This is a genomic window from Streptomyces sp. NPDC093064, from assembly GCF_044754605.1.
In the GTDB taxonomy this organism is placed as follows: Bacteria; Actinomycetota; Actinomycetes; order Streptomycetales; family Streptomycetaceae; genus Streptomyces.
Genome location: NZ_JBIVPK010000053.1, coordinates 1 through 45418 on the forward strand (window position 1 = coordinate 1; position 45418 = coordinate 45418).

A 45418-nucleotide genomic window follows, 5' to 3' on the forward strand; every position below is an offset into this window, starting at 1 on the left:
GCTCGACGCCACTCTCGCGGACCTCGTCCGGATTGCCGGGTGCCGCTGGAAGATCGAAGAGTGCTTCCAGACCGCCAAGAACGAATGCGGCCTCGACGAGTACGAGGTTCGCCGTTACACCAGCTGGTACCGGCACATCACCCTCGCCATGCTCGCCCATGCCTTCCTCGCCGCTATGGCCACCCTGGAGCGCGAAAAGGGGGTCGTGACAACGACACTCCCGACCTCGTGGACCTCACACCGGCCGAGATCCGCCGTCTTCTGGCAACTGGCCGTCCGCCCCGAGAACACCGTGATCACGCCGTGAACTGGTCACGGTGGAGGCGACGTCACCAGGCACGCGCCCGCCACTACCACTACATGCGACGCGGCTACCTGTTCGCCGGCACCAGATGGAAAAAGCCCTCACACGCACGTGACACCCCGGCTAAACTCCCCGCCACCAGGCCGCTGATCAGCACAAATACCGAAGTCCGGCTGGAGTACTAGGGCCTGTTCCAGGTTCGGATCATTGGTTTTGGGATTCGCCGGTGGCGGGCGGCTGGGCCTGGTAGTTGTCGGGGGTGGCGCGTGGTGATCTCTCTGATGCCGAGTGGGAGTTGGTCGAGCCATTCTTGCCGGTGGGCGAGCACGGCCCGGTTCCTGACCTGCGGCGGCTGTTCAACGCCGTGATGTGGCGGTTCAGGGCTGGGTGCCCGTGGCGGGACGTGCCGCAGGAGTACGGCTCCTGGTCGACCGTTTACGGCGCGTTCCAGCGTTGGGCTCTGGCCGGGACCTTCCAGACGCTGATGGAGGGAATGATCGCCGAGGCGGCGGCCCGTGGACAGGTCGATCTCGACCTGGTCAGCGTGGATTCCACGGTCGCGCGCGCTCATCATCACGCGGCGGGTATGGCCGTCGAGCCCGAACTGCTGGACGAGCTGGAGAAGGCTGTCACCGAGGAAAAAGGGCTTCTCGAAAGGGGCAAAGCACACCGGTAACTCCGTCGGACGAGGACGGCGACGACGTGGTGCGTGAGGAACGGCGGCGTTTACGGCGGAGGCGCAGAGCCCGGCTCCGTGCGGCTGAACTGGGCCGTTCCCGGGGTGGACTGACCACCAAGACCCACCTCGCGGCCGAACGCCGGTGCCGGCCGCTGTCGTTCGTCCTCACTCCGGGACAGGCCGCTGACAGCCCACGCTTCGTCCCGGTACTGGAGGGCATCAAGGTGCGTGGCCCGGCCGGCCGCCCGCGCACCCGGCCCGGCGCCGTCGCCGCGGACAAGGCGTACTCCTCCCGCGCCAACCGCGCCTACCTGCGGCGACGCCGCATCCGCGGTGTCATCCCGGAGAAGGCCGACCAGGCCGCCAACCGCAAGAAGAGCGGCCCAAGGCGGGCCGGGACGGGCTGATGCGGGCCGAAGCGGTGGTAGTTTCCGCAGGTCGGAGGGAAACCACAGGTCAGAGCACGTGTGAGGAACCCCCGGAGGGGCGGTTCCGGTGACGTGCATGGGTGGTGCGCCTCTCTTCGAACTGGTGCCCGGGATGGCCGGGACGGACCCCATGGTCGGCCATGGTCGGACACGTCACCAAATCGCACCTTTTTGTTCTGTATCAACCTGTGCGGCACCGCAAAAGATGAGCCACCGAGCGTCCTTGGCCGCCAATCGTCCTGCGTCGTCTCCGCGGTCCGGCCGGACCGCTGCCCCCGGTCCGGCCGGACCGCGGAACCCCTGTCCGAGGCCGCCGCCCCAACTGACCGTCACGATCCCATCACAGAGCCGACATCACCTCCACCGTTGTTGTTAACCAGCCAGATGATGTTGTTTTCAGCCCCACGACATGTCCAAGGGGGACCATGCGCATCCGTGTCACCGCCGTTGCGGCCGCAGTCTTCGGTTGTCTCACCCTGACCGGCTGCACCGGCGGCACCGGCACAGCCGACCGCAACACCACTGAAAACGCCCAGCCCGCCACCACCCAGGGCGACGGCGACTCGACGGGCTACGTCACCGAACGGACCATCACCCCCTGGCCGTTCACCGTCGCCTCCGGCAACCTCGCCTGCGCCGGCGAGGCCGTCACCTTCATCACCGCCGAAGGCACCTACGGCCTCAACAGCCGCGCCCGGCAGAAGCACCCCGGCCCCGACCCCATCTGGGCCGGCGACCCCAACAACCCCGGCAAGAACATCTCCCTCGGCGCGGTCATCAGCCGCGGCCTGGAACTCTGCAAGTAGTCCGGCCCCGCCTTCCGCTCCGGGCGCCCCATCCCTGGCGCCCGTGGCGGTGGCCCGGGCTTGCCGGTCCCTGCCGCGCGGGCCGGCCGAAGTCCGGGCGGATCACCCCACGACGACCGTCGCCCCGGCCCGGGTGAGGGCGGTGCGCAGATCGGCCGGGCAGGGCCGGTCGGTGACGAGGGTGTCGAAGCCGTCCAGCTCGCATACGCGGTGGGCGGCCGTGCGGCCGAACTTGCTCGAGTCGGCCAGCACATAGCGGTGGGAGGCGTTGGCGAGCATGGCCCGCTTGGTGGCGACCTCGTCGAGGTGGAAGTCGGTGAGGCCGTAGGGGGCTATCCCGCCCGACCCGAGGAAGACGGCGTCCGCGCGCAGGTTGCCGAAAAACTCCACCGCCTGGGCGTTGGAGCAGGCGAGGTCGCCCGGCCTGAGCCGCCCCCCGCTGACCAGGACCTCCACCCGGGGGCGTGTGCTGACCTCCGCGGCCACGAGCAGGGACGGGGTGGCGATGACCCCGGCGTGGTCGGCGGGCAGTGCGCGGGCCACCTCCAGAGCCGTGGTGCCGACGTCGATGACGATGGTCTGGTTCGGCTCGATGAGTGCCGCCGCCGCCCGGCCGATGGTCTCCTTCTCCGCCGCGAGGCTGCCGCTGCGTTCGCTGAAGGGCGCCTCCTCCCCGACCGGTGCCTGGGCGCTGGTGGCGCCGCCGTGCACCCGGGAGAGCTCGCCGCGCCGCTCGAGCAGGGCGAGGTCCCTGCGGATCGTTTCGTGGGAGACGCCGAGCAACGTGGTCAGGTCGTCGGTGGTGACGAACTTCAGCCGGGCGATCTCGGCGACGATTCTGCGGTGGCGCTCGGCGGCGAGCACATCCCACCTCCTGGGGCAAGTGACCGTTTCTGTGGACCTGTGACTGCATTCTACGGTCGGCCGCTGCCGTGTCCGGGCCAAGCTTCCTCGCCTTCGCATACGCCCCTTGGCCGCCGTGCACGGTGAACGGCCCTTGACGACTGTCGGGCAAGGGTCCACACTTCCGGTAACACACGGTCAATGATCCACAGAAACGGTCATGCAGTGGGTTGCCGAGACCGCTTCGGCCACGGCCCTGTGCACCATCGCGGGCCCCGCCGCCCCTCAGGCGGACAGGCCCCGGCAGACCCCGGGCGGGGCGTGCCCGCACAGCCGACCGGGTTCGGTTGCTCACGTTCACTGGCTCTCGCACTCCACGGCGGGGCACTCTGAAGCAGGGAAAAGAGTCATGGCACACGCAGAATCAGGTCCCCACAGATCAGGAACAGGCGCCCCGGGCGAGGGTGAGCCCAAGCCGCGGATGGCGCGGGAGCTCGGCTGGTACGCCTCGTTCTCCGTGGCCTTCGGGTTCGTCTCCATCGCCACCGGCATCTTCACCACCTACGGCTCGGTGCTCGCGACCTCCGGCCCACGGGGCATCTGGGCCTGGCCGATCTCCGTGATCGGCCAGCTCTCCATCGCGCTGGTCTTCGGCGCCCTCGCCGCACGCATCCCGATCAGCGGCTACTCGTACCAGTGGGTGTCACGGATCGTGGGCCCGGTATGGGGCTGGATCATGGGATGGATCTCGTTCGCCTTCCTGGGCGTGGTCCTGGTCGCCGTCGACTACACGATCGCCTCCACCATCCTTCCGGAGCTGTTCCGCTATGTCGGCACCACGCAGAACGCCTGGGTGATCACCGCCGGCGTCGTACTGCTCCAGGCCCTCCTCGTCGCCGCCTCCACCCGCACCACCCACCGGGTCAACAGCGTGGCCGTGACCGTGCAGCTCGTCGGCATGATCGCCCTGACCGTGCTGCTGTTCGCGGTGGGCGCCTTCACCGGCAAGCTCGACTTCGGGCACCTCTTCGACACCGGGACCGTCCCCGAGAGCGGCTACTACGCCCTGGGCGGCGGCACAACGGCCGGACCGTTCGCCCTGGCGTTCCTGCTCGGCGCGTTCACCATCGTCGGCTTCGAGTCGGCGGCCAACCTGGCCGAGGAGACCAAGAACCCGGCCCGGGTCATCCCCAAGGCCATGGTCCAGGCCGTGCTCTCGCTGGGCGTGCTCGGCTTCCTGTTCCTGGTGGCGGTCACCGCGGCGGCCGGCCGGGTCGACGGTGTCGGCGCGTCGGCCACTCCCGTGGCCACCGTCATCACCGCCGTGCTCGGCTCGGTCGTCGGCAAGATCCTGCTGGTCCTGGTCGTCGTGTCGATCTTCTCCTGCGGACTGGTGATCACCCTCAGCGGCACTCGCCTGGTCTACGCGATGTCCCGCGACGAGCGCTTCCCCGGCTGGCGGCTCCTCAAGCGCCTCGACCGGCGCACCGCCACGCCCCTGTACGCCTCGGTGTTCATGATGCTCATCGCGCAGATCATCCTCGCGGTCTTCTCCCACTCCACCGACGCGCTCTTCCAGCTGTTCTCCGCCGGAACCCTGCTGCCCGCCCTCATCTACGCCGGAACCGTCGCGATGTACGCCATCAAGCGCCGCTCCCTGCCCGCGTCCCAGGGCTTCTCGCTGGGCCGCTGGGAGGTGCCGGTGCTGGTCGTCGCGGGCGTCTGGCTGGTGTACGAGCTGCTGATCTTCCGGGATGCTTCCTTCCGTGCCCCGTGGACCTACGTCCTCGTCCTGGTCGCGATCGGTGCCGTCTACTTCACCGGTCTGCTGATCCGGCGCGGGCGCGAGGGGCTGACCATGCCGGACATGGCTGACGTCGACCGCGCCCTGGACACCGCCGACGGCACGTCCGCGGGCGCCGTCGGGGAAGGGAGCGCACGATGACCGCGATCCTCGCCATCGACCAGGGCACCTCGGGCACGAAGGCCATCGTGGTCGACCCCGAGGAGGGAACCGTCGCCATCGCCGAGGAGACCGTCCGCCCCACCTACCTGAACGGCGGCGGGGTCGAGCAGAACCCGCACGAACTGCTCGACTCCGTCCTCAACGCCGGCCGCCGCGCGGTGAGCGCGGCCGGCCGTCCCATCGCCTGCATCGCCCTCGCCAACCAGGGCGAGACGGTCCTGGCCTGGGACCCGGCCACCGGAACACCCCTGACCCAGGCGCTCGTGTGGCAGGACCGGCGCGCGCAGAGCGTCTGCGACGAACTGGCCGAGCACGCCGAGAGTGTCGCCCGGCGCACCGGCCTCGTCCTCGACCCGTACTTCTCCGCGCCCAAGATGGCCTGGCTGCGGCGCAACCTCACCCGCGACGGGGTGGTGACGACCACCGACACCTGGCTGGTGCACCACCTCACGGGGGAGTTCGTCACCGACGCCGTCACCGCCAGCCGCTCACTCGTCCTCGACCTGGACACCGCCGCCTGGGACGAGGGACTCCTGGACCTGTTCGGTCTCGGCGGCGAACGGCTGCCCCGCATCGCCGCCTGCGACGAGGTCGTCGGCACCACCCGGGCCTTCGGCCAGGAGATGCCGGTGGCCGGGCTGATCGTCGACCAGCAGGCGGCCCTGGTCGCGGAGCGCTGCCTGGAGCCGGGCACCGCGAAATGCACGTACGGCACCGGCGCGTTCCTGCTGGCGAACACCGGCCTGAACCCGGTGCGCTCCAGCGCGGGACTGACCACCTCGGTGGCCTGGCGGGCGGCCGGCCGGACGCCGTACTGCGTGGACGGCCAGGTCTACACCGTCGCCTCGGCGGTGCGCTGGCTCCAGGACCTCGGCCTCATCCAGTCCGCGACCGACCTGGACACGCTGGCGGCGGCCGACGCCGAAGGGGTGCTGTGCGTGCCCGCGTTCGCCGGCCTCGCCGCCCCCTGGTGGGCACCGGAGGCCACCGCCTCCTTCACCGGCATGACCCTGGCCAGCCGACGCGAACACCTCGTCCTCGCCGTGCTCCAGGGAATCGCCGCGCAGGTCGCCGAACTGGGCGCCCTGGTCGCCAAGGACCTCGGCCGGCCCCTGACCCAGCTGCGCGCTGACGGCGGACTGACCAACTCCGCCGTCCTCATGCAGGCCCAGGCCGACATCGCGCAGATGCCGGTCGACATCTACCCCCACGCCCACGCCACCCCTCTGGGGGCGGCCGCACTGGCCCGCTGCGCCCTCGATCCGGTGCTCGGGCTCGAAGAAGCCGTCGGCGACTGGCAGCCGAGCACCGTTTACGAACCCCGCTGGTCCGCCGACCGGGCCGAGGAGTTCCGCACCGCATGGGCGCAGGCCGCGACGGCCCGCGCCACCGAGGGAGACCATTCATGACCGCCACCCCGCACCGCCCGCACGACGACGTCTACGACGTCGCGGTGATCGGCGGAGGCATCGTCGGCGCGGCGATCGCACGCGAACTGTCCGGCTACGACGTCCGCGTCGCGCTGCTCGACGCCCGCGACGACGTCGGCGACGCCACCAGCAAGGCGAACACCGCGATCCTGCACACCGGCTTCGACGCCAAACCCGGCACGCTCGAATCCCGCCTGGTCGCGCGCGGCTACCACCTGCTGAGCGCCTACGCCGAAGCCACCGCCATCCCCGTCGAACACACCGGTGCCGTGCTGGTGGCCTGGACCGACGAGGAACTCGGCGCGCTGCCCGGACTGAAGGAGAAGGCCGAGGCCAACGGCTACCCGCACTGCCGGATCATCGACGCCGACGACGTCTACCGACTGGTCCCCGACCTCGGCGAGGGAGTGCTGGGCGGCCTGACCGTGCCGGACGAGTCCATCATCTGCACCTGGACCACGAACCTCGCCCTGGCCACCGACGCGCGGCAGCGCGGCACAGCGATCCTGCTCGAACACGCCGTGACCGGCGTCGACGCAGGGGACGAGGAGACCACCCTGCACACCTCGGCCGGTGACGTACGGGCCCGCTGGGTCGTGAACGCCGCCGGTCTCGGCGCCGACCACATCGACCGGCTCTTCGGCCACGACCGCTTCACCGTCACCCCCCGCCGCGGTGAACTCTTCGTCTTCGACAAGCTCACCCGCCCCATGGTGAACAAGATCGTGCTGCCGGTGCCCTCTTCCCGGGGCAAGGGCGTACTGATCTCCCCGACCATCTACGGCAACGTCATGCTCGGCCCCACCGCCGAGGACCTCTCCGACCGCACCGACACCGCCACCTCCGAAGACGGCTTCGACTTCCTGCTCACCAAGGGCGAACGCCTCATGCCGCGTCTGCTGGCCGAAGAGGTCACCGCCAGCTACGCCGGGCTGCGCGCCGCGATCGACCACCCCGACTACCTCATCGAGGCCGGTCCGGAGCAGCGGTACCTCCTCGTCGGCGGGATCCGCTCCACCGGCCTGACCGCAGGCATCGCCATCGCCGAACACGCCCGCACCCTGCTGGAGGAGGCCGGCCTGACCCTGCGCCCGCGCGCCGACCTGCCCGAGCCGCCGCGGATGCCCAACATCGGCGAAGCCACCCAGCGCCCCTACCAGGACGCCGACCTCATCGCCCGCGACCCCGCCTACGGCACCATCGTCTGCTTCTGCGAACGGGTCACCGAGGGCGAGATCCGCGACGCCTGCCACGCCCCGGTACCCGCCCGCAGCCTGGAGGGACTGCGCCGCCGCACCCGCGCGATGAACGGCCGCTGCCAGGGCTTCTTCTGCGGCGCGGCCGTCGCCGCCCTGCGCGAGAAGCACCACACCCACGACGGCTGCCGCAGCCAGCACAAGGACAACCGATGACCCACCAGCCGCCCCTGACCACGCCCGACGTCCTCATCATCGGCGGCGGGCCCGCGGGCCTGACCGCCGCCGCCGAACTGGCCGGACTCCGGGCCGGCCGTGTCCTGGTCGTCGACCGGGAGCAGGACGCCGGCGGCATCCCCCGGCACAGCGACCACACCGGCTACGGTCTGCGCGACCTGCGCCGCGTGATGACCGGACCCGCCTACGCCCGCCACCTCGTGCGGCAGGCCACCCGGGCCGGAGCGGAGATCCGCACCCGCACCATGGTCACCGGCTGGGCCGACGAGGACACCGTCGACGTCACCAGCCCCGACGGGCGCTACCGCATCCGGCCGCGCGCCATCGTGCTGGCCACCGGCGCCCGCGAACGGCCCCGCACCGCACGCCGCATCCCCGGCGACCGCCCCCACGGCGTCTACACCACCGGCCAGTTGCAGAACCTCGTCCATCTGCACCACCAGCCCGTCGGCAAGCGGGCCGTCATCGTCGGCGGCGAACTCGTCAGCTGGTCCGCGGCCGTCACCCTGCGCGAGGCCGGCTGCACCCCCGCCCTCATGGTCAGCCAGTACCCGAAGGCGGAGTCCTACGCCGCCTTCAACGCGGCCGGTCGCACCGTGCTGCGCGTGCCCGTCGCCACCCGCACCCGCGTCACCCGGGTCATCGGCAAGGGCCGCTGCCAGGCCGTGGAGATCGAGCACCTCGACACCGGCCGGCGCCGCACGGTCGCCTGCGACACCGTCGTCTTCACCGGCGACTGGATCCCCGACCACGAACTCGCCCGCGCCGCCGGCATCACCCTCGACGAAGGCACCCTCGGCCCCCTCACCGACACGGCGCTGCGCACCAGCCGCCCCGGCGTCTTCGCCGCCGGCAATCTGCTGCACCCCGTCGACACCGCCGACGTCGCCGCCCTCGACGGCAGGCACGTCGCCCAGCAGGTCGTCCGCCACCTGAACGGCGAGGACCGGCCGGCCGAGGGCGTCCGACTGACCGCCGACGCCCCCTTCCGCTGGGTCGCCCCGCAGATCCTGCGGCCGAACGACCCCGCACCCGCCCGGGGGCGCCTGCTGCTGTGGACCGACGAGTTCGTCCGCTTCCCCAAGGTGACCGTCCGTCAGGACGGACGCACCCTCGCCCGCCGCACCCTCGCCTGGCCGGCCGCCCCCGGTCGCGTCTTCCGTGTCCCCGCCGGCCTGCTCGACGACGTCTCGCCCACCGGCGGCCCGGTCCACATCGGTCTGCACTGACCCCCGGACGGCCGCTCGCGGGCACATCCGGTGCCCGTGTGGGGAATGTCGCTTGTCGGACCGGATGGGGTACTCCGAGACGCACGGCCTGCTGATCCTGATCGCCACCATGGTGGTGCTGATGCTGCTGATCAACCAGGTCGGCAAGCTGTCCGACCGGCTCGGCCGGAAACCGGTCCTGATGACCGGCATGCTCGGCTTCCTGCTGCTCTCCGTACCGGCGTTCCTGCTGGTCGAGCAGGGCTGCCTGGTCGCGGTGTCCGCGGGGATACTGATGCTCGGGCTGTCGCTGGTGTGCCTGCTCGGGACGATGTCCGCGGCGCTGCCCGCCCTGTTCCCCACCCAGGTGCGCTACGGCTCGCTGTCCATCGGCTACAACCTCTCCGCCTCCCTCTTCGGCGGGACGACCCCGCTGGTGATCACCGCGCTGATCTCGGTCACGGGCAGCGACCTGATGCCCGCGTACTACTCCATGGCCGCGGCGCGCGTCGGCGTGATCTCGGTGGCGTGCATGAAGGAGACGGCCCGCCGACCTCTGGACGGCTCCCCGCCGTCCGTCGCGACCCCGGAGGAGGCCGCGGAACTGGTCGGGAGCCAGGCCTCGTTGCCCAAGTTCTGACCGGCCGACGGGAGAGTGCGGGCGGGCAGTCGGACCCGGCCCGTCGGACCCGGGCCCCTCCGCGTACCATCAGCGGGCCCGTTCCGTCAGCAAGGAGTGCTGAGTTCGTGACCTCCGTCGTCGCGCCGTTCACAACTGCCGGTCTGCCGGCCCCGCGGTGGCTGACCCGCACCGAGGACGGACTGCGGCTGCCCGCGCTGGTGTGGCATGTCGGTCCGGGGTGGCGGATGGTCAGCAACGCCGTGCTCGGCGGCGGTATCGGAGAGCGCGCCTGGGTCCTCAACGCGCAGGTGGCCCACGGCTATCGGCGCACCGACCCCGAACGGCACCTCGCCGAGCTGGCCGGGGCGGCCGGGCTGGACGGCGCGGGGGTGGGTCTGATGACCGCCGCCGACGTCACGGCTCACGGCAGCGCGGAGGACGGCGGTGCCACCGCGGTCGCCACCGCGGGCATCCGGGTGCGCGGATGGGCCGCTTCCCCGGCACCGGGGACGGATGGCCCTGGCGCGCCCGGCACCATCAACGTCGTCGCCGCGCTCCCGGCCGCCCTGTCGGACGCCGCACTGGTCAACGCCGTGGTCACCGCGACCGAGGCCAAGGTCCAGGCGCTGCTGGAGGCGGGCTACGACTGCTCCGGCACCCCCACCGACGCCGTGTGCGTGGCCGCCCGTACCCCGGGCGACGGCGACGAACTCCACACCTTCGCCGGACCGCGCTCGCTGTGGGGCGCGCGCCTGGCCCGCGCCGTTCACGGGGCGGTGCGTACGGCCCTGCCCGTTCCCGGGGAGTGAGGAGCGCATCCAGCCGGCAGGCCGCCGCCACCGCCGAGCGCCGCCCTCACGTGGGCCTCAGCTGTCGAAGTCGACGGTCAGGGAGTCGGACACGGGGAACGTCTGGCAGGTCAGGACGTAGCCGGCGTCGACCTCGGAGGGCTCCAGCGCGTAGTTGCGGCGCATGTCGGCCTCGCCGTCGGTGACCAGGGCGCGGCAGGTGCCGCACACGCCGCCCTTGCAGGCGAAGGGCATGTCCGGGCGTACCCGCGTCGCCCCGTCCAGGATCGTCGTCTCGCGGGAGAGCGGGGACGTGGTGGAGCGGCCGTCGAGCGTGATGGTGACCTGGCTGACCGGGCCGTCGCCCGTGGCGTCCTCGTGGCGGACCGTGCGGATCGGCTCGTCGTCGGCGAAGAACAGTTCCTGGTGGACGCGGTCCGCCGGTACACCGAGGTCCCCGAGCAGCTTCTGCGCGTCGCGGACCATGCCGTGCGGGCCGCACAGCCACCAGTGGTCGGCGCTCTTCACGTCGACGAGCCCGTCGATGAGCGCGGCCAGGCGCTCGGAGTCCAGGCGCCCCGAGAGGAGTTCGGCCTCGCGCGGTTCGCGGGACAGGACGTGCCCGAGCTGGAAGCGGGTGGGGTAGAGGTCCTTCAGGTCGGCGAGCTCGTCGGCGAACATCACCGTGTCGGTACGGCGGTTGCCGTAGAAGAGGGTGACCCGTGAGCGGGAGTCGGCGGCCAGGACGGACTCGGCGATGGACATCATCGGGGTGATGCCGGAGCCGGCGGCGATCAGGACGTGATGGCCCGGTTCGGCGAGGTCGGGGGTGAAGGCGCCGGTGGGGGCCATCACCTCGATGGTGTCGCCGGGGCGGACGTCCTCCACCAGCCAGGAGGAGAACAGGCCGCCGGGCACCACGCGCACGCCGATGCGGGGGCGGGCGCCGACGGGGGAGCAGATGGAGTACGACCGGCGCTCGTCGCGCCCGTCGACCTCGCGGCGCAGCGTGAGCGACTGGCCGGGACGGTAGGCGAACTCCTGCGCCAGCTCCTCGGGTACGTCGAAGCTGACGGCGGCCGCGTCCGAGCACAGCGGCTGCACCGCGGCGACCCGCAGCGGGTGGAAGGCCGGACGGCGGCGCCGCCGCGCGGGGGCGGCGGACACGTCGGTCTCCGTCGTCGTGGTGGTCGGGGCCATCAGATCTCCTTGACGTACTCGAACGGCTCAAGACAGCTGCGGCAGCGCCACAGTGCCTTGCAGGAGGTGGCGGCGAAGCGGGACGTCTCCTCGGTGTCCGACGACCCGCAGCGGGGGCACGCCACCGCGCGCCGGATGGCGGACAGCTCCAGCGGCACGGGTCCGCCGGCGCGCCGGGGCGCGCTGCCGGGAGGCGCGATGCCCGCCTCGGTGAGCTTGCGCCGGCCCTCGGCCGTGATCCAGTCCGTCGTCCACGGCGGGTCGAGGACGGTACGGATCTCCACCTGTGAGAAGCCGGCCGCGCGCAGTCGCGCGGCCACGTCGGCGCGCATCTCCGCCATCGCGGGACAGCCGGAGTAGGTGGGGGTCAGCCCGGCGACGACCGTGCCGTCCGGCCGCAGCTCGACGGTGCGCAGCACGCCGAGGTCGGCCAGGGTGAGCATGGGCAGCTCCGGGTCCGGGACCTGCTCGGCCACGTGCCGCGCACGCCGCTCGTCCAGTGCGCTCACCATGTCGCCTCCGGGTGCGCGCGGGCCACGCTCTGCAACTCCTCCAGCAGCGGGGCCAGATGCTCGGTGTGGTCGCCTTCCCTGCCCTGACCGGGCAGCGCCTCGGCCTCGGGTGACTCAAGACCGGCGGCGTCGAGGACCTGCCCGAGCACGGCCGTCGTCTCCTCCCGCACGTCCGCCGGGTCGACGCCGAAGCCCGGTCGCGGCGCGAAGAGTTCGGCCGTGTACGGGGCCACGGCGGCCAGCGCCGCCCGCATCCGCCGGTGGGACTCCTCCGTGCCGTCGCCCAGGCGCACCACCCAGTCCGCCGCGAACTGCCGGTGGTAGGCCAGCTCGTTGACGCCCTTGGCGGCGATCGCCTTCAGGACCGGGTCCTGCGTGGTGGCGGCGAGCCGCTGGAAGACGGCCAGGCGCCAGCAGGACAGGACCAGCAGCCGGGTGACGGAGAACGCGAAGTCCCCGTTGGGGAGTTCGGCGAGACGGACGTTGCGGAAGTCCGCCGGGTCCCGGAAGTAGGCGTAGGCGTCCTCGTCCCGGCCGGTGCCGTCGACCTGGCCGGCGCGGGCGTACAGCAGCCGTGCCTGGCCGAGCAGGTCGAGGCCGATGTTGGCCAGGGCGACCTCCTCCTCCAGTTCCGGCGCCCGGGTGCACCACTGGGATAGGCGCTGCGCGCCGACCAGGGCGTCGTCCCCGAGGGCGAGGCAGTACGCGGCCAGCTCGGCGGGCTCGACCGTGTCCGGCACGGTGGTGTCGACGCCGTGCAGCGGGTCCTCGAAACCGGTGCCGAAGGCCCAGCGGGCGTCCGACTCCCCGTGCTCCTCGGCCAGGGACAGGTAGACGTGGTCGTCGCTCATGTCCGTCCTGCTCCTAGATGTGAGGGACATCGTCGGGGATGTCGTAGAAGGTGGGGTGCCGGTAGACCTTGTCGGCGCTGGGCGCGAAGAAGGGGTCCTTCTCGTCGCGGGTGGAGGCGGCTATGTGCTCCGAGCGCACCACCCAGATGCTCACGCCCTCGTTGCGCCGGGTGTACAGGTCGCGGGCGTGGGTGAGCGCCATGGCGTCGTCGGCCGCGTGCAGCGAGCCGACGTGCACGTGGTTCAGGCCGCGCTTGCCGCGGACGAACACCTCGTACAGCGGCCAGCTGTCCTTCTTCCCCTCGGTGTTGCTCATGCCGCCGTTCCTTCCTCGTTGTTCCCGGCGTCCCGGGTGGCCCCGGACCGGGCGGCCCGCTTGGCCGCGTGGGCGGACGCCGCCTCGCGCACCCAGGCACCGTCCTCGTGCGCGGCCTTCCGCCGTGCCATGCGCTCCTCGTTGCACGGCCCGTCGCCGCTGATCACGCGCTTGAGCTCGGACCAGTCGGGGGTGCCGAAGTCGTGGTGGCCGCGCTCCTCGTTCCAGCGCAGCTCGGGGTCGGGCAGGGTGACGCCCAGCTTGGCGGCCTGCGGGACGGTCATGTCGACGAAGCGCCGGCGCAGCTCGTCGTTGCTGTGCCGCTTGATTTTCCAGGCCATCGAGGCGGCGGAGTTGGGGGAGTCGCCGTCGGGCGGGCCGAACATCATCAGGGACGGCCACCACCAGCGGTTCACCGCGTCCTGCACCATCTCGCGCTGGGCGTCGGTGCCGCGCATCATCGTCATCAGCAGCTCGTAGCCCTGCCGCTGGTGGAACGACTCCTCCTTGCAGATCCGCACCATGGAGCGGGCGTAGGGGCCGTACGAACTGCGGCACAGCGGCACCTGGTTGCAGATCGCCGCGCCGTCGACGAACCAGCCGATCACGCCGACGTCCGCGAAGGTCGGCGTCGGGTAGTTGAAGATCGACGAGTACTTCTGCCGGCCCTCGATGAGGCGCTCGGTGAGGTCAGCGCGGTCGGCGCCCAGGGTCTCGGCCGCCGAGTACAGGTACAGGCCGTGCCCGGCCTCGTCCTGGACCTTCGCGAGGAGGATGGCCTTGCGGCGCAGCGAGGGGGCCCTGGTGATCCATTCACCCTCGGGCTGCATCCCGATGATCTCCGAGTGGGCGTGCTGCGCGATCTGCCGGATCAGCGTCTTGCGGTAGCCCTCGGGCATCCAGTCCCGGGGCTCGATCCGCTGGTCCTTCGCGATCGTCGCGTCGAACTGCTCCTGGAGCCGCTGCTCCGCGCTGTCGCCGCTCGACACTGCGCCGTGTGACGTGGTCATCGATACCAGCTTCCCTACCGACCATTCGTTCGGGTAATAGTCTGTCGAATTTTCCCGGCCCCGGCAACCCCTGATCCGGGATCGCCCCGACCGCACGCGGCCGCCGGGCGGTACGAGGGCCGCCGCCGCGTGCGGCGCCCCTCGCTTCAGAGGCCTACTGCTCAGCGGCCCTCGAAGGACGGCTTCTCCTTGGCGAGGAAGGACCGCACGGCGCCGCGGTGGTCGTCGGTGGCGCCGAGGCGCTCCTGGGCCGCCGCCTCACGCTCCAGCACCCCGCTCAGCGCCGCCCCGGCCGCCGCGTACCGCAGCAGTGCCTTGACCTCGCCGTACGCGGCGGTGGGTCCCGCCGCCAGCCGCCGGGCCAGCGCCAGCCCCTCGGCCGCCGCCTGCCCGTCGGGCACGATCCGGTGCACCAGCCCCGACTGCCGTGCGTCCTCGGCGTCGAAGCGGTCGCCGAGCAGCATGAGGGCGGCGGCACGCGACGGGCCGACCGCCTGGGCCAGCGACAGGCTCAGACCGCTGTCGGCGGCCAGCCCGATCCCGGTGAACGCGGTCGAGAAGCGCGCGCCCTGCGACGCCACCCGCACATCGGCGCACAGAGCGAGACCCAGCCCGGCCCCGACACACGCGCCCTCGACCGCCACGACCACCGGCACAGGCAGCGCGTGCAGCGCTTCCACCAGCGGGTTGTACTCGGCGCGCACCACGGCGAACGCCGACGCCGGGCCGCGCTCCAGGGCCTCGGCGTGCTCCTTGAGGTCCTGTCCGACGCAGAAGTTCCGGCCCTGGGCGGTCAGCAGCACCGCGCGGACCGGCTCGCCGTCCCCGTCGCCGGCCACCCGGCGGACGGCGGCCAGCAGCCCGGACCGCAGGGCCGCGTCGAGCGCGTTGCCCGCGGCGGGCCTGCACAGTTCGACGACCGCGACGCCGTCCTCGACGCGGTAGCCGACACCCTGCCCCGCCGCGTCGGGGGAGGCCGCTTCCGGCGGCGTCACCGGTAACCTCCGAGGACGCCCCCGGCTTCAGCCGGGGGATGAATGGGACTCCTGCGGAGCAGGGCAGGGAGCGGAGTTTCGCCCAAAAGGCGAAAGATCGCCCGGGCGGTCGGGTAGCCTGGCTGTCGGGCGTTGCGAGAGCCAAGCACGCGCAACTCCTTTGTCTTGACGGGCAACCGGGCAGGTTCCGTCCCGGCTGGTGCTGAGAGCGTCAGACTCGTTCGCTCGCTGAGCGAACGAGCTGCTTGAGCCAGAAATCCCCCTGCTTCAGCTGGGGGAGGGTTCAATGCCATGTGTAGAACCCCTGTCCCGACTTGCGGCCCAGTTCGCCTCGGGCGACCTTGTCGCGCAGCAACTGCGGCGGGGCGAACCGCTCCCCGAGCGTGGCGTGCAGATACTCGGCGATGGCCAGGCGCACGTCGAGCCCGACCAGGTCGGTCAGGCGCAGCGGGCCCATGGGGTGCCTGTAGCCGAGGCTCATCGCGTCGTCGATCGCCTCCGGCTCCGCCACCCCCTCCTCGACCATGCGGATCGCCTCCAGGCCGAGCGCCAGGCCGAGACGGCTGCTGGCGAAGCCGGGGGAGTCGTTGACGACGACGTCCTTCTTGCCCAGCGCCCGGGTCCAGTCCAGGGCGGCCCGTACGACCTCGGGCGAGGTCTCCGGCGCCACGACGATCTCGATCAGTTCGGAGGCGGGCACGGGGTTGAAGAAGTGCATGCCCAGGAAGCGGCCCGGCACCTTCAGCGCCGCGGCCAGGTCGGTGACCGACAGGGAGCTGGTGTTGGTGGCCAGCACGGTCGTGTCGTCCACCGCCGCCTCGGCCGCGGCGAGCAGCCCGGCCTTCAGTGCCGCGTTCTCGGGCACGGCCTCGACGACCAGCTCGGTGCCCGGCGCCAGCCCCTCCACGGACTCGGCGGTCGTGACCCGGGCGAGCACCCGCTCGGCGGGCTCGGCCAGGCGGCCGCGCTCGGCGGCCCGCCGCAGCCCGGTGGCGATCCGGTCCACGGCGGCGGCCGCGGCCTGCGCGCTGCTCTCCACGACGGTCACCGACGAGCCGGCGGCCGCGAACGACTGTGCGATGCCGGCCCCCATCCGGCCGCCGCCGATCACACCGACGACGGCGGGCACGCTCGGACTGCTCATGCCTTGCTCCTGTTCTTCTTCGCCAGAAAACGCGTCATGCGGTCCTGCTTGTCCTGGCCCTCGAAGAGCACGGCCTGCGCCAGGTCGTCGGCGACCGGGTGCGCGCCCGGCGCGTCGACGACGAGCTTGGTCAGGCGCAGCGCGGTGGCCGAGGACCGCGCCATGCGGTCCAGCAGCGCGTGCGCCTCGTCCAGCAGCCTCTCCGCCGGTACGACGTCGATGACCAGACCCGCGGCCAGGGCCGCCGGGGCGTCCAGGTTCCGCCCGGCGAGCAGCACCTGCTTGGCGACCGACTCGCCGACCAGCTCGGGAAGCCGCCAGCACGCCCCGGCCGCCGCCAGGATGCCGAGCCCCGGCTCCGGATTGCCGAAGACGGCGTCGGGTCCCGCGATACGGATGTCGCAGGCGTAGGACAGCTCCGCCCCGCCGCCCAGCGCCCAGCCGTCGACGGCCGCCACGGTCGGCATGGGCAGCCTGCGCACCCGCTCGAACAGGCGGCTGTTGATCCCCTGAAGCGCCTCGTCCCGGCCCCGCCGCAGCAGCTCCGCGATGTCCGCGCCGCCCGCGAACACGTTGCCGTGGCCGGTGAGCAGGAGCAGCTTCGGATCGTCCTCCAACAGGTCGCACACCGCGTGCAGTTCGCGGATCATGAGCCCGCTGATCGCGTTGCGCGCCTCGGGGCGGTGCAGGGTCACCACGACCCGGTCCTCGCGCTCCTCGACGAGCAGCGTCTCGTACGCGTCCCGGCTCACACCCGCTCCACCAGCATCGCCATGCCCTGTCCCACGCCCACGCACAGCGTCGCCAGGCCCCGGCGCGCGTCCTCGCGCTCCAGGCGGCCGAGCAGCGTGAGCAGGATGCGGGCGCCCGAGCAGCCCAGCGGGTGGCCGAGCGCGATGGCGCCGCCGTCGGCGTTGACCTTGTCCTCGTCGAGCTTGAGCCGGCGTACGACGGCCAGCGCCTGCGCGGCGAAGGCCTCGTTGAGCTCGACGGCGTCCAGGTCGGCGGTCTGCCAGCCGGCCCGGCCCAGCGCCTTCTGCGTGGCGGGAACCGGGCCCAGGCCCATGAGGTTGGGCTGCACGCCGGCCGAGGCGGAGGTGACGACACGGGCGCGCGGGGTGAGCCCGTACCGGTCGACGGCCGCCGCGCTCGCCACGACCAGGGCCGCCGCGCCGTCGGACAGCGGGGAGGCCGAGCCCGCGGTGACGATGCCGTCCTTGCGGAAGATGGTGCGCAGGGAGCCCAGCTTCTCCAGCGTCGTCGACGGGCGCGGCCCCTCGTCGCGCTCCACCAGGCCGTCCTTCACCGGGACCGGGACGATCTCGCGGTCGAAGTGCCCGGCCTCCTGCGCGGCGACGGCCCGCCGGTGGCTGCGCAGCGCGAAGGCGTCGGAGTCGGCGCGGGTGATGCCGTCGAGCGCGGCGACCTCCTCGGCCGTCTCACCCATGGACAGGGTCGTCTTCACCGTCTCCGGACCGGCCCCGGCGGGCACCGCGCGGTCGGCGGCGGCGAAACGCGGGTTGGTGAAGCGCCAGCCCAGGGACGTGTCGTGCAGCTCGCCCGGTTTGGCCCACGGGGTGCCCGGCTTCTCCATCACCCACGGGGCGCGGGTCATCGACTCCACGCCGCCCGCGACGACGAGGTCGGCCTCGCCGGACCGGATCGCCTGGGCGGCCGAGGCGACCGCGGTCAGGCCCGAGGCGCACAGCCGGTTGACGGTGTAGCCGGGCACGGTGTGCGGGAGCCCGGCGAGCAGGACGGCCATGCGCGCCACGTCGCGGTTGTCCTCACCCGCCTGGTTGGCCGCGCCCAGGATCACCTCGTCCACGGCCTCGGCCGGGATCGCGGCGCGGCGCACGGCCTCACCGACCACCAGCGCCGCCAGGTCGTCGGGGCGTACGGAGGCCAGGGCGCCGCCATAGCGGCCCTGCGGGGTGCGGGCCCCGTCGATCAGATAGACCTCGTCAGGCATGGGTGCTCTCCTCGATGGCGACGGGGCGGCGCGACTGGAGCGTCGCGAAGCGGCCGGTGACGAACGCGGGGTCGGACAGGGTGGCGCTGGCCGCGGGGTTGGCGGCGCTGCCGTGGAAGTCGCTGAACGCGGCGGACTGGTTGACGAAGACCTGGCCGGTGAGGTTCTCCGACAGGTGCACTCCCGCCTCCAGGGCCGCCGACTCGGCGGCGGCGAGGACCTCTTCGCTCGTGGAGTGCACGGCGGCGGTCAGCGCGCCGTGGGCGCGCACCGTCTCACGGAAGATCCGCAGGCTGTGCTCGGTGGAGTCGGTGGCGATGACGAAGGAGACGGGCCCGAACCACTCGCGGGTGTACGTCTCCTCGTCCGCCCCCGCGTCCAGGCGCGCCACCAGCGGCGTACGGACGGTGGCCGCCGAGTGCTCGGGGTGCTCCACCGGCTGCGAGGCGTGCACGATGGTGCCCAGCGCCGCCGCCTTCTCCAGCCGGTCGAGCACACCGTCGTTGACGATGGCGCCGAGCGTGCCGGCCGCCCGCTCCGGGTCGCCGAGCAGCTTGTCCAGCGCGGCGCCCAAATCCGCGGCGAACTCGTCGGCGGTCCTGACGCCCTGGTCGGTGGCGATGCCGGCGCGGGGGATCAGCAGGTTCTGCGGGGTGGTGCACATCTGGCCGCTGTAGAGGGACAGCGAGAAGGCGAGATTGCGCAGCAGCCCGCGGTAGTCGTCGGTGGAGTCCAGGACGACCGTGTTCAGGCCCGCCTTCTCGGTGTACACGGCGGCCTGGCGGGCGTTGGTCTCCAGCCAGTCGCCGAACTCCGTGGAGCCGGTGAAGTCGATGATGCGGACGTCCGGGTGGAGCGCGAGGAAGCCCGCGGTGCGCTCGCCGGGCTCCTCGGCGGCCAGGACCACGAGATTGGGGTCGAAACCCGCCTCGGCCAGGACCTCGCGGGCGGTGCGCACGGTGAGCGCCAGCGGCAGCACGGCGCCCGGGTGCGGCTTGATCACCACGGGGTTGCCGGTGACCAGACTGGCGAACAGGCCCGGATAGCCGTTCCAGGTGGGGAAGGTGTTGCAGGCGATCAGCAGGGAGACACCGCGTCCGACGGACGTGAACTTCTTGTCCATCACCAGCGCCCCGCCCTTGCGCTGGGGCTTGGTCCAGCGCGCCGAGCGCGGGTGCCGCTTCTGCTCCGCCCAGGCGTAGGCGACGGCCTCCAGACCGCGGTCCTGCGCGTGCGGGCCGCCCGCCTGGAACGCCATGACGAAGGCCTGTCCTGTGGTGTGCTGCACGGCGTGCGCGTTCTCGAAACTGGCCGCGTTCAGCCGGGCCAGGATCTCGGCGGCGACGCCGGCGCGTACATCGGGGCCCGCGTCGCGCCAGGGGCCCGTGGCGGCCTTGGCGGCGGCCACCGCCTCCTCGGGCGAGACCCGGGGGTAGCCGATGCCGAGGCCGAAGCCGTAGGGGGAGGTCTCGGCGGCCTGCACGGTCCCCTCCCCGGGGTGCCCGGGCAGCGCGAACGGCTTGCCCAACTGGTCCCGGAAAGCGGCCTCACCGAGCTTCGGGGCCTCCTCGCCGTACACCGACTTGCTGGGCGACTCCGGGTACGGAGTCCAGTGGTCCCGGCTCTCGGTGGCCGCGACCGCCGCCTCCAGCAGCTCACGGTGGCGGGCGAAGAAGTCGACGGGCTCGGGAGTGGTGCGGGGCATGCGGTCCACCTCTTGACAGGCAGTGGTGATGCTTGATTACTTGGCTTTGCCGACGCTAACCGAATGTTCGGTCGGTACACAAGGTGGTGGAAAACGTGACGCAGGCCACTGACGTCGATCCCGGTCCGGTCGAGACGATGTTCGCCGCGGACCTGGCTTCCCGGAATCTCGGCATCGAGCTGACGCACCACGGCGAAGGGACCGCCGAGGTGCGGATGACCGTGACGCCGGCGATGGTCAACGGGCATCGGATCGCCCACGGCGGCTTTCTCTTCCTGCTCGCCGACACCGCGTTCGCCTGCGCCTGCAACAGCCACGGACCCGTGACGGTCGCGGCGGCGGCCGACATCGACTTCATCGCCCCGGCCCATGAGGGCGACGTCCTCGTGGCAACGGCCTGCGAGCGCACCCGGTACGGCCGCAGCGGGATCTACGACGTGAGCGTGCGGCGCGGCGACGAGGTGATCGCGGAGTTCCGCGGGCGCAGCCGCAGCCTACGAAGCGAGAAGACGAAGGAGTCGCAATGAGCAGCGAAGTGACGGCCCCGGTGGATCAGGGGCCCCGGCTGGGACAGCCCCTCCCGGACGAGCTGCTGGACAGCGGCGAGCGCATGACCCGCGAGCAGCTCCGCGATGTGCAGCTCAGCCGGCTCCGCGCGACCCTCCGCCACGCCTACGACAACGTCGAGCTGTACCGCAGGAAGTTCGACGGGGCCGGCGTGACCCCCGACGACTGCCGTTCCCTCGAGGACCTGGCCCGCTTCCCCTTCACCACCAAGGCCGACCTGCGCGAGACCTACCCCTTCGGCATGTTCGCCGTCCCCATGTCCGAGGTCCGGCGCATCCACGCCTCCAGCGGCACCACCGGCCGCCCCACCGTGGTCGGCTACACCGAGAACGACCTGTCGACCTGGGCCGACCTCATCGCCCGCTCCATCCGTGCCGCGGGCGGCCGGCGCGGCCACAAGGTCCACATCTCCTACGGCTACGGCCTGTTCACCGGCGGCCTCGGCGCGCACTACGGAGCCGAGCGCGCCGGATGCACCGTGATCCCCGCCTCCGGCGGCATGACCGCGCGCCAGGTGCAGATCATCCGGGACTTCGAGCCCGAGATCATCATGGTCACGCCCTCCTACATGCTGACCCTGCTCGACGAGTTCGAGCGGCAGGGCGTGGACCCGCGCACCAGCTCCCTGAAGGTCGGCATCTTCGGCGCCGAGCCCTGGACGGAGGCCATGCGCCGGGAAATAGAGGAGCGCATGGACATCCACGCCGTCGACATCTACGGACTGTCGGAGGTCATGGGCCCGGGTGTGGCGCAGGAGTGCGTGGAGACCAAGGACGGACTGCACGTCTGGGAGGACCACTTCTGTCCCGAGGTCGTCGACCCGATCACCGGTGAGGTGCTGCCCGACGGCGAGAGCGGCGAGCTGGTGTTCACCTCGCTGACGAAGGAAGCCCTGCCGATCATCCGCTATCGCACGCGTGACCTCACCCGCCTGCTGCCCGGCACCGCACGGCCCGCCTTCCGCCGTATCGAGAAGATCACCGGCCGCAGCGACGACATGATCATCCTGCGGGGTGTGAACGTCTTCCCGAGCCAGATCGAGGAGGTCGTGCTGCGGGTGCCCGACGTCGCGCCGCACTTCCAGATCCAGTTGACCCAGCGCGGCCGCATGGACCACATGACGGTCCACATCGAGGCCCGTCCCGGCGCCGGGACGGAGCAGCGCGAGGCGGCCGCCAGGACGATCACCAAGGGGGTGAAGGACTCGGTCGGCATCAGCGTCGAGGTGTGCGTAGTCGATCCGGAGAGCCTGGAGCGCTCGGTGGGCAAGATCCGCCGGGTCCGGGATCTGCGCCGGGGATGAGGCCCGGCCCTGGCCGCCGCGACCGGTGGACACGACCACCGATCGCGGCGTGACGGTCAGGGCGCCAGGTTCTGCCCGAGGTGGGCGCCGGCGGGTGTGCCCAGGACGGTGTCGCGCAGGGCGACGGTCCGGGCGAGACCGAAGCCGGTGCCGCTGACGGGCGTGTACAGCAGCAGGCCGTTGCCAGCGTCCTCTCCTTCCGCGCCGAAGACGAGCCCCGCGCGTCCGTGGCCGGTCATGTCCGTCAGGGCGACGGAGGAACCGAACCGGTCGCCCGTCTCCGCCGCGTCCAGGATCCCGGGGGTGTCCTGGTTGAGGGCGAAGGAGCCGGTGGTCGTCAGACCGGACGCGGAGCCCCGGAGCAGGGTCGCCTGCCCGGCGTCGCGGTGGTGGACGCCGTCGCGGGTGAGGCCTTCTCCGGGGGCGCCGACGAGGACGTCCGCGTAGCCGTCCGCGTCGTGGTCCCCGACGGAGACCGCCTCGCCGAAGCCGTCACCGGCCCGGTCGGTGCCCGCCACGCCCACACCGTCCTGGTGGACGACCTTCATACCGTTGGTCGTGAGCCCGGTCGCCGCACCGCGGACCACGGTGACCTGGCCCCCTGCCGCACCGCCCGATTCCGGGGCGTGGGGCTGGCCGATGACGAGGTCGTCGTAGCCGTCGCCGTCGATGTCTCCCGCGGCGACGTAGCGGCCGCCCCGCACCGGGAGGACTCCCCGCTCGGTCAGCCCGTGCGCGGAGCCGGCGAACCACACCACGCGCCCGGTGCCGCCGCTGTCGGTGTAATTGAGGGCGACGTCCGCGTAGCCGTCCCCGTTGAAGTCGCCGGTCGTGGCGTCCAGGTGGGAGACCGGGCCCTTGGTGTTGGTCAGCGGCCCGGCGGTGGTGGCGCCCGCGGTCAGCCGTACGCTCCAGGTGCCGCCGTTGCCGGTACCGGCCGCGAACACGTCCGCCCGGCCGTCGCCGTCGAAGTCGCCGACGGCGACCGCCGAGCCGAACCGCGACCCGGCCGGCTCGACGCCGGAGGTGGTGTACGAGAACCCGGAGTTCAGACCGGGTCCGAACAGGACGGTGACCGCGCCCCGGTCCGCGTGCCCGTGGCCGTCGTCCTTGCCGGGCACACCGATCGCGAGGTCGGCGTAGCCGTCGCCGTTGACGTCGCCCCACGCGGTCGCGGCGCCGAAGTTGTCGCCGGGCGCGGAGGAGCCGGGGACCCCGGTGCTGTCCTGGGTGATCGTCACCTTCGAGGCTGCGGCCGGGCCGTCGAGGCCGCCCGGGATCACCGTCACGCCGCCGGCGCCGCCCGACGCCCTGGGCATGCCGGCTGCCAGGTCGCCGGTGCCGTCGCGGTTGAAGTCGGAGGTGGGCGGCGCGTGCGAGATCCCCGGTGTCCCGGCCAGCTCGGCGATCCGGGCGGCCTCCCCGGCGGTCCCGCCGCCGTCGGCACGGGCACCGCTGCCGGTGCCCAGCGCGACCTTGCCGGCCGGGTCGATGCCGTACATCCCGAACTTCCACGCCACGATCCGCGCGATGGCGTCCCGCGCGACCGGGCTCGGCTTTGCGGTCGTGAAGTCGCCGATGAAGGAGATGCCGACCGTGCCGGTGTTGGAACCGCGCTCGTGCGCGCCGACCACCGGCAGGTCCGTGCCGCCACCACGGCCCTCGAAGACCTGACCGCAGCGGTCGACGACGAAGTTGTAGCCGATGTCGTCGTAGCCGCGCGCGAGGTGACCCTGCTGGAGGGTGCGCAGCCGTGCGCCGGACTGGGCGCAGGAGAGCTCGTTGTCGCTGCCGGCCCCGGTGTCGTGGACGACCGCGGCCTCGATCCGCGTTCCGTATCTCGGTGTGCTGCCGTGTCCGGTCCAGGCTCCCCACTGCGCCTGAGTGATGACCGGCGGCCGCACCACCGTCGACGGACGCGCGGCCGGGACGGTGCGCGGTGCGCCGCCCGGCGCGGACCCGGTGGCCTGAGCGGACCCGGTGGACGAGGCGGGCGCGGACCCGGGCGCGTCCTCGGACCCAGTCGTGCCCCTGGACCCCGTGCCGGGGTCCAGCAGCTTCACGTCCAGCCCCGCGGGCAGACCCGTGGCGGGCGTGCCGTCGCCCCTGAGAACGCGCACCTCCACACCGTCCGCGTCACCGGTCCACACGGAAGCGGTGCCGCCCCGGACCCCGGCCCGCTGGGCCTCCGCCCCGTCGGCGGACAACGGGTCGTCCGGCAGGCTCCGCCAGTCCGACCACTCGCCGGTCGCCACCGAGCGGGAGCGCAACTCGGCGGTCCCGCCCAGCTCGGCACGCGGGTCGTCCCAGGTCAGCAGCGCGGCACTGAACCTGTCCGTGTCCCACTGAGGCAGCGCCCAGTGCCCCTCGCCCTGGTCTGCCGGCCGCAGCGTCCGCACAGCCGGTATCCGCTCGTGGCCCCGCGGCTGTTCGGGCGGAGACGCCATCGCGTAGGTGACGACTCCGGCCCCCGTCAGCACGGCGGCCCCACCCGTCAGCCACACTCGCCGGTTCAGGCTCCGTAACGCGTTCGCCCGCCCAGTTCGGCGACCCACCATCCCACCCCAAGAAAGTCCGACGCTCGGCACGCGTGTCACAGGTGCCACTAGCCAAGCGCACGGACCTCACCAGGTGTCACACCCGCGGGTGCCGCCGGCTCAGTCCTTGTGCTTGCCCAGCTTGTCCACGGCGTCCTGCGCCTTGTCGACGACGGTGTCGATCGTGCTGCTGTGCTTGCCGCCCGTCTTGCCGTCGATGAAGTCGCCGGCCTTCTCCAGTCCGTCGGAGATCTTGTCGCCGTGGGCTTCGGCGATGTCCTCGACCTTGCCCTTCAGGTGCTTCAGCTGGTCGAACATGCGCGTGCGACTCCTCTACGGGGCTGTAGTAGCTCGGGACGCCATGATCTCACGACGCGGGCCCGGCGGAGTTTTGAAAAAAGACGCGACTGAACTGTGGGAGGTGACACGGGACTCGTGGGTCGGCAGGGAAAGATGCGCGCGTAGATTGCCCGCAATGGGATGCAGGACCGCCCAAGCGGCAAGCGCTGGGGCCGGCCAGGCCCAGATGCACGACCGTGCACGCTGCGGAAGGATCGGTACTGGGGGCGGAGCGGACGCGCGCCGCCGCGCGGCTCACCCCCGACCGGTGCCTCGGCCTGCCCGAGCTGGGGGCAACGCCCGTTCCGGCGTTCTTACCGGAGCACTCCCATGTTGTCGAAGCGCATTCTGTACCGACCCACTCGTTCCACGGATCGTTCCACCGAGCCGGTGGCACGGCACGCCGCCGCGGTCACGGTGACCGCCGCCGACTGCGGTCTGCTGCTCATCAGGCTCACCTTCGGCCTGCTGATGGCCGGGCACGGCGCGCAGAAGCTGTTCGGGCTCTTCGGGGGCGCGGCCTGACCGCGACCGGTCAGGGGTTCGCGGCCCTCGGCTACTGCCCGGGAAGGCTGTTCGCCGCGATCGGCGGTCTGTCGGAGTTCCTGGGCGGCCTCGGTCTCGCCTTCGGGCTGCTGACCCCGCTCGCGGCCGCCGCCCTGATCGGAGTCATGATCAACGCGATGGCGACCGTCACCGGCGTCCACGGCCTGTGGGAGACGGACGGCGGAGTGGAATACAACGTGTGTATCGCCGTCGTCGCCCTGGGGATCGCCGCCATCGGCCCAGGGCGGCTGGCCGTCGACCGGTTCTTCCGATGGGGCGCGGGCGGCTGGAGCGAGGCGGCCCTCGCCCTGGGCCTGGGCGGCGCGGGCGCCGCGGTCACGCTCAGTCTCTAGTGCTGCGACCGGACACAGCACTGGCCCGCGGCGCCGGGGACACGCCGAGAACTGCGCGGTGCGCGGAGCCGTAGGATCCTGGGTCGCCTGCGCGCCGCGGAACTGACGGTCTGTGAGGCGTCTGTGGGGCGTCGCCGCCCACCCTCGCACGACCAGTCCGCGACACCGGGCAGAATGGGGGTGATCACCAACCCCCAGGAGACGAACGACCCATGGAATTCCGCGATGACGTGGATCTTGATGCTTCTCAGGTCGAAGACCGCGGCAGCGGCGGCGGTGGCATTCCCGGAGGCGGGCTCACCATTGGCGGCGGCGTCATCGGCGTCGTCGTCCTGGTCGTCGCACTGCTCCTGGGTGTCAACCCGGCGGGTCTCCTGAACGGCGGCGGCTCGAACTCCGCGACGCAGCAGCAGGGAGAGGACCTGAGCGCGAAGTGCCGGAAGGGCAGCGACGCCAACCAGTCGGAGAAGTGCCGTGTGGTGGGCGTGGTCAACAGCATCCAGCGCTACTGGCAGGGCGCTCTCCCCGAGCACTACCAGCAGTCCTACAGCAAGGCCGGAACCCACCTGGTCTCCGGCACCTGGAGCACGGGGTGCGGCCGGGCCTCCTCGGCCATGGGCCCGTTCTACTGCCCGGCCGACCGCGGTGTCTACCTCGACCTCGGTTTCTTCCGTGACCTGGAGGACAGGTTCGGCGCCAAGGGCGGCCCCTTCGCGCAGGCGTACATCATCGGCCACGAGTACGGGCATCACGTGCAGAACCTGCTGGGCACCATGAACCGCGCCGGCCGGGACAGCACGGGAGCCGACAGCGGCTCGGTCCGGCTGGAGCTCCAGGCCGACTGCTACGCCGGGGTCTGGGCCAAGAACGCCGTCACCACCGGCTTCTTCGACAAGCCGTTCACCGACTCCGACATCCGCGAAGCCCTCGACGCCGCGGAAGCCGTCGGCGACGACCGCATCCAGGAACGCACCCAGGGCCGCGTCGACCCGGAAGGCTGGACCCACGGCAGCTCGCAGCAGCGGGTCCACTGGTTCACCACCGGGTACACCACGGGCTCCCCGGCCCGTTGCGACACCTTCACCGGCGCCATCTGACCACGTGAAGGCCCCGGCCGGGTCACCCGGTCGGGGCCTTCGCCGTCCGTACGGTCCTTGCTGTCAGCGCCGGTCCAGCAGGAAGTCGAACACCGCCTGGCGGCCCCTGCCGTCGGCCGCCCTGCTCTGCACCGAGTGCGCCGCACCCGGCACCACCACGACCTGGGCCCGCGGCGTCAGCCTCTTCTGGTCGTAGAGCCATTCCAGCGGGGTCGACAGGTCCCGGTCACCGCCGAGCAGCAGGACCGGTACGCCCGGCAGCCTGCGGTGCTCCGGAGGCAGCGGCGGCACCGGCGTGCGCGGCCAGTGCAGACAGCTCAGCATCGAGCCGAGGCCGGTCGCCGTGGCGGCGTCGAAGGGGCCGTAGTCGGCCGGTGTCAGCTCCGCACCGGCCTTCTCCAGCGCCTCCCGGCGTCCGGCCGGCGGAGCGTCCGCCCTGCCCCAGGGGTAACGTCCGTCCAGGCACAGCGTGGAGGCGTGCAGCCCCTGGCTGAGCTCCTCGGCGCTCGCCGCGCTTCCCTCCCGCACACCCGCGATCAGGCCCCGCAGCAGCCCGGGGTCGCCGTTCGCGGCCTTGTGCAGCGCGTCGATCATCTCCGCGTAGTCGGGGTCCACGAACTCCCAGGTGGTCAGCGCGTCGATCACGTCGACGCCGTTGCCGTACCGGGCGACCACCTCGGCCAGGTCAGCCGCCGGGTCCGTGGCGCAGCCCGTCGCCCGGCAGGCAGCCGTCAGCACGCGCGGCGCGGCGCGCAGGGCGGCGCGGTCCATCGGGTCGTAACCGGTCTGCGGCACCACCGAGTCAAGGACCAGCCGAGCCACGTGCTGCGGGTGGGCCAGGGCGTACCGTTGCGCGGTGTACGTGCCGTACGAGACGCCGTCGAGCGTCATCCTGCGCACGCCCAGGGCCCGGCGCAGCAGATCCAGGTCCGCGACCGTGTCACCGGTGCCGTAGAAGCGGCGGTCGGGACCGATGGCCGCGGCGCAGTCCGTCACCGCCCGGGCCGTGGGCGGGGTCAGGTCGGACGACCCCATCTCCTCCTGCAACTGCGGGCACCGCAAGGCGGCTTCGCCGGTGCCGCGCTGGTCGATCATGACGAGCCGGTAGTCCTTCAGGACCGGCGTCAGCCTCTGGCTCAGCCGCTCGACGAAGGGCACGCCCGGCTGCCCCGGACCGCCCGTGAGGAAGAGCAGGACGCCCTTCGGGGCCTTGGCGTTGTCCGCCATCGCGACCCTCAGGCCCAGCCGGCCCGGCACGCCGCCGCCGTGGTCGAGCGGGACGGTCAGCGTGGCGCAGGTGAAGCCCTTCAGGCCCGGGCAGGCGGCGGCGCCGGAGAGTCCCCCGCTCTCCCCGGCCGGCGCCGCGGCTGCCCGGTCCTGTGCCGCGGACGTGCACGTTCCCGACAGCATCAGCAGGCTGACGGCGGCCAGTAGGGCCGTCCCCAGCCTCGCGGGTCTCCCGCTCCCGCGCCCCCTCGGGACCTTCCGCATCCCCCGCCAACCCCGCATTCCCCGCACCCCCGTGTCGTCGGCCCGTGTCGTCGGCGTCCCCGGCGTCCCCCGTGTTTCCGGCATCCCCGTTTCCTCCGCATCCCGGTGTCCGGCCTTCGGCGCCGCACCAGCCTGCGCCGAACAGGCCTGCCGGCGCGAGCTTCCGTGCGACGATTCGAGCACGTTCGAAGCAGAGCAAGAGCGGAACAAGAGCAGAACCGAAGCGGAACGAGGCGGCGGCAGGGGGACGGGCCGTGATCGAACTCATCGTGGACGCCGGGGGGTTGGCCCGCACCCGATTCGCCGTCTCGCCGCTGCACGAGGTCGCGGCGACGCTGCTCCCGTGGGGCCTGCGCCCGGCCACGGACACCGATCCGTGGGTCGCGCGTGCCCGACGCGGGCTGCGCCGGGCACGGCTGCCCCTGCTGTCGGAACTGGCCCTGGACGGCGGCGGCTACGTGCCGGACTTCCTCAGCCCGCACCCCACCGGACCCTCGCCCACCGTCGAGGAGGAACTGGAACAGGTCCGGAACACCCCTCCCGACCGGGTCCTGTTCGAGCTGGAGGCGCTGCGCGACGGCCGCCCGCACAACGGCCTGGCCGGTGCGGAGGTGCCCCCGAGGGTGAGCCGGGCCATGGACCGCGGCGGCGGGTACGTCGCCCGGCAGGTCGCGGAGGAACTGGGGCGCTACTGGGACCTGGCCTTCGCCCCGTACTGGGAGGCCGCACGGGCGGTCCTCGAAGCGGAGGTCGACCGCTGCGCCGGTGTGCTGGCCCGGCACGGCGCGGCCGCGCTCTTCAACTCCCTGCATCCCGGCATCGCGTGGTCCGACGGCACGCTGCGCGTCGACAGCCGGTTCACCGTGGAACTGGCCGTGCCCCTGCTCATCGTGGTGCCGTCACTGGTGGTGCCACGGCCGGCCGTGGCCGTGGACCCGGTGCGCGGTGGACGCAGGCCGCCCATGGTCGCCTGTCCCGTGCGCGACCGGGCCGCCGTTCCGCGGCCTCCGTCCGACGAGTTGGCGAGACTGCTCGGTCCCACCCGGGCCGGACTGCTCACCGCGCTGGCGCGCCCGGCCTCCACCACCGAACTGGCACGACATCACTTCCTCAGTCCCGCCACGGTCTCGTACCACCTGGGCGTACTGCACAAATCGGGTCTCGTCACCCGCGCCCGCTCCGGCCGCGCGGTGCTCTACCACCGCACCCCGGCGGGTACCCGGCTGACGGGCACCCGATAGGCCCGGGAGCCGGCCGTCATGCGAGCACCGTGTGCCCTCGACTCCGGAAGTGGCTTGTTCCGCTCGGTCCGACGGCGCCGGCGCGAGTGCCGAAACCTCAGGTGGCCCCGTGCCACGTCCGGGTGCCGCCTGCCGTACCCGCCGTTGTCACCAGCCGTTCCCACCGTGTTGGCGGCAGGGGCCCAGCATGGGCGCCGCTCGAACACGCTTTTAACGTACAGACGGCAGGAGTTCGGACATGGGCCACGGCCACAGTCACGCCCACGGGCACCACCACCACCACGACCACGGGCACGGCACGGGCGGCGGTTCCCTGCCGCCGGCGCTCGACCTGGAGGTCCCCGACACCGAGTTGACGCCCGATCAGTTGTCCCGCAGGTCCATGCTGCGCCGCACCGGCCTGCTCGGTGCCGGACTGGCGGCGGGCAGCGTGCTCGCCGGCGCCGGACAGGCGGCCGCGTCCCAGGGCCAGGACCAGGGTCAGAACCAGAGCCAGCAGTCCGCGGAATCCTCCCGTTCCGGGGGATACCTGTGGCTGGCCGGCGACCACCACATCCACACCCAGTACAGCTCCGACGGCAAGTACCGGGTCGTCGACCACGTGCGCCAGGCCAACGCGCACGGCCTGGACTGGATGGTCATCACCGACCACGGCAGCGAGCAGCACGCCAAGATCGGTGTGGAGAAGGTCAACCCGGACATCGTCGCCGCCCGCGGGCAGATCTCCGACACGCTGGTCTTCCAGGGCCTGGAGTGGAACATCCCGGCCGCCGAGCACGGCACCGTCTTCGTCCACCCCGGCTCGAACGAGGTCGCCGTGCTGAAGGAGTTCGAGAACTCCTTCGACGGGGCCGTGAAGAAGGCCACCGCCAACACCCCCGCCAACGAGGCACTCGCCATCGCGGGCGTCAACTTCCTCGCCGAGCAGGTCCAGCGCCGCAAGGTCAAGGACGCCCTGTTCCTGGCCAACCACCCCGCCCGCAAGGGCATCGACTCCCCGCACGAGATCCGTGCCTGGCGCGACGCGCAGCCGAGGATCGCCGTCGGCATGGAGGGCGCACCCGGCCACCAGGCCGCCGGCCTGCGCGCGCCGGGCGGCCCCGGCTCGGGCCGGGGTTACTACGACGGCAGCCCCGGCGCCGACTCCTTCTCCGGCTACCCGCTGGAGAGCTACCGTACCTGGGGCGGCTTCGACTGGATGACCGCGACCGTGGGCGGTCTCTGGGACAGCCTGCTGGCCGAGGGCAAGCCCTGGTGGATCACCGCCAACTCCGACTCCCACAGCGTCTACGCCGACTCCTCCGTCCGCGGGCCGGGCAGCGACTTCAACGCCAACGGCCACTACGAGGACCCCGTCCACGGCGGCGCGCTGAACCTGGGCGACGGCGACTTCTGGCCCGGCCAGTACTCCCGCACCCACGTCGGTGCCGCCTCCTTCTCCTACCAGGCGGTCATGGAGGGCATCCGCGCCGGCCGCGTCTGGGTCGACCACGGCGGGCTGATCAGCGGCCTCAACGCCCAGCTGCGCTCCGGCGGCAAGGCCGTCACCCTCGGCGACGTGCTGCACGTGCGCCGCGGCAGCCAGGTCGACCTGGTCGTCGAGATCAGCCTCGCCAACGGCCCGAACTGGGCGCAGTTCGTGCCGAAGCTGGCCCGGGTCGACGTGATCCAGGGCGACGTCACCGGCCGGGTCTCCGACAAGGACGCCTTCATCACCCCGGACACCAAGGTCGTGAAGTCCTTCGAGGTGGACAAGTCCACCGGCTCGGTGCGTCTGACGTACTCCCTCGGCCCCGTGGACAAGCCGGTGTACGTGCGGCTGCGCGGCACGGACGGCAACCGCACGGCGGTCGGGCTGCGCGGTGCCTCCGTGGACCCGGCCGGACCGGCGATGGACGTGGTCGGCGACGCCGACCCGTGGAAGGACCTGTGGTTCTACTCCAACCCGATGTGGGTCCTGCCCGCATGACCGGTACGCCCGGCGGACCCGGCGTCCCCACCGTGATCGGTGTGGACGCCGGGTCGGCGGACCTGCGCGGCGCCGACCACCTCGCCGAGGAACTGGTGGCGCGGCTCGGCCTGCCGGATGCCACCGTCGCCTGCACGCACCCGGTCCGCAGCGGCGAGCGGCCGCACATCGCCGTCTCCCTGGCGCTGCCGGACGCGGACACCGCGGCCTCGGTGTGGCCCCGGCTCGTCGCCCTCCTCGCGGTCCTCGCGGACGAGGACCGGCCGCCGTCCGGCGCGGCCTTCGGCGAGCTGCGGCACGGCCCGGCGCCGTACGCGGACGGCGCCGCCCTGGCCGCGGCCGAGCAGCAGACCCGCGAGCAGGGGCGTGCCGTCGTCTACCCCGGTGTCCAGCGTCTCGTCGGCACGGTCCCGCTGAGCTTCCTCGTCCAGCACACCGCGATCGACCGGGTCACCGTCATCGGGGCGCCGTCCGGCCCGGGCGGCGGCCCGGAACCGGACACCTCGGTGACGACGCGCGATCACGTGCGCCCTCTGTGGCAGGACGGACAGCTCGTGCTGCCGCTCGTGCCCGCCGCGGGCGGCGTCCTCGCCCCCTTCGAGGTGCCCGACCCCACGCCCTGCTGCGTCGATCACGGCTGACGCCCGTCCCGGCCGGCGGCATGCCCCGGAAGAAGTCCTTCCGCCTCGCGGTCCCAGCAGGTCACAACGGGTCCGCGGGGCAGTAGGGTCCGATCCATCGAGCCCCGTGTCGTGGTCGAAGGAGGGGCAACCGTGGATCTCGAGGCGCTTCGTTCGTTCCTGGCCGTGGCCAAGCACCGCAGTATCTCCAAGGCCGCCGCCGGCTCGTACGTCACGCAGCCGACGATGAGCCAGCGGTTGCGGCGGCTGGAGGAGAGTCTTGGTTTCGCGCTGTTCGAGCGGGGGTGGAAGGGCGCGGTGCTGACCCCGCAGGGCGCGTACTTCCTGCCGTACGCCGCCCAGCTCATCCGGGATCTGTCCAACGCCTCCGCGGTCCTGGGCAAGAAGGACCCGTCCCGGCCACGGAGCTTCGCCGAGGTGGCCGGCCATCCGCACAAGGTCGTCTTCGGCGTGGACAACTGGCTGTCGCAGCGGTCCGTGCGGGCCGTGGTGAGCAGCGCGCTGGACGTGTACGGGGCGGACGAGTTCCGGGTGACCAGCCGGCCGGCCACGACAGTGATCGACCTGCTGGAACTCAACCAGCTGGACGCCGGGCTGTTCTACTCCACGGAAGCGGACCACCCGTTCCACACCGACGTCGTCGGCATCGAGGACATGGCGCTCGTCCATCCGCCGGGGACGGTTCTGGAGGAGGTCAGCGCCCCGGCACTGAAGGAGCTGCTGTCCCGCTACCGGTTCGTGCTCTTCGACAATCCGGTGCTGACGCACCATGCGAGGATCACGACCACGCTGATCGAGAGGTACGAGATCTCCCGCTTCCACGTGGTCGACGACTACCGGACCATGCACGCGCTGATCCGGCTGGGGGAGTGCATCACCGTGGTTCCGGCCGGTGTCGTCCTCGGCGACCGGGTGCAGCGGGCGACGGACCTGCCCTCGGCCCGGCTGCCCGGACTGCTTCCGCAGATCAACGTCACGGTGGGGATCAGCGACGAGGGCCGGGACCACGGGGTGACCGAGGCGTTCGCGGCGTCCGTCGCGCGGTTCCTCGACGAGGACCCGCCCGGCGCCCCGGACGGCGGCGGTCTGCCCGGGACGGGGTGACCCGCGCCGACGCGCGGGTCCTCCGCTGCCCGGGCAGGTCTTCAGCGCGTCGCGGGACCGGGTTCCGGCCGGATGCCCGCGGCCGTCGTGACGGCGGCGTCCTCGTCGCCGGTACGGCCGGTCTTCTTCGGCGCCGTCTCCTGGAGGAAGGAGGCGGCCACCACGCACAGCAGCAGTCCGCCGAGCGCCAGGTAGAGGACGGTGTGGATGCCGTGGTGCTGGGCCAGGTATCCGGCGACGGACGGGGCCACGCCGCCGCCGAAGATCTCCGCGACACCCATCACGGTGCCCGCCGCGGCGGCCATCAGACCGGCGGGGACGGACTCCACGGTAACGGTTCCGGCGAGCAGGGCCAGACAGCCGTTGGCGCCGAAGGCGACGAAGAACAGCAGCAGGAACAGCAGCGGCACCACCGGCCCCTGGAGGATGAAGCCGACCAGGATGCACATCGCCATCAGCAGCGCGACGACGACCACGGGCTTGCGGCCGAACCTGTCGGACAGCCCCGGAATGACCAACTGGCCCACGAAGGCGCCGAACCCGATGCCGGAGGCGATGACACCCATCTGACTGGTCCCGATGCCCTGGTGGTCGACCAGGTAGCTCGGCACCATCGCGCTCAGCACGAAGATGCACGTCATCGCGCCGCACAGGGCGAGGATGGCCAGCCGGATGTTCCGGTAGCGGAAGACGTCCAGCCAGCGGGTCTTGTCCTCGGCGGCGGGAGCGACGGCGGATTCGAAGGCCGGCAGCTGGTGGGGCTCGCGCACGGTCCGGAAGACGAACCAGGCCAGGACCAGGCCGGGAATCAGCATGAGACCGAAGACCCAGTGCCAGCTCGGCAGGACCCGCAGCAGCTGGGTGGCGATGATCGGGCCGAGGCCGATGCCGAACAGGGCGAAGGTGCTCTGCTGCATGCCCATGTTCAGTCCGCGGCGCTCCGGCCGGGACGCCTCCGCCGTGGCGGCCACCGCGGTCGGGGTGAAGGCGCCTTCGGTGACGCCCATGATGATCCGCACCATCAGGAGGCTGACGAGCCCGCCGACGAGCCCCGTCAGCAGTGAGCAGACCGAGAAGAACACGATCGAGCCGACCAGGATCCTGCGCCGGCCCAGCCGGTCGGAGAGGCCGCCTATGAGAAGGGAGGAACATCCCCAGGCCAGACCGAGAACTCCGATGATGTTCCCGAGGTCCTGGTAGTCGAGCCCGAGTTCCTTCATCATCGAGGGGAACAGCGGGCTGATGATCCAGCGGTCCAGACCGACGAGGCCGAATCCGAGGGAGAGCAGCACGACCGCCGAGCGTTCGTAGCGGACGTCGTATTCTCTTGGTCTCATGCCGCTCTCCCCTCGCGGTTCGCGCGGATTTCCGCGACCAGTTCCCCGGTGGTGAGCACCCGGCCGAAGAATGTGCCGATGGTCTTCTCCGTGGCCGCCTGGGCTTCATCGCTGAGCGCCCCGGTGGCGTCGCCGACGAATGCCACCTTGAAGTCCCGCATGTACGCCCCGCGCGCGGTGGAGTCGCAGCAGACCTCGGTGAGGGTGCCGATGATGATCACGGTGTCCACCTCGCGCAGGCCGGAGATGCTGGTCAGCACGTTCTCCAGCCGCGTGTTGTGGAACGCGTCGTAGCGGTGCTTGACGACGACGACGTCGTGGGTCTCCGGCTTCAGGTCGTCGACGACCTGCGCACCGAAAGTGCCCTCGCGCATTCCCGCGCTCAGCAGCGCCGGGTTGTAGGTGGATTCCAGCGGAGACACATCGAATGTGTCCAGCAGAATGTGCTGGGTGTAGACGACCGGAATACCGGCCGCCCGGCACTCGGCGACGACCTCCTGCATCCGGGGTATCCGATGGCGTGCCATCGGCACTTCCATCGGATATCCCTCGAGGACAAAGTCGTTCTGCATGTCGATCACGAGCAGAGCCGTCTTCTGCGGATTCACGCGCCACATCGCGTTCAACGGATGAACTCCTCTTGCGTTTCGAATACGGAAGGCCGGAGAACATGGCCCGAGGATTGGGCCAGAGCCTAACCGTGAAACGCGCCCTGCCAGTCATAGGAATTCTTTATACCGTCGTGGTGCGGCACCGAGCGTCCGCGGTCCGATCAGCCGAGGCCGTGCGGCGTGCGCGTTGCCCTGCCCGGCGGGCGTCCCTACCAGGCCACCGGCAGCTCCAGGGGGAACCGCCTGATCGTCTTCTGGTCCCAGCGCACCTCCTCCGGCGGCACCGCGAGCCGCAGCCCCGGGAAGCGCTCCATGAGCCGCCCGATGGCCACTTCGAGCTCCGCCATGGCCAGAGGCATCGCGATGCACCGGTGCCCGCCCCAGCCGAACGTCATATGGGGCGAGTTCGGCCGGTCGACGTCGATGTCGTGCGGGTCCGTGTAACGCTCCGGGTCGCGGTTGGCCGTCAGATACGACACGTGGACGTAGTCGCCCGCCCGGATCAGCACACCGCCCAGCTCCACGTCCTCGAGGGCCACCCGGGGGATGCCGACCCCCTTGCGGAACGGGATGTGGCGGAGCAACTCGTGCAGCACCTCGGGCAGGGCCTCGGGCCGGCTCCTGACGCGTTCCGCCAGCTCGGGCCGGGTCAGGAGCAGGTACACGATGTCGCTGATCTCACAGGTCGCCGTGTCCTGGCCGCTGAGCGCCAGCATGAGCGTCATGACCGCCAGTTCCCGGTCGTCCAGCTGCTCCTTGCCGTCCCGCGCCGCGGCCATCGCGCTGATGATGTCGCTGCCGGGCGACTTCCGCCGCTGTGCGACGAGTTCGCCGAAGTAGGCCGTCAGATCCCTCTTGGCGTCCGCCGCGGCCTCCTTGGTGTCCGCGCCGACGACGAGCAGCTGGTGCACCGCCTTCTGGATCCGGGGCCATTCCTCCCGCTCGATACCGAGGAGGTCCAGGACGGTGTGCTGGGGAAGAGGGTCGGAAAGATGGCGGATCAGGTCCGCCGGCGGGCCCTCCTGCTCCATGCGGTCCAGCAGATCGTCCGCGAGCCGGACGATCCGGTGGCGCATGTTCTCCACCTGCGGCTGGGTGAAGGCCTGTGAGGCCAGATGACGGACGCGGCTGCTGTACGGCGGGTCCATCACGTTGATCGACTCGGGCGACACGATGGGCTCCGGCGTCATCCGGGGGTAGTCGCGGCCGATGATGCCCGCCCGGCTGAACCGCTGGTCGGTGGTCACCTGTTTGACGGCGTCGAAGCCGGTGACCAGCCAGGCGTCCGCGTCGCCGTAGCGCAGCCGGATCCGTGCGGGGGTGTCGCGGCACATCAGATCCGCGAGGGAGGGATCGAACTCCAGGGCTTCGCTGAAGTCGAACGGGCAGACGGCCGTCTCGTTGTCCGTGGTCATCAGTCGCTTCCTTCGGGCATGGGTCCGACGTCGGTGGTGTCCAGGCCCGGCGAAGGCTCACGGCGCCGCCGACCGCCGAGTAGGACGAGGCGGGCCGTCCCTCGTTGGCGATCGACACCGGGCCACCGCTGAGCGCGGCGGCCCATCCGCCGCCGAGCGGTGGGAAGGTGACGGAGGCGGTGGCACCGGGCCCCCGAGGTGCGCGCGATCCTCCGGGACGGCGGACGGTGCGCGCGCAGGCCGGCACCCCGGTGAGTGCGGGCGCCAGGGCCGCCGCGGCCCCATGTCGTTGCCTCCTTGCTGATGGAAACACGCGAGCCGGTGATTCGCTCCGTCAGTTCAGCCAGGTGGGCTAACAAGCCTTCGCGCGACGGCGGCGCCGGTATCGGCCGGTAGCGGAGCGATCCCCGACGGCGCGCTCTTGACAGCTCTCTGTCGTGCAGCGTGCAATATATTGCATGCCAGTGCCGCAGAGCCGGGGGCTCGTCTCCAGGTCACTCCTTCGCGACAACGCCTACCGGGCCATCCGGGACGCCATCGTCGACGGCACCCTCGCACCGGGGGAGCGCCTCAACGACAGCGACCTGGTGGAGTGGCTGGGCGTCAGCCGCACACCGGTGCGGGAGGCCCTGGCACGTCTGGAGCAGGCCGGCCTGGTGCGGACGAAGCCTGGCCGCTACACCATGGTCAGTCCCCTGGACGTCCGCGCGGCACGTGCGGCCCAGTCGGTGACGGCGGCCATGCACGAACTCGCCGTCCGCGAGGCGATGCCCAACCTGTCCGCCGCCGAGCTGGACGCCATGCGCCAGGCCAACGCGCGCTTCGCCGACGCTCTGCGCCGCAACGACGTCGACGCGGCGATCGACGCCGACGACGCCTTCCACGGCGTCGCCGTCACCGCCTGCGCCAACCCGGCGGTTCGCTCCGTCCTGGAGCAGTTCACGCCGGTGCTGCGGCGCGTGGAGAGACTGCGTTTCTCCTCACTGAGCGGCCGCGGCTCGGTCGCCCAGCACGACCGGATCATCGCGCTGTGCGAGGCCGGAGACGTCGAGGGTGCCGTGGCCGCCACCCGCACCAACTGGCAGACGCTGCTGCCGCTGCTCGACACCCTGCTCCCCGACACCGACTAGGAGCCACAGATGTCCCTCGAGTCCTTCGAGCGCCACCCCCTGCTGTTCGGCCCCAGCCCCGTCCACCCGCTGGACCGGCTCAGTGACCATCTCGGCGGTGCCCGTATCTGGGCCAAGCGGGAGGACTGCAACAGCGGGCTGGCCTTCGGCGGCAACAAGACCCGCAAACTCGAGTACCTGGTCCCCGACGCGCTCCGCAAGGGCGCGGACACCCTGGTCAGCATCGGCGGCGTCCAGTCCAACCACACCCGGCAGGTGGCCGCGGTCGCCGCGAAGGTGGGTCTGAAGGCCGTCCTGGTGCAGGAGAGCTGGGTGGACTGGCCGGACTCGGTCAACGACAAGGTCGGCAACATCCTGCTGTCCCGCGTCATGGGCGCCGACGTACGGCTGGTCCAGGCGGGTTTCGGCATCGGGTTCAAGGACAGCTGGCACCAGGCCCTGGAGGACGTCCGCGCCGCCGGCGGCACTCCGTACGCCATCCCCGCCGGAGGCTCCGACCACCCCCTGGGCGGCCTCGGCTTCGCCAACTGGGCCTACGAGGTCCAGCGGCAGGAACGTGAACTCGGGGTCTTCTTCGACACGATCGTGGTGTGCAGCGTCACCGGCAGCACGCACGCGGGCATGATCGCCGGCTTCGCGGGCCAGGACAGGCCCCGCCGCGTGCTGGGCATCGATGCCTCGGCCAAGATCGACGAGACCCGCGCCCAGGTGGAGAAGATCGCCCGCAACACCGCCGAACTCATCGGCCTCGGCCGGAAGTTGCGCGACGACGAGATCACCGTCCTGGAGGGCTGGGCCGGCGACCTCTACGGCATCCCCGTCCAGTCCACCCTGGACGCCATCCGCCTCACCGGCCGTCTCGAAGGCATGATCATCGACCCCGTCTACGAGGGCAAGTCCATGGCCGGACTCATCGACCTCGTCCGACGCGGAGACATCCCCAAGGACTCCAACGTCCTGTACGCCCACCTGGGCGGCCAGCCCGCCCTCAACGCCTACAGCGGCGCCTTCCACTGACCCGAACAGCCACCCGGCCCCGCCGCGGAACCTGATCGGGTGCCGCCCCGCGGTCGCCCTATGGTCCCGAGACCGACGGCGGCCCGACACGGGCGCTGTGGGTCAGACGGCGGTGCGGTTGCGGCGGGCCGTGGGGCAAACGGTCTTCCGGGTCCCTGCGGGCGGGGTACGAGGCGGGCGGTGCGGCCTCGGTGGGCCGTGGGGCACCCGGCCCCGCCGCGGAACCTGATCGGGCGACACCCCGATGCCGACCCGGTGAGCGGGTCAGACGGCGGCCCGCCACGGGGGCTGTTGGTCAGTCGGAGGTGCGGCACTGAGGGCTGTGGGTCAGGCGGCGGTGCGGCTGCGGTGGACTGGACGGCGGTGCGGCCATGGCGTGCCCTGGGGCAGACGGTGCTGCGGGTCCCTCCGGGCCACGGACGAGGCGGGTGGTACGGCCCCGGTGCGCGGGGGGTCAGACGGCGGTGCGGTTGCGGCGGGCCACGGGTCAGACGGTGCTGCGGGTCCCTGCGGGTCAGGAACCGGACGGCCGGTGCGGCCTTGGTCGGCGGGGGCAGATGGGCGGTACGGACCCCGTCGGCCCGGGGGTCAGACGGCCGTGCGGCCGCCGTCCGCGGGCAGCACCGCGCCCTGGATGAAGCTCGCGGCATCGCTGGCCAGGTAGGCGATCGCCTCGGCGATCTCCTCCGGTGCGGCCGGGCGCCCGGCCGGGGCTTCCGCGGCCAGGGCGTCGAGGGCCTCACCCATGCCGACGGTGCTCTCCGTACGGGTCGGACCGGGCTCCACGGCGTTGACCCGCACCCCGTGGGGGCCGAACTCGGCCGCCCACGCCTTGGTCAGCAGGTTCAGTGCCGCCTTGCTCGACCCGTACAGCGCCATCCCGGAGACGCCGTACTCCGCGACCATGGTGCTGACGTTCACGATCGCGCCGTGCCCGCGTGCGGCCATCGCCGGGGCGAGGGCCGCCACCAGGTGGAACGGGGCCTTCACGTTCAGGTCGTAGACGGTGTCCACCTCGTCCTGCGGCACCTGCTCCGTGGGGCCGAACGGGTACACGCCGGCGTTGTTGACGAGGATGTCGACCCGGCCGCCGCCCGCGCCGACGGCTTCTCCGGCCAGTTGCCGCACCGACTCCGCGGTACGCAGGTCGGCGGCGACGAAGTCGGCCCTGCCGCCGCGGTCGCGGATGCCGGCGACCACGGCCTCGCCGCGGGTGCGGTCCCGGCCCGCGACCAGGACGTGCGCGCCCCGCTCGGCGAGCAGCGCCGCGGTGGCGGCTCCGATGCCGCTGGTCGCTCCGGTCACCAGGGCTACGCGTCCGGTCAGTTCAAAAGGACCCATGAGTGTCGTTCTCCGCGGTGAGACAAGTCCGGTACGAGATTCCGTTCCGCCTCATCGGCACTTCCGCCGCCCGCCATGAGGCCGGGCGGCGGTGGATCGCGCGGCCAATGGTGGGACTTGTGGCGGCTCGTCGTGAGGCGCCTGGCGCAGGTGGGATGTACGACAGGGGCCGTGTCCGCATGATCACCAGTGAGGGACCGATGACCGAAACACACGAGAACCAGGGCAGCGCCACGTACGACGTGATCGTGCTCGGTGCCGGTCCGGTCGGCCAGAACGTCGCTGCCCGCGCCCGCGCCGCCGGACTCACCGTCGCCGTCGTGGAGCGGGAACTCGTCGGCGGTGAATGTTCCTACTGGGCGTGTGTCCCCAGCAAGGCGCTGCTGCGGCCGGTCATCGCCGTCGCCGACACCCGCCGCGTGGACGGCGCCCGCCAGGCCGTCACCGGCCGGCTCGACACCGACCGGGTCTTCGCCCGCCGCGACCACTACGTCGCCGACTGGGACGACAGCGGACAGGCCGAGGGGGTCAAGTCGATCGGCGCGGACCTCTTTCGCGGGCAGGGTCGGATCGACGGTCCCCGCCGGGTCACCGTCACCCGCGACGACGGTGCGCGGCAGACCCTCACCGCCCGGCACGCGGTGGCCATCGCCACCGGCAGTCGGGCGGCCCTGCCCGACATCCCCGGCATGGAGGAGGCACGGCCCTGGACGAACCGGCACGGGACCGACTCCAGTACCCTGCCTGCCCGGCTCGCCATCGTCGGCGGCGGGGGAGTGGGCGTGGAGATGGCCACCCTCTGGCAGGGCCTCGGCTCCCGGGTCACGCTGCTCGTCCGACGCCGCCTCGTCCCCCGTATGGAACCCTTCGCGGGCGAGCTGATCGAACGCGGCCTCACCCGGGCGGGCGCGGACGTACGGATCGGCGCGCAGGTCACCGCGCTGCGCCGCCCGGATCCCACCGGACCGGTCACCCTCACGCTCGACGACGGCAGCGAACTGGAGGCCGACGAGGTCATGTTCGCCACCGGCCGCACCCCCGCCACCGACGACATCGGCCTGGACACCGTCGGCCTCACCCCCGGCTCCTGGCTGGAGGTGGACACCACGTGCCTCGTCCGCGGCGTCGACGGCGCATGGCTCTACGCCCTGGGTGACGTCAACCACCGCGCGCTGCTCACCCACGAGGGCAAGTACCAGGCCCGTACCGCGGGCGACGCCATCGGCGCCCGCGCCGCCGGCCGCCCGCTCGACGACGCCGACTGGGGCGACCACGCCACCACCGCCGACCAGCACGCCGTCCCCCAGGTGTTCTTCACCGTCCCCGAGGCGGCCTCCGTCGGCCTGACCGCCGAACAGGCGGCCGCCGCCGGCTACCGCGTCAAGACAGTCGACCTCGACTTCGACGCGGCCCAGGGCGCTGACCTGTACGCCGACGACTACGAGGGCCACGCCCGGATGGTGGTCGACCTCGACCGCGAAGTCCTCCTGGGCGTCACCTTCGTCGGCCCCGGGGTCGGCGAACTGCTCCACTCAGCCACCGTCGCGGTCGCCGGCGAGGTACCGCTCAAACGGCTCAGGCACGCCGTCGCCTGCTTCCCGACCATCAGCGAGATCTGGCTCTTCCTCCTCGCCGCCTACCAGAAGGACCGCGGCTGAGTCGGTCGGCCCGTACGACGGCCGGTATTCAGGGGGGCGGGCCGTGCGCCCGGTGGTGCTCCCGTGCCGCACGGGTCTTACGGCTCCGACGCGTTGGCCGTCGTCCGTGCCGCTCGGAGCGTGCCGTCCGGCCCCGGGGTGATGGCCACGCCCGTGCTGATCCGGCCGAGGGTCGTCCGCAGCCATGCGCGGTCCTCCCCGGTGGCGGGTTCCAGCCGCATCCGCCGGGCCCGCAGCGGCACCATGCGCAGGTCTGCGAGTCGTCCCGTGGCCGCCGTGAGCGAGGGGAAGTAGGCGATCCGCAGGTCGTCGCGGTACTGCTCGTAGCCGGAGATGCCCTCGTAGTCGTCGATGAAGTCGCCGCAGCCGTACAGGATCAGCCGGTCGCGGTACACCTCGACGGGACGGGGGTGGTGCGAGGAGTGCCCGTGGACGACGTCGACACCGCCGTCGACCAGCGCGCGGGCGAAGCGGATCTGCTCCCGGGGGACGTGGTAGCCCCAGTTGGACCCCCAGTGCACCGAGACGACCACGAGGTCACCCGGAGACCGCACTCGCCGGACGCGCTCGACGACCGCCGCGGCCGCCTCCGCCGTCGCCGCCGGGACGTACGCGACACCGGCGAGGTCCGCGGTCGCCGCCCAGCTCCCCGGTATGCCGCTGGACGTCATCCCCAGGGCGAACACCAGCACGCGGACCCCGTCCGCGACCGGGCACACCGCGGGCGCGTACGCCGACTCCGCGTCCCGGCCGGCGCCCGCCACCGGCAGTCCCGCACCCGTCAGGGAGTCCAGCGTCTCCAGCAGCCCCGCACGCCCGAAGTCCAGCGTGTGGTTGTTGGCCAGGACGCAGACGTCGGGCCGGGCCACCTCCAGGGCGGGCAGGTTGGCCGGGTGCATCCGGTAGTGGACCTCTTTCTCCGGCGCGAACGCGTCGCCGCGTGTCACGGACGTCTCCAGATTCACGATCCGTACGTCCGGGGTGGCGGCCGCCAGCACCGGCAGGACCTCGCCCCACGGCCACGCCGGTGGGACGGGGGCGGGAATCGGGCCGTTCGCCGCCTCCGCCAGCTCGACGTAGGACCGGGCGTCGCGGACCCAGGCCTCCCGCAGGGCCGGATCACCGGGGCACGGGAGGATCTGGTCGACGCCGCGGCCGAGCATCACGTCGCCGCACAGGAACAGCGTCACCACGCCGCCGTGCATACCCCCACAGTAGTGGCCGGACGGCACGTCACCGCCGGGTGCGGCTACCTGCGCCGGCCGCACCGCCGCCTGCCGGCCGGGCGCGGACACGACCAGGACGCGCGGTCGGTGAGCAGACCCAGTCCGATGGCGAGCAGCCAGGAGTCCTTCGCGAGCGGGATGCCCTGCTGGGTGGGCAGCGGGCTGCCCTTGGCGTGGGTGCCGGGCGTGCGCAGGTAGAGCCCGACCAGGCCCGAGGAGAACGCCGTCAGCCCCGCCCCGGCGATGCCGCTGGGCACCAGCGGTGTCAGCAACGCCGCGCCCAGTGTCACCTCCGCGGCGCCGAGCAGGCGGGTGAAACGGTGGGGAGAGAGCTTGCTCAGGAACGGGTAGGCGTGGGTGGCCATCGCGTGCAGGCCCTCCTCCGTCTGCTCGTCCGCCGAGAGCTTGCCCAGTCCCGAATGGAGAATGAACGCCCCGGTGGCCAGCCGTGGAGCGATGTGGTGGGCCTTCAATGGCAGTTCCATGGGTTCCTCCCGCCGTGGGGTCAGGCGTGGTCGACGAGTTGCGCGAATCCGCGCCGGCGTGCGCAGTTGGCGCAGCAGAAGAAACGTCCGTCGGCCTGGAGACCGTGGCCGAGGATGCGGCATTGGCAGTTGTCGCAGGTCGGGGCGATCCGCTGGGCCGCGCATTCGAGGCTGTCGAAGATGTGGACGGTGTTGCCCGTGCGTACCTCGAATGCCATCTCGTAGTCGTTGTCGCAGACCTCGCACACTGCCATGAGCCTTCACTCCTCGCTGTGCCGGACCGGTGCCCCGGCGTCGGATCGGGCCGCGGATCCCGAGAGTCGGGTCGCGTATCCCGAGCCGTATTCCACCAACGGCACCGGCCGGACCGGCCGCCGCGGCACAACCACTCCGACGGACCCCACGCCCCACAAGCCCGGCCGGTGCGTATCAGCGGCCCGCCCTCCGCCGGGCGACCTCGGCGAGTGTGGCCCAGTCGCGCTCGGACCAGCCCGCCGCGACGGCTTCGAGCAGGGCGTCCCGTACGAGGCTGCCGGTGGGCAGGGCCAGGTCGCGCAGATGCGCCGCCGACAGGGCGAGGCCCACGTCCTTGAGCCCGAGCCGCGGCGTGAACCCGGGGGGCTCGTAGCGCTGTTCGGCCATGAGCCCGCCGTATGTGCCGTAGACCGGTCCGGGGAACAGCGTCCCGCTGATCAGCTCGACGAACGCTGCGGCCTCGACGCCGTACGACTCCACCAGCGACGTCGCCTCCGCGGTGGCCTCGACCGCGGCGGCCAGCAGGAAGTTGACCGCGATCTTGACCACGTTGGCGCGTGCCGGGTCGTCTCCGAGTTCCCAGATCCGCCCGGCCAGCGGTTCGAGGACGGGCCTTGCCAGGTCCAGTGCCTCGGGGGCGCCGGCGGCCAGGACGTTCAGCTTTCCGGCCGCCGCCACATCGGCCCGGCCCAGCACCGGCGCCGCCACGTATCCGATGCCCCGCTGCGTGTGCCGCTGTTCCGCCTCGGAGGCGAAGCCGGCCGACACCGTCGCCAGGTTCACGTGCACGCGGCACTCGGCGCCGTCCAGCACCCCGCTGTCCAGGATGAGCGACCGGATACCGGCGTCGTCGGACAGCATGCTCATCACCACGGGGAGCCTGAACACCTCCGCGAGGTCCGCCGCGGCCTCCGCTCCGTCCCCGCGCAGTTCCTCGACGGCGGGCCGCGACCTGTTCCACACCACCACGCGGTGCCCGGCGGCCAGCAGCCTGCGCGCCATCGGACGGCCCATCGTGCCGAGCCCGACGAACCCGATCCCATCCATCCCTGTTGCTCCTCTCCCGTGCCCGGTCGGTCCGTGCGGGCCATCGATCACACCGGGTGGCGATCATCTTGCTCTCGGGGTGATCCGGCAGGCTGTCATGACCGCCCACGCGCCACCGAACGGCGCAGCGGGGACTCCGTCACCCGACGGGCAGGGATCGCCGTCCGTGCGGCCCGCTCGTGCAGTCGAGCGCGAACCGGGCTGAAGTCGTCGGCGAGATCACGCGCGCATACGCCGCGGAGGCGCGGCGGTGGCGAAAGAGCAGAGAGGGCGCCCGCACGCACAGGCGGTGCGCCGGCCTCTCGCACTCGGTGAGCCCGGGCCCCTCGTGGGACGGCTGCACCGCGCCGAGGCGCGGATGGGTGAGCTGCGGCGGACGCCGGCGGTGCGCATCCGGGGCACCTAGTAGTACTTCGTTAGGTTGGTTTGATCTTGGGTGCCGAGTCCGGCAGGCTGCCCGTGTGGACTTGGGGGAGATCGAGCAACTCCGGGGTGA

Annotated in this window: 38 protein-coding genes and 4 pseudogenes; 20 read left to right on the plus strand and 22 right to left on the minus strand. The window is 72.1% G+C overall.

Annotated elements, in window-relative coordinates; genetic code table 11:
- From ACIQFZ_RS36165 to ACIQFZ_RS36175, 3 genes and pseudogenes are all read left to right on the plus strand, one after another.
- Positions 1–307 (plus strand): annotated as a pseudogene (locus ACIQFZ_RS36165) (IS701 family transposase); the annotation flags it as partial.
- 256 nt (positions 308–563) lie between these two features.
- Positions 564–1372, plus strand: a pseudogene (locus ACIQFZ_RS36170) (transposase); the annotation flags it as partial.
- A gap of 464 nt (positions 1373–1836) precedes the next feature.
- Positions 1837–2217 carry a DUF2511 domain-containing protein gene (locus tag ACIQFZ_RS36175; RefSeq protein WP_383061491.1) on the plus strand — a complete coding sequence of 127 codons (381 nt, stop codon included), beginning with the start codon at positions 1837–1839 and terminating at the stop codon, positions 2215–2217.
- Positions 2218–2319: 102 nt separating this feature from the next.
- Here the strand turns inward: ACIQFZ_RS36175 and ACIQFZ_RS36180 are convergent, their stop codons facing one another.
- Complete coding sequence (locus ACIQFZ_RS36180) at positions 2320–3081, minus strand: DeoR/GlpR family DNA-binding transcription regulator (RefSeq protein WP_402693217.1); 762 nt, start codon at positions 3079–3081, stop codon at positions 2320–2322.
- 460 nt (positions 3082–3541) lie between these two features.
- On the opposite strand from ACIQFZ_RS36180, the gene ACIQFZ_RS36185 reads away from it, so the two are divergent.
- The 6 genes and pseudogenes from ACIQFZ_RS36185 (at position 3542) to ACIQFZ_RS36210 (ending at position 10528) form a co-directional block, all read left to right on the plus strand.
- Complete coding sequence (locus ACIQFZ_RS36185) at positions 3542–5005, plus strand: amino acid permease (RefSeq protein WP_365779060.1); 1464 nt, start codon at positions 3542–3544, stop codon at positions 5003–5005.
- On the plus strand, positions 5002–6435 hold the full coding sequence (locus tag ACIQFZ_RS36190) for an FGGY family carbohydrate kinase (protein ID WP_402693218.1): 1434 nt from the start codon (positions 5002–5004) through the stop codon (positions 6433–6435). The genes ACIQFZ_RS36185 and ACIQFZ_RS36190 overlap by 4 nt, the downstream gene beginning before the upstream one ends.
- Complete coding sequence (locus ACIQFZ_RS36195; protein WP_402693219.1) at positions 6432–7868, plus strand: NAD(P)/FAD-dependent oxidoreductase; 1437 nt, start codon at positions 6432–6434, stop codon at positions 7866–7868. Before ACIQFZ_RS36190 ends, ACIQFZ_RS36195 begins: the two co-directional genes overlap by 4 nt.
- Positions 7865–9118, plus strand: coding sequence for an NAD(P)/FAD-dependent oxidoreductase (locus tag ACIQFZ_RS36200; RefSeq protein ID WP_402693220.1), 1254 nt, complete (start codon positions 7865–7867; stop codon positions 9116–9118). Before ACIQFZ_RS36195 ends, ACIQFZ_RS36200 begins: the two co-directional genes overlap by 4 nt.
- A gap of 52 nt (positions 9119–9170) precedes the next feature.
- A pseudogene (locus ACIQFZ_RS36205) lies at positions 9171–9737 on the plus strand (MFS transporter); the annotation flags it as partial.
- A gap of 107 nt (positions 9738–9844) precedes the next feature.
- Positions 9845–10528 (plus strand): adenosylcobinamide amidohydrolase, encoded by a 684-nt coding sequence (locus ACIQFZ_RS36210; RefSeq protein ID WP_376653646.1) that lies wholly within the window; start codon positions 9845–9847, stop codon positions 10526–10528.
- Between the two features lie 57 nt (positions 10529–10585).
- Here ACIQFZ_RS36210 and paaE read toward each other — a convergent pair whose 3' ends face one another.
- The 10 genes from paaE to paaN form a co-directional block, all read right to left on the minus strand.
- Complete coding sequence (paaE, locus tag ACIQFZ_RS36215; protein ID WP_365427139.1) at positions 10586–11707, minus strand: 1,2-phenylacetyl-CoA epoxidase subunit PaaE; 1122 nt, start codon at positions 11705–11707, stop codon at positions 10586–10588.
- Positions 11707–12219, minus strand: coding sequence for a 1,2-phenylacetyl-CoA epoxidase subunit PaaD (paaD, locus tag ACIQFZ_RS36220; RefSeq protein WP_376407550.1), 513 nt, complete (start codon positions 12217–12219; stop codon positions 11707–11709). Before paaD ends, paaE begins: the two co-directional genes overlap by 1 nt.
- Entirely contained in the window at positions 12213–13070 is an 858-nt protein-coding gene (gene paaC / locus ACIQFZ_RS36225) for a 1,2-phenylacetyl-CoA epoxidase subunit PaaC (protein ID WP_365427145.1), read from the minus strand. The genes paaD and paaC overlap by 7 nt, the downstream gene beginning before the upstream one ends.
- A gap of 13 nt (positions 13071–13083) precedes the next feature.
- Positions 13084–13386, minus strand: a complete 303-nt coding sequence (gene paaB, locus ACIQFZ_RS36230; RefSeq protein WP_361413914.1) for a 1,2-phenylacetyl-CoA epoxidase subunit PaaB — start codon at positions 13384–13386, stop codon at positions 13084–13086.
- Positions 13383–14396 carry a 1,2-phenylacetyl-CoA epoxidase subunit PaaA gene (paaA, locus tag ACIQFZ_RS36235; RefSeq protein ID WP_365427148.1) on the minus strand — a complete coding sequence of 338 codons (1014 nt, stop codon included), beginning with the start codon at positions 14394–14396 and terminating at the stop codon, positions 13383–13385. Before paaA ends, paaB begins: the two co-directional genes overlap by 4 nt.
- Positions 14397–14557: 161 nt before the next feature.
- A complete protein-coding gene (locus tag ACIQFZ_RS36240) occupies positions 14558–15391 on the minus strand; it encodes an enoyl-CoA hydratase/isomerase family protein (RefSeq protein WP_383061485.1) in 834 nt (277 codons plus the stop codon).
- 283 nt (positions 15392–15674) lie between these two features.
- Positions 15675–16535, minus strand: coding sequence for a 3-hydroxyacyl-CoA dehydrogenase family protein (locus ACIQFZ_RS36245; protein WP_376653649.1), 861 nt, complete (start codon positions 16533–16535; stop codon positions 15675–15677).
- A complete protein-coding gene (locus tag ACIQFZ_RS36250; RefSeq protein WP_361413925.1) occupies positions 16532–17287 on the minus strand; it encodes an enoyl-CoA hydratase/isomerase family protein in 756 nt (251 codons plus the stop codon). Before ACIQFZ_RS36250 ends, ACIQFZ_RS36245 begins: the two co-directional genes overlap by 4 nt.
- Complete coding sequence (locus ACIQFZ_RS36255) at positions 17284–18507, minus strand: thiolase family protein (protein ID WP_376548263.1); 1224 nt, start codon at positions 18505–18507, stop codon at positions 17284–17286. The genes ACIQFZ_RS36250 and ACIQFZ_RS36255 overlap by 4 nt, the downstream gene beginning before the upstream one ends.
- Positions 18500–20212, minus strand: a complete 1713-nt coding sequence (gene paaN / locus ACIQFZ_RS36260; protein WP_383061482.1) for a phenylacetic acid degradation protein PaaN — start codon at positions 20210–20212, stop codon at positions 18500–18502. The genes ACIQFZ_RS36255 and paaN overlap by 8 nt, the downstream gene beginning before the upstream one ends.
- A 95-nt stretch (positions 20213–20307) precedes the next feature.
- Here paaN and paaI point away from each other — a divergent pair, with 95 nt between their 5' ends.
- Positions 20308–20739 (plus strand): hydroxyphenylacetyl-CoA thioesterase PaaI, encoded by a 432-nt coding sequence (paaI, locus tag ACIQFZ_RS36265; protein WP_365430886.1) that lies wholly within the window; start codon positions 20308–20310, stop codon positions 20737–20739.
- The gene (gene paaK, locus ACIQFZ_RS36270; RefSeq protein ID WP_383061480.1) at positions 20736–22082 is read left to right on the plus strand and encodes a phenylacetate--CoA ligase PaaK; all 1347 of its coding nucleotides are present in this window, start codon (positions 20736–20738) and stop codon (positions 22080–22082) included. Before paaI ends, paaK begins: the two co-directional genes overlap by 4 nt.
- Positions 22083–22138: 56 nt before the next feature.
- Here paaK and ACIQFZ_RS36275 read toward each other — a convergent pair whose 3' ends face one another.
- Both ACIQFZ_RS36275 and ACIQFZ_RS36280 read right to left on the minus strand, forming a co-directional pair.
- Entirely contained in the window at positions 22139–24586 is a 2448-nt protein-coding gene (locus tag ACIQFZ_RS36275) for an FG-GAP-like repeat-containing protein (RefSeq protein ID WP_402693221.1), read from the minus strand.
- Between the two features lie 153 nt (positions 24587–24739).
- Complete coding sequence (locus ACIQFZ_RS36280) at positions 24740–24937, minus strand: antitoxin (RefSeq protein WP_402693222.1); 198 nt, start codon at positions 24935–24937, stop codon at positions 24740–24742.
- 351 nt (positions 24938–25288) lie between these two features.
- On the opposite strand from ACIQFZ_RS36280, the pseudogene ACIQFZ_RS36285 reads away from it, so the two are divergent.
- A pseudogene (locus tag ACIQFZ_RS36285) lies at positions 25289–25857 on the plus strand (DoxX family protein).
- 212 nt (positions 25858–26069) lie between these two features.
- On the plus strand, positions 26070–26954 hold the full coding sequence (locus ACIQFZ_RS36290; RefSeq protein ID WP_402693223.1) for a neutral zinc metallopeptidase: 885 nt from the start codon (positions 26070–26072) through the stop codon (positions 26952–26954).
- A 63-nt stretch (positions 26955–27017) separates the two neighbouring features.
- Here ACIQFZ_RS36290 and ACIQFZ_RS36295 read toward each other — a convergent pair whose 3' ends face one another.
- On the minus strand, positions 27018–28364 hold the full coding sequence (locus ACIQFZ_RS36295) for an alpha/beta fold hydrolase (protein ID WP_402693224.1): 1347 nt from the start codon (positions 28362–28364) through the stop codon (positions 27018–27020).
- A gap of 335 nt (positions 28365–28699) precedes the next feature.
- Here ACIQFZ_RS36295 and ACIQFZ_RS36300 point away from each other — a divergent pair, with 335 nt between their 5' ends.
- The 4 genes from ACIQFZ_RS36300 to ACIQFZ_RS36315 all read left to right on the plus strand — a co-directional run bounded on the left by ACIQFZ_RS36300 (position 28700) and on the right by ACIQFZ_RS36315 (position 33400).
- Complete coding sequence (locus ACIQFZ_RS36300; RefSeq protein ID WP_383062396.1) at positions 28700–29686, plus strand: ArsR/SmtB family transcription factor; 987 nt, start codon at positions 28700–28702, stop codon at positions 29684–29686.
- 238 nt (positions 29687–29924) lie between these two features.
- Positions 29925–31655 (plus strand): PHP domain-containing protein, encoded by a 1731-nt coding sequence (locus ACIQFZ_RS36305; protein ID WP_383062399.1) that lies wholly within the window; start codon positions 29925–29927, stop codon positions 31653–31655.
- The gene (locus ACIQFZ_RS36310; protein ID WP_365777212.1) at positions 31652–32296 is read left to right on the plus strand and encodes a hypothetical protein; all 645 of its coding nucleotides are present in this window, start codon (positions 31652–31654) and stop codon (positions 32294–32296) included. The genes ACIQFZ_RS36305 and ACIQFZ_RS36310 overlap by 4 nt, the downstream gene beginning before the upstream one ends.
- 132 nt (positions 32297–32428) lie before the next feature.
- A complete protein-coding gene (locus tag ACIQFZ_RS36315) occupies positions 32429–33400 on the plus strand; it encodes a LysR family transcriptional regulator (RefSeq protein WP_383062403.1) in 972 nt (323 codons plus the stop codon).
- 41 nt (positions 33401–33441) lie between these two features.
- On the opposite strand, the gene ACIQFZ_RS36320 is transcribed toward ACIQFZ_RS36315, so the two are convergent.
- The 3 genes from ACIQFZ_RS36320 to ACIQFZ_RS36330 all read right to left on the minus strand — a co-directional run bounded on the left by ACIQFZ_RS36320 (position 33442) and on the right by ACIQFZ_RS36330 (position 36763).
- Complete coding sequence (locus ACIQFZ_RS36320) at positions 33442–34737, minus strand: MFS transporter (protein WP_402693225.1); 1296 nt, start codon at positions 34735–34737, stop codon at positions 33442–33444.
- Positions 34734–35354, minus strand: a complete 621-nt coding sequence (locus ACIQFZ_RS36325; RefSeq protein WP_376653668.1) for an isochorismatase family protein — start codon at positions 35352–35354, stop codon at positions 34734–34736. Before ACIQFZ_RS36325 ends, ACIQFZ_RS36320 begins: the two co-directional genes overlap by 4 nt.
- Before the next feature lie 203 nt (positions 35355–35557).
- Positions 35558–36763, minus strand: a complete 1206-nt coding sequence (locus ACIQFZ_RS36330) for a cytochrome P450 (RefSeq protein ID WP_365420434.1) — start codon at positions 36761–36763, stop codon at positions 35558–35560.
- Between the two features lie 458 nt (positions 36764–37221).
- On the opposite strand from ACIQFZ_RS36330, the gene ACIQFZ_RS36335 reads away from it, so the two are divergent.
- A complete protein-coding gene (locus tag ACIQFZ_RS36335) occupies positions 37222–37893 on the plus strand; it encodes a GntR family transcriptional regulator (RefSeq protein WP_365420431.1) in 672 nt (223 codons plus the stop codon).
- A 9-nt stretch (positions 37894–37902) separates the two neighbouring features.
- A complete protein-coding gene (locus ACIQFZ_RS36340; RefSeq protein ID WP_402693226.1) occupies positions 37903–38910 on the plus strand; it encodes a 1-aminocyclopropane-1-carboxylate deaminase in 1008 nt (335 codons plus the stop codon).
- Positions 38911–39498: 588 nt separating this feature from the next.
- Here ACIQFZ_RS36340 and ACIQFZ_RS36345 read toward each other — a convergent pair.
- On the minus strand, positions 39499–40251 hold the full coding sequence (locus tag ACIQFZ_RS36345; RefSeq protein ID WP_365420426.1) for an SDR family oxidoreductase: 753 nt from the start codon (positions 40249–40251) through the stop codon (positions 39499–39501).
- Positions 40252–40451: 200 nt separating this feature from the next.
- Here ACIQFZ_RS36345 and ACIQFZ_RS36350 point away from each other — a divergent pair, with 200 nt between their 5' ends.
- Positions 40452–41909: an NAD(P)/FAD-dependent oxidoreductase gene (locus ACIQFZ_RS36350; RefSeq protein ID WP_365420423.1), complete on the plus strand. Its 1458-nt coding sequence runs from the start codon at positions 40452–40454 to the stop codon at positions 41907–41909.
- Positions 41910–41986: 77 nt separating this feature from the next.
- On the opposite strand, the gene ACIQFZ_RS36355 is transcribed toward ACIQFZ_RS36350, so the two are convergent.
- The 4 genes from ACIQFZ_RS36355 to ACIQFZ_RS36370 form a co-directional block, all read right to left on the minus strand.
- The gene (locus ACIQFZ_RS36355; protein WP_376653659.1) at positions 41987–43114 is read right to left on the minus strand and encodes a CapA family protein; all 1128 of its coding nucleotides are present in this window, start codon (positions 43112–43114) and stop codon (positions 41987–41989) included.
- 44 nt (positions 43115–43158) lie between these two features.
- A complete protein-coding gene (locus ACIQFZ_RS36360; RefSeq protein WP_365420417.1) occupies positions 43159–43620 on the minus strand; it encodes a hypothetical protein in 462 nt (153 codons plus the stop codon).
- A gap of 20 nt (positions 43621–43640) precedes the next feature.
- On the minus strand, positions 43641–43874 hold the full coding sequence (locus ACIQFZ_RS36365) for a hypothetical protein (protein WP_365420414.1): 234 nt from the start codon (positions 43872–43874) through the stop codon (positions 43641–43643).
- A 175-nt stretch (positions 43875–44049) separates the two neighbouring features.
- Positions 44050–44922, minus strand: coding sequence for an NAD(P)-dependent oxidoreductase (locus tag ACIQFZ_RS36370; protein WP_365420411.1), 873 nt, complete (start codon positions 44920–44922; stop codon positions 44050–44052).
- Positions 44923–45418 lie beyond the last annotated feature (496 nt).

What these genes read in the sequence shown, in the direction of transcription:
- ACIQFZ_RS36175 (WP_383061491.1), top strand. Translation starts at nt 1,837, where the DNA reads ATGCGCATCCGTGTCACCGCCGTTGCGGCCGCAGTCTTCGGTTGTCTC.
- ACIQFZ_RS36185 (WP_365779060.1), top strand. Translation starts at nt 3,542, where the DNA reads ATGGCGCGGGAGCTCGGCTGGTACGCCTCGTTCTCCGTGGCCTTCGGG.
- ACIQFZ_RS36190 (WP_402693218.1), top strand. Translation starts at nt 5,002, where the DNA reads ATGACCGCGATCCTCGCCATCGACCAGGGCACCTCGGGCACGAAGGCC.
- ACIQFZ_RS36195 (WP_402693219.1), top strand. Translation starts at nt 6,432, where the DNA reads ATGACCGCCACCCCGCACCGCCCGCACGACGACGTCTACGACGTCGCG.
- ACIQFZ_RS36200 (WP_402693220.1), top strand. Translation starts at nt 7,865, where the DNA reads ATGACCCACCAGCCGCCCCTGACCACGCCCGACGTCCTCATCATCGGC.
- paaE (WP_365427139.1), bottom strand. Translation starts at nt 11,707, where the DNA reads ATGGCCCCGACCACCACGACGACGGAGACCGACGTGTCCGCCGCCCCC.
- paaD (WP_376407550.1), bottom strand. Translation starts at nt 12,219, where the DNA reads ATGGTGAGCGCACTGGACGAGCGGCGTGCGCGGCACGTGGCCGAGCAG.
- paaC (WP_365427145.1), bottom strand. Translation starts at nt 13,070, where the DNA reads ATGAGCGACGACCACGTCTACCTGTCCCTGGCCGAGGAGCACGGGGAG.
- paaB (WP_361413914.1), bottom strand. Translation starts at nt 13,386, where the DNA reads ATGAGCAACACCGAGGGGAAGAAGGACAGCTGGCCGCTGTACGAGGTG.
- paaA (WP_365427148.1), bottom strand. Translation starts at nt 14,396, where the DNA reads ATGACCACGTCACACGGCGCAGTGTCGAGCGGCGACAGCGCGGAGCAG.
- ACIQFZ_RS36245 (WP_376653649.1), bottom strand. Translation starts at nt 16,535, where the DNA reads ATGAGCAGTCCGAGCGTGCCCGCCGTCGTCGGTGTGATCGGCGGCGGC.
- ACIQFZ_RS36255 (WP_376548263.1), bottom strand. Translation starts at nt 18,507, where the DNA reads ATGCCTGACGAGGTCTATCTGATCGACGGGGCCCGCACCCCGCAGGGC.
- paaN (WP_383061482.1), bottom strand. Translation starts at nt 20,212, where the DNA reads ATGCCCCGCACCACTCCCGAGCCCGTCGACTTCTTCGCCCGCCACCGT.
- paaK (WP_383061480.1), top strand. Translation starts at nt 20,736, where the DNA reads ATGAGCAGCGAAGTGACGGCCCCGGTGGATCAGGGGCCCCGGCTGGGA.
- ACIQFZ_RS36280 (WP_402693222.1), bottom strand. Translation starts at nt 24,937, where the DNA reads ATGTTCGACCAGCTGAAGCACCTGAAGGGCAAGGTCGAGGACATCGCC.
- ACIQFZ_RS36290 (WP_402693223.1), top strand. Translation starts at nt 26,070, where the DNA reads ATGGAATTCCGCGATGACGTGGATCTTGATGCTTCTCAGGTCGAAGAC.
- ACIQFZ_RS36295 (WP_402693224.1), bottom strand. Translation starts at nt 28,364, where the DNA reads ATGCTGTCGGGAACGTGCACGTCCGCGGCACAGGACCGGGCAGCCGCG.
- ACIQFZ_RS36305 (WP_383062399.1), top strand. Translation starts at nt 29,925, where the DNA reads ATGGGCCACGGCCACAGTCACGCCCACGGGCACCACCACCACCACGAC.
- ACIQFZ_RS36310 (WP_365777212.1), top strand. Translation starts at nt 31,652, where the DNA reads ATGACCGGTACGCCCGGCGGACCCGGCGTCCCCACCGTGATCGGTGTG.
- ACIQFZ_RS36320 (WP_402693225.1), bottom strand. Translation starts at nt 34,737, where the DNA reads ATGAGACCAAGAGAATACGACGTCCGCTACGAACGCTCGGCGGTCGTG.
- ACIQFZ_RS36325 (WP_376653668.1), bottom strand. Translation starts at nt 35,354, where the DNA reads ATGTGGCGCGTGAATCCGCAGAAGACGGCTCTGCTCGTGATCGACATG.
- ACIQFZ_RS36330 (WP_365420434.1), bottom strand. Translation starts at nt 36,763, where the DNA reads ATGACCACGGACAACGAGACGGCCGTCTGCCCGTTCGACTTCAGCGAA.
- ACIQFZ_RS36335 (WP_365420431.1), top strand. Translation starts at nt 37,222, where the DNA reads ATGCCAGTGCCGCAGAGCCGGGGGCTCGTCTCCAGGTCACTCCTTCGC.
- ACIQFZ_RS36340 (WP_402693226.1), top strand. Translation starts at nt 37,903, where the DNA reads ATGTCCCTCGAGTCCTTCGAGCGCCACCCCCTGCTGTTCGGCCCCAGC.
- ACIQFZ_RS36345 (WP_365420426.1), bottom strand. Translation starts at nt 40,251, where the DNA reads ATGGGTCCTTTTGAACTGACCGGACGCGTAGCCCTGGTGACCGGAGCG.
- ACIQFZ_RS36350 (WP_365420423.1), top strand. Translation starts at nt 40,452, where the DNA reads ATGACCGAAACACACGAGAACCAGGGCAGCGCCACGTACGACGTGATC.
- ACIQFZ_RS36355 (WP_376653659.1), bottom strand. Translation starts at nt 43,114, where the DNA reads ATGCACGGCGGCGTGGTGACGCTGTTCCTGTGCGGCGACGTGATGCTC.
- ACIQFZ_RS36360 (WP_365420417.1), bottom strand. Translation starts at nt 43,620, where the DNA reads ATGGAACTGCCATTGAAGGCCCACCACATCGCTCCACGGCTGGCCACC.
- ACIQFZ_RS36365 (WP_365420414.1), bottom strand. Translation starts at nt 43,874, where the DNA reads ATGGCAGTGTGCGAGGTCTGCGACAACGACTACGAGATGGCATTCGAG.
- ACIQFZ_RS36370 (WP_365420411.1), bottom strand. Translation starts at nt 44,922, where the DNA reads ATGGATGGGATCGGGTTCGTCGGGCTCGGCACGATGGGCCGTCCGATG.